This window comes from Pedobacter sp. Leaf250 (genome assembly GCF_920984735.1).
Taxonomy (GTDB): domain Bacteria; phylum Bacteroidota; class Bacteroidia; order Sphingobacteriales; family Sphingobacteriaceae; genus Pedobacter.
In genome coordinates, this window is sequence record NZ_CAKLBU010000013.1 from 1 (window position 1) to 57,433 (window position 57,433).

The 57,433-nt window shown below is 38.8% G+C and carries 58 protein-coding genes and 1 rRNA gene (1 of these 59 cut by a window edge); 42 read left to right on the top strand and 17 right to left on the bottom strand.

Annotated features, from left to right (window positions below; genetic code table 11):
* Together rrf and tnpB are read left to right on the top strand one after the other, a co-directional pair.
* Positions 1–93: ribosomal RNA gene (gene rrf / locus LUA91_RS12760) — 5S ribosomal RNA — on the top strand; the annotation flags it as partial.
* A gap of 561 nt (positions 94–654) precedes the next feature.
* Entirely contained in the window at positions 655–1,020 is a 366-nt protein-coding gene (gene tnpB, locus LUA91_RS12765; RefSeq protein ID WP_231426438.1) for an IS66 family insertion sequence element accessory protein TnpB, read from the top strand.
* Positions 1,021–2,145: 1,125 nt separating this feature from the next.
* Here the strand turns inward: tnpB and LUA91_RS12770 are convergent.
* The 3 genes from LUA91_RS12770 to LUA91_RS12780 form a co-directional block, all read right to left on the bottom strand.
* Complete coding sequence (locus tag LUA91_RS12770) at positions 2,146–3,222, bottom strand: sensor histidine kinase (protein ID WP_231426439.1); 1,077 nt, start codon at positions 3,220–3,222, stop codon at positions 2,146–2,148.
* A 241-nt stretch (positions 3,223–3,463) separates the two neighbouring features.
* Positions 3,464–4,201, bottom strand: coding sequence for a LytTR family DNA-binding domain-containing protein (locus LUA91_RS12775; RefSeq protein WP_231426440.1), 738 nt, complete (start codon positions 4,199–4,201; stop codon positions 3,464–3,466).
* A gap of 71 nt (positions 4,202–4,272) precedes the next feature.
* Entirely contained in the window at positions 4,273–4,587 is a 315-nt protein-coding gene (locus tag LUA91_RS12780) for a hypothetical protein (protein ID WP_231426441.1), read from the bottom strand.
* 642 nt (positions 4,588–5,229) lie between these two features.
* Between LUA91_RS12780 and LUA91_RS12785 the strand changes: the two genes are divergently transcribed.
* From LUA91_RS12785 to LUA91_RS12795, 3 genes are read left to right on the top strand one after another with little or no spacing between them, the layout of a single operon-like run.
* A complete protein-coding gene (locus LUA91_RS12785; protein WP_231426442.1) occupies positions 5,230–5,799 on the top strand; it encodes a TlpA disulfide reductase family protein in 570 nt (189 codons plus the stop codon).
* 3 nt (positions 5,800–5,802) lie between these two features.
* The gene (locus LUA91_RS12790) at positions 5,803–9,051 is read left to right on the top strand and encodes a SusC/RagA family TonB-linked outer membrane protein (protein WP_231426443.1); all 3,249 of its coding nucleotides are present in this window, start codon (positions 5,803–5,805) and stop codon (positions 9,049–9,051) included.
* 11 nt (positions 9,052–9,062) lie between these two features.
* Positions 9,063–10,436, top strand: a complete 1,374-nt coding sequence (locus LUA91_RS12795; protein WP_231426444.1) for a RagB/SusD family nutrient uptake outer membrane protein — start codon at positions 9,063–9,065, stop codon at positions 10,434–10,436.
* Between the two features lie 56 nt (positions 10,437–10,492).
* On the opposite strand, the gene LUA91_RS12800 is transcribed toward LUA91_RS12795, so the two are convergent.
* The 4 genes from LUA91_RS12800 to LUA91_RS12815 all read right to left on the bottom strand — a co-directional run bounded on the left by LUA91_RS12800 (position 10,493) and on the right by LUA91_RS12815 (position 13,323).
* Positions 10,493–10,879 (bottom strand): hypothetical protein, encoded by a 387-nt coding sequence (locus LUA91_RS12800; RefSeq protein WP_231426445.1) that lies wholly within the window; start codon positions 10,877–10,879, stop codon positions 10,493–10,495.
* A gap of 107 nt (positions 10,880–10,986) precedes the next feature.
* Complete coding sequence (locus tag LUA91_RS12805; RefSeq protein ID WP_231426446.1) at positions 10,987–11,427, bottom strand: MauE/DoxX family redox-associated membrane protein; 441 nt, start codon at positions 11,425–11,427, stop codon at positions 10,987–10,989.
* A gap of 126 nt (positions 11,428–11,553) precedes the next feature.
* Positions 11,554–12,123: a hypothetical protein gene (locus tag LUA91_RS12810; protein ID WP_231426447.1), complete on the bottom strand. Its 570-nt coding sequence runs from the start codon at positions 12,121–12,123 to the stop codon at positions 11,554–11,556.
* A 78-nt stretch (positions 12,124–12,201) separates the two neighbouring features.
* On the bottom strand, positions 12,202–13,323 hold the full coding sequence (locus LUA91_RS12815) for a hypothetical protein (protein ID WP_231426448.1): 1,122 nt from the start codon (positions 13,321–13,323) through the stop codon (positions 12,202–12,204).
* A 247-nt stretch (positions 13,324–13,570) separates the two neighbouring features.
* Between LUA91_RS12815 and LUA91_RS12820 the strand changes: the two genes are divergently transcribed.
* The 26 genes from LUA91_RS12820 (at position 13,571) to LUA91_RS12945 (ending at position 36,587) form a co-directional block, all read left to right on the top strand.
* On the top strand, positions 13,571–13,846 hold the full coding sequence (locus LUA91_RS12820; RefSeq protein ID WP_231426449.1) for a helix-turn-helix domain-containing protein: 276 nt from the start codon (positions 13,571–13,573) through the stop codon (positions 13,844–13,846).
* Between the two features lie 780 nt (positions 13,847–14,626).
* Positions 14,627–15,598, top strand: a complete 972-nt coding sequence (locus tag LUA91_RS12825) for a toprim domain-containing protein (protein ID WP_231426450.1) — start codon at positions 14,627–14,629, stop codon at positions 15,596–15,598.
* A gap of 299 nt (positions 15,599–15,897) precedes the next feature.
* Positions 15,898–16,518 carry a hypothetical protein gene (locus LUA91_RS12830; protein WP_231426451.1) on the top strand — a complete coding sequence of 207 codons (621 nt, stop codon included), beginning with the start codon at positions 15,898–15,900 and terminating at the stop codon, positions 16,516–16,518.
* Between the two features lie 15 nt (positions 16,519–16,533).
* On the top strand, positions 16,534–16,839 hold the full coding sequence (locus LUA91_RS12835) for a hypothetical protein (protein ID WP_231426452.1): 306 nt from the start codon (positions 16,534–16,536) through the stop codon (positions 16,837–16,839).
* A gap of 3 nt (positions 16,840–16,842) precedes the next feature.
* Complete coding sequence (locus LUA91_RS12840) at positions 16,843–17,160, top strand: DUF4134 family protein (RefSeq protein WP_231426453.1); 318 nt, start codon at positions 16,843–16,845, stop codon at positions 17,158–17,160.
* Positions 17,161–17,173: 13 nt separating this feature from the next.
* Complete coding sequence (locus LUA91_RS12845) at positions 17,174–17,485, top strand: DUF4134 domain-containing protein (protein WP_231426454.1); 312 nt, start codon at positions 17,174–17,176, stop codon at positions 17,483–17,485.
* A 16-nt stretch (positions 17,486–17,501) separates the two neighbouring features.
* Positions 17,502–17,777, top strand: coding sequence for a DUF4133 domain-containing protein (locus LUA91_RS12850; RefSeq protein ID WP_231426455.1), 276 nt, complete (start codon positions 17,502–17,504; stop codon positions 17,775–17,777).
* Positions 17,774–20,212 (top strand): TraG family conjugative transposon ATPase, encoded by a 2,439-nt coding sequence (locus tag LUA91_RS12855; protein ID WP_231426456.1) that lies wholly within the window; start codon positions 17,774–17,776, stop codon positions 20,210–20,212. The genes LUA91_RS12850 and LUA91_RS12855 overlap by 4 nt, the downstream gene beginning before the upstream one ends.
* Positions 20,209–20,871, top strand: coding sequence for a hypothetical protein (locus tag LUA91_RS12860; RefSeq protein ID WP_231426457.1), 663 nt, complete (start codon positions 20,209–20,211; stop codon positions 20,869–20,871). The genes LUA91_RS12855 and LUA91_RS12860 overlap by 4 nt, the downstream gene beginning before the upstream one ends.
* Positions 20,868–21,518, top strand: coding sequence for a hypothetical protein (locus LUA91_RS12865; protein WP_231426458.1), 651 nt, complete (start codon positions 20,868–20,870; stop codon positions 21,516–21,518). Before LUA91_RS12860 ends, LUA91_RS12865 begins: the two co-directional genes overlap by 4 nt.
* 1 nt (position 21,519) lies before the next feature.
* A complete protein-coding gene (locus LUA91_RS12870; protein ID WP_231426459.1) occupies positions 21,520–22,188 on the top strand; it encodes a hypothetical protein in 669 nt (222 codons plus the stop codon).
* Positions 22,185–22,955: a hypothetical protein gene (locus LUA91_RS12875; RefSeq protein WP_231426460.1), complete on the top strand. Its 771-nt coding sequence runs from the start codon at positions 22,185–22,187 to the stop codon at positions 22,953–22,955. The genes LUA91_RS12870 and LUA91_RS12875 overlap by 4 nt, the downstream gene beginning before the upstream one ends.
* Positions 22,952–24,079, top strand: a complete 1,128-nt coding sequence (locus LUA91_RS12880) for a plasmid transfer protein (RefSeq protein ID WP_231426461.1) — start codon at positions 22,952–22,954, stop codon at positions 24,077–24,079. The genes LUA91_RS12875 and LUA91_RS12880 overlap by 4 nt, the downstream gene beginning before the upstream one ends.
* Complete coding sequence (gene traK / locus LUA91_RS12885; RefSeq protein WP_231426462.1) at positions 24,079–24,699, top strand: conjugative transposon protein TraK; 621 nt, start codon at positions 24,079–24,081, stop codon at positions 24,697–24,699. Before LUA91_RS12880 ends, traK begins: the two co-directional genes overlap by 1 nt.
* Positions 24,700–24,706: 7 nt before the next feature.
* A complete protein-coding gene (locus tag LUA91_RS12890; RefSeq protein ID WP_231426463.1) occupies positions 24,707–25,090 on the top strand; it encodes a hypothetical protein in 384 nt (127 codons plus the stop codon).
* Positions 25,087–26,244 carry a conjugative transposon protein TraM gene (traM, locus tag LUA91_RS12895; protein ID WP_231426464.1) on the top strand — a complete coding sequence of 386 codons (1,158 nt, stop codon included), beginning with the start codon at positions 25,087–25,089 and terminating at the stop codon, positions 26,242–26,244. The genes LUA91_RS12890 and traM overlap by 4 nt, the downstream gene beginning before the upstream one ends.
* Positions 26,245–26,254: 10 nt before the next feature.
* Positions 26,255–27,079 (top strand): DUF4138 domain-containing protein, encoded by an 825-nt coding sequence (locus LUA91_RS12900; RefSeq protein ID WP_231426465.1) that lies wholly within the window; start codon positions 26,255–26,257, stop codon positions 27,077–27,079.
* 12 nt (positions 27,080–27,091) lie between these two features.
* Positions 27,092–29,068 carry a type IV secretory system conjugative DNA transfer family protein gene (locus LUA91_RS12905; protein WP_231426466.1) on the top strand — a complete coding sequence of 659 codons (1,977 nt, stop codon included), beginning with the start codon at positions 27,092–27,094 and terminating at the stop codon, positions 29,066–29,068.
* A gap of 10 nt (positions 29,069–29,078) precedes the next feature.
* Positions 29,079–29,495 (top strand): hypothetical protein, encoded by a 417-nt coding sequence (locus tag LUA91_RS12910; RefSeq protein WP_231426467.1) that lies wholly within the window; start codon positions 29,079–29,081, stop codon positions 29,493–29,495.
* The gene (locus LUA91_RS12915) at positions 29,492–30,133 is read left to right on the top strand and encodes a M23 family metallopeptidase (RefSeq protein WP_231426468.1); all 642 of its coding nucleotides are present in this window, start codon (positions 29,492–29,494) and stop codon (positions 30,131–30,133) included. The genes LUA91_RS12910 and LUA91_RS12915 overlap by 4 nt, the downstream gene beginning before the upstream one ends.
* Positions 30,123–31,310: an ArdC family protein gene (locus tag LUA91_RS12920; protein WP_231426469.1), complete on the top strand. Its 1,188-nt coding sequence runs from the start codon at positions 30,123–30,125 to the stop codon at positions 31,308–31,310. Before LUA91_RS12915 ends, LUA91_RS12920 begins: the two co-directional genes overlap by 11 nt.
* Positions 31,311–32,093 carry a DUF4099 domain-containing protein gene (locus LUA91_RS12925; protein WP_231426470.1) on the top strand — a complete coding sequence of 261 codons (783 nt, stop codon included), beginning with the start codon at positions 31,311–31,313 and terminating at the stop codon, positions 32,091–32,093.
* Positions 32,094–32,106: 13 nt separating this feature from the next.
* A complete protein-coding gene (locus LUA91_RS12930; protein WP_231426471.1) occupies positions 32,107–32,931 on the top strand; it encodes a hypothetical protein in 825 nt (274 codons plus the stop codon).
* An 810-nt stretch (positions 32,932–33,741) separates the two neighbouring features.
* Complete coding sequence (locus LUA91_RS12935; RefSeq protein WP_231426472.1) at positions 33,742–34,101, top strand: hypothetical protein; 360 nt, start codon at positions 33,742–33,744, stop codon at positions 34,099–34,101.
* A 10-nt stretch (positions 34,102–34,111) separates the two neighbouring features.
* Positions 34,112–35,089 carry a relaxase/mobilization nuclease domain-containing protein gene (locus LUA91_RS12940; protein ID WP_231426473.1) on the top strand — a complete coding sequence of 326 codons (978 nt, stop codon included), beginning with the start codon at positions 34,112–34,114 and terminating at the stop codon, positions 35,087–35,089.
* 190 nt (positions 35,090–35,279) lie between these two features.
* Positions 35,280–36,587 carry a leucine-rich repeat-containing protein kinase family protein gene (locus tag LUA91_RS12945; protein WP_231426474.1) on the top strand — a complete coding sequence of 436 codons (1,308 nt, stop codon included), beginning with the start codon at positions 35,280–35,282 and terminating at the stop codon, positions 36,585–36,587.
* Here LUA91_RS12945 and rlmN read toward each other — a convergent pair.
* From rlmN to LUA91_RS12960, 3 genes are all read right to left on the bottom strand, one after another.
* Positions 36,580–37,635, bottom strand: a complete 1,056-nt coding sequence (rlmN, locus tag LUA91_RS12950) for a 23S rRNA (adenine(2503)-C(2))-methyltransferase RlmN (protein WP_231426475.1) — start codon at positions 37,633–37,635, stop codon at positions 36,580–36,582. The two genes, LUA91_RS12945 and rlmN, sit on opposite strands and share 8 nt — an antisense overlap.
* An 87-nt stretch (positions 37,636–37,722) precedes the next feature.
* A complete protein-coding gene (rluF, locus tag LUA91_RS12955) occupies positions 37,723–38,697 on the bottom strand; it encodes a 23S rRNA pseudouridine(2604) synthase RluF (RefSeq protein WP_231426476.1) in 975 nt (324 codons plus the stop codon).
* Between the two features lie 88 nt (positions 38,698–38,785).
* Positions 38,786–39,346: a DinB family protein gene (locus LUA91_RS12960; protein ID WP_231426477.1), complete on the bottom strand. Its 561-nt coding sequence runs from the start codon at positions 39,344–39,346 to the stop codon at positions 38,786–38,788.
* A 154-nt stretch (positions 39,347–39,500) separates the two neighbouring features.
* On the opposite strand from LUA91_RS12960, the gene LUA91_RS12965 reads away from it, so the two are divergent.
* Positions 39,501–40,244 (top strand): RDD family protein, encoded by a 744-nt coding sequence (locus LUA91_RS12965; protein WP_231426478.1) that lies wholly within the window; start codon positions 39,501–39,503, stop codon positions 40,242–40,244.
* Between the two features lies 1 nt (position 40,245).
* Here the strand turns inward: LUA91_RS12965 and LUA91_RS20780 are convergent, their stop codons facing one another.
* The 5 genes from LUA91_RS20780 to LUA91_RS12985 all read right to left on the bottom strand — a co-directional run bounded on the left by LUA91_RS20780 (position 40,246) and on the right by LUA91_RS12985 (position 43,348).
* Positions 40,246–40,575: a DUF2752 domain-containing protein gene (locus tag LUA91_RS20780; protein ID WP_370633635.1), complete on the bottom strand. Its 330-nt coding sequence runs from the start codon at positions 40,573–40,575 to the stop codon at positions 40,246–40,248.
* Positions 40,576–40,584: 9 nt separating this feature from the next.
* Positions 40,585–41,103, bottom strand: coding sequence for a DUF5684 domain-containing protein (locus tag LUA91_RS12970; protein WP_231426479.1), 519 nt, complete (start codon positions 41,101–41,103; stop codon positions 40,585–40,587).
* An 86-nt stretch (positions 41,104–41,189) separates the two neighbouring features.
* A complete protein-coding gene (locus tag LUA91_RS12975; protein ID WP_231426480.1) occupies positions 41,190–41,912 on the bottom strand; it encodes an SGNH/GDSL hydrolase family protein in 723 nt (240 codons plus the stop codon).
* 50 nt (positions 41,913–41,962) lie between these two features.
* Entirely contained in the window at positions 41,963–42,682 is a 720-nt protein-coding gene (lipB, locus tag LUA91_RS12980) for a lipoyl(octanoyl) transferase LipB (RefSeq protein ID WP_231426481.1), read from the bottom strand.
* Positions 42,683–42,700: 18 nt separating this feature from the next.
* On the bottom strand, positions 42,701–43,348 hold the full coding sequence (locus LUA91_RS12985; protein WP_231426482.1) for a 4'-phosphopantetheinyl transferase superfamily protein: 648 nt from the start codon (positions 43,346–43,348) through the stop codon (positions 42,701–42,703).
* 71 nt (positions 43,349–43,419) lie between these two features.
* Between LUA91_RS12985 and dcd the strand changes: the two genes are divergently transcribed.
* The 5 genes from dcd (at position 43,420) to purD (ending at position 50,044) form a co-directional block, all read left to right on the top strand.
* On the top strand, positions 43,420–43,956 hold the full coding sequence (dcd, locus tag LUA91_RS12990; protein ID WP_231426483.1) for a dCTP deaminase: 537 nt from the start codon (positions 43,420–43,422) through the stop codon (positions 43,954–43,956).
* An 81-nt stretch (positions 43,957–44,037) separates the two neighbouring features.
* Positions 44,038–46,728 (top strand): carboxypeptidase-like regulatory domain-containing protein, encoded by a 2,691-nt coding sequence (locus LUA91_RS12995; RefSeq protein ID WP_231426484.1) that lies wholly within the window; start codon positions 44,038–44,040, stop codon positions 46,726–46,728.
* A gap of 86 nt (positions 46,729–46,814) precedes the next feature.
* Positions 46,815–47,576 carry an enoyl-CoA hydratase/isomerase family protein gene (locus LUA91_RS13000; protein ID WP_231426485.1) on the top strand — a complete coding sequence of 254 codons (762 nt, stop codon included), beginning with the start codon at positions 46,815–46,817 and terminating at the stop codon, positions 47,574–47,576.
* 100 nt (positions 47,577–47,676) lie between these two features.
* Complete coding sequence (locus LUA91_RS13005; protein ID WP_231426486.1) at positions 47,677–48,558, top strand: SDR family oxidoreductase; 882 nt, start codon at positions 47,677–47,679, stop codon at positions 48,556–48,558.
* A gap of 214 nt (positions 48,559–48,772) precedes the next feature.
* Positions 48,773–50,044 carry a phosphoribosylamine--glycine ligase gene (purD, locus tag LUA91_RS13010; protein WP_231426487.1) on the top strand — a complete coding sequence of 424 codons (1,272 nt, stop codon included), beginning with the start codon at positions 48,773–48,775 and terminating at the stop codon, positions 50,042–50,044.
* 148 nt (positions 50,045–50,192) lie between these two features.
* On the opposite strand, the gene LUA91_RS13015 is transcribed toward purD, so the two are convergent.
* A complete protein-coding gene (locus LUA91_RS13015) occupies positions 50,193–51,338 on the bottom strand; it encodes a TlpA disulfide reductase family protein (protein ID WP_231426488.1) in 1,146 nt (381 codons plus the stop codon).
* A 140-nt stretch (positions 51,339–51,478) separates the two neighbouring features.
* Positions 51,479–52,660: a formimidoylglutamase gene (locus LUA91_RS13020; RefSeq protein ID WP_231426489.1), complete on the bottom strand. Its 1,182-nt coding sequence runs from the start codon at positions 52,658–52,660 to the stop codon at positions 51,479–51,481.
* Positions 52,661–52,731: 71 nt separating this feature from the next.
* Between LUA91_RS13020 and LUA91_RS13025 the strand changes: the two genes are divergently transcribed.
* The 5 genes from LUA91_RS13025 to LUA91_RS13045 form a co-directional block, all read left to right on the top strand.
* On the top strand, positions 52,732–53,694 hold the full coding sequence (locus tag LUA91_RS13025) for an NAD-dependent epimerase/dehydratase family protein (RefSeq protein ID WP_231426490.1): 963 nt from the start codon (positions 52,732–52,734) through the stop codon (positions 53,692–53,694).
* Positions 53,694–54,995: an HAD-IB family phosphatase gene (locus LUA91_RS13030; protein ID WP_231426491.1), complete on the top strand. Its 1,302-nt coding sequence runs from the start codon at positions 53,694–53,696 to the stop codon at positions 54,993–54,995. Before LUA91_RS13025 ends, LUA91_RS13030 begins: the two co-directional genes overlap by 1 nt.
* A gap of 10 nt (positions 54,996–55,005) precedes the next feature.
* A complete protein-coding gene (gene crcB / locus LUA91_RS13035; RefSeq protein WP_231426492.1) occupies positions 55,006–55,383 on the top strand; it encodes a fluoride efflux transporter CrcB in 378 nt (125 codons plus the stop codon).
* A gap of 13 nt (positions 55,384–55,396) precedes the next feature.
* The gene (locus LUA91_RS13040; protein ID WP_231426493.1) at positions 55,397–56,362 is read left to right on the top strand and encodes a tryptophan 2,3-dioxygenase family protein; all 966 of its coding nucleotides are present in this window, start codon (positions 55,397–55,399) and stop codon (positions 56,360–56,362) included.
* A 146-nt stretch (positions 56,363–56,508) separates the two neighbouring features.
* Positions 56,509–57,433 carry the 5' portion of a branched-chain amino acid aminotransferase gene (locus tag LUA91_RS13045; protein WP_231426494.1) on the top strand. The gene runs 140 nt beyond the window's last position, so 925 of the gene's 1,065 nt are visible here — the first part of the coding sequence; it begins with the start codon at positions 56,509–56,511; its stop codon lies beyond the right edge, outside the window.

Consider the following 57,433-nt stretch of genomic DNA (forward strand, 5'->3'; position numbering starts at 1 on the left):
GTGTCCACCTCTTCCCATTCCGAACAGAGAAGTTAAGCCCACCAGAGCCGATGGTACTGCGGTAACACGTGGGAGAGTAGGTCGGTGCCAAATCTTAAAGCCCCATAAAGGGCATTAAAAGAACCCCGTCAGCAACAGCTGATGGGGTTTCTGCGTTTGGGGCGGTCCATCCCGGACCGGGATGCATCCGCCGGATCCGAACGGTATTGTCTGGAACATCGATATTGCTTAAGCTAACACTACGGTGCATATTGACTTGCTGTTGCTGATAATCTAAATTTGGTTCCATAAAATATTTATTATTATGGAGCATCGAAATATCAAAACAGGCCGCAAGATCAATTTTCGTAGCAAGCAGGAAATTATCAGGCTTCTAAAGGAATTCGAAATAATTAGGGATACTACCTCGATTGCATCGTTCTGCAAATCCCATGATATACCTAGCGGAACTTTTTACACCTGGCAAAAACATCGGCGCGAGGGTAAATATGCCACTCAGGGTAAGTTCATAGAACTTTCAGCTGAGGAACCGATAGCGGCTGCGCCGCCTTTACCAAAAGTTTTCGCTAGTTTATGTGTAGGTAACCTGATAATTAACCTTCATCAACAGGTTGAGGCCGATTACATTGGTTCATTACTTAATAAGTATAAGGGATGATGGTGTCTAGCGAGAAAAAGTACTTTGTTTATCCTGACTGCATTGATGGGCGCAAAAGCTTTAATGGGCTTGCAGGCATTGTCAGAGGTGAATTGAATAGAGATCCCGGTAATGGAGACGTTTTTATCTTTTTAAGCCGATCCCGCCAGAGTATCAAACTGCTGTTTTGGGAGCATGGGGGTTTTGTGATCTACTATAAGAAAATGGACAATGGAAACTTTCAGATACCCCCGCTTCGGGCAGATGGCCAGGGTAGACATATCAGTGAAATCCAGTTATTGCAGGTGATACGGGGCATAGAATTCCAGAAAGAAAAACAGCGTACCGGTAACAGGAAAACGAAATTGACTTTAGAGCAATAAGGCAAAAAAAAACATCAGAAAATACTTGCACAAAAGGATGGTATTTCTTATTTTTAAGATAATAAAAAACCACTGATGCAGCCAATAGAGCATATTGACTATAAGGAATTGTACGAGCAGACCAGGCAGGATAACATCTTGATCAGGGAGGATCTCAAGCAATTGCGTGCGATCAATGAACAGTTGCTGCACCGGGTAGAATAATTGCTCAAGCTCAGCTTTGGCAGTAAAAGTGAACGCTATCTGGGTGGAGAACAAACTCCTGATCAGCTTCGCCTTGGACTGGCTGAGGAAGTAACCATCGAGGTTACAGTACCTGAACCTGCCAAAGCTGTAAAAATAAGCCACAAACCTCCATGCTGTCGAAAAAGAATAAGCCAAAGCTTACCGCGGTAGGAGAGGAGGAAGAATATAATCTTAAACCTATTCCGTGATAAGGCAGAGTGCCTGAGCAGATGTGGGCAAATAAGCATCTTACTATGCAAATTGATAGATAGGTATATGTAATATTGAAACAGCTGGAATTGCATTGATATTTTTCCAAAAATGGCCAACTGGTCTACATTGGCAAATGCTTTAATGTCGGGCCAAACGGTAAAAGTTAGCATAGGGTGATTTCGTATCAATCGCAGGATGGACACCACAAAGCCATAGCGAGGATTATAAGTATCTCAGATATGATCTGCTGAATAGTCGAATTCACATCACGGATAAAGATTTTGTAAAAGATAATGACCTACTTCCTTAAAAAGGCAATAGGCTAAATAAGTCAACATTTTTCATTTTTGGGTTGAATTGTTTGCGATCAGCAGGAAGGTATTTAAGGGAATATTGATCTCAACGCTTGGCCAGACTGAAGAGTTAGAATAACTTATTTTCTCATTCTTTCTAATTTAATAGGCAAAAAAACTACTTAAGGGCTTATTAAGTCAGAATGAAGCAACTGAAATAACAGTGAATTAAGATAGTTGTCATTATCCTTATAAAAGGCAATACATTTCGATTTGATGGCTGCAAATATCTTTCGCTATAAATATATTGCTGTTATCAATATTAGCAGATTTTTTTAGGTAAACCGCAAATTTCAAACGTTGACCAATAACTATCACCACAAGATGATATTATCTATTTGACTTTAACTTCAAGATCGAGTTCAAAAAAGAGATTATCAGATCGGTAATCCAACTTGAAGTTATCTCCATAAATCGCTTTTAAACGATTTTCAGTATTCGAAAGTCCTGTATGTTGTCCTCCATAGTTTTTACTATGATCAATAAGATTTTTAGTTGTTATTTTAAGCAGGTTGCCCGCAGTATAGATTTCTATCACGGCAGGATTAGTTTTATCGTTAAGTTTTCCATGTTTCAATGTATTCTCGATAAACGTAATTAAGATCAAAGGTAAGAAATTTATGCCTTTTATCTCGTCAGTGTATTTAAAGCTTATATAATTCTCATAATTAAACCTCATCATATGAAGCTTAATTAAATTATTTACCTGTTCGATTTCCTCCTCAAGATTAATCATGCTCTCAGAGAATTTGGTATCTAGGCTATAATGCATCAAATCTGATAAAGTCATCACCATCTCCGCCGCTTGAGGAGATGCGTCCAATACTTTTTGGTAGACGAAGTTTAAAGTATTAAATAATAAATGAGGATTTATTTGCGCGCGCAGATGCGCATTCTTTGCATCGGTAAGTTCTAGAGCAATATTTTTTGTCTTTAAATTTATTTGGTATAACTCATCCTTGGCCATCTCTTTATCCTTCTGCTCTCTTTGGTAAACATGGAACAGATGGAAAAAAGCAGCGAAATATAAAAATTGACTTGCCCGCCATAATACCCTAAATATATACTGTTGATCTGTTAACAGATCATCTACCTCAATCCACTGAGTAAGCATACTGATTTGTTTATCCAGCAGGTAGTTGAAAAACAAATATATTCCAAAAGTTAAAATAAGCCCTAAAGGAAGTTTCCATACCCATTTAATTTTTTGGTTGAAAACAATAGGGAAAAGAATTTTTGCGCAAGCATAAAAGAAGGCAATATTTAAGAGATAATGCGACGCGTAATTTCCTATTGTTCCAAAGCTATTATTTGCAAGTCCTACAATAATGATCTCACAGGGTATATAAATCATCCAACTTAAAAAATGGATTTTATACTTTTCTACTATTTCTCCTAAGTAATTGATCATGGCGAATAGGGATTTGTACATAATGTGAAGAGCATCCTACGTAATAAGTTTATTTAAAGGAACATTCTCTGCTAGTTTCATTAAAAAAAAGTATGAAAACAAAAAATCAGAGATTAAAAAAGAAAACAGTTTTCGTTTTTCAGTCAAAAGAAAGATCTAGTATGTCGAGTACAGATCCGACAGTAACAAGTGTGATAATTATTTCCAACGGGACAAGAGTCTATTAGGGAAATTATTACAATTAATTTTTTAACCGGCCGGTTTCTATCGTATAATATTTTAAAAAGTCAATTATATCTTCCTTGTAAAAGTCACTCATTTGTAATTTGTGAGACGTTTCGAATTCTAACATATTTCCGGATGTGCTAATTATTTTTCCAGCGTTTACAACATACGAGCGGTGGATTCTGAAAAATGCGTCAGCTTTGAACAGCTGCTGTACTTCATGAAGCGTCAAATATATTAACTGATCAAAACTAGTTGTAACCATTTTGACGTAATTGCCCGCTCCCTCGAAATAAATGATATCTTGCTTTTTCACACGCGTAAGCTTTCCTTTCTCTCCAGTTTTGAAAAACAGAAAATCTTTATCAATTTTTTCAAGTCTTGGCAGATCGTCGTCAATAATATCCATCACAGCCTTTACAAATTTAGCCTGCCTAATAGGTTTAACTAGAAAATGATTTGCGCGCAAATCAAAAGCATCGACAGCATAATCTTTATACGCGGTGGTGAAAATGATGCTTCCTATTTTTGATTTGATCGATGCTGCAAGATCAATCCCAGATAGATCTGGCATCTCAATATCAAGAAATGCAATATCAATATTATCTTTTTTTGTAATTCCTGCCAAGGCTTTGATAGGGTCTGAATAAATGCTTACCAACTCTAAAGTTGGAATACTACTTATATAGGTTTCAAGTAGTTTACTAGCATGTTGTTCATCATCTACTATGACGCATCTAATTTTATTAATCATATTGAGAGATTTAAGCGTTAATAACACCAAACTATTATTTTACTTTCAAGTCATACTCCTCCCTTACAGCATCATTTTCTAAATTTTTCAACTCTTTCAATCACCTTAAGTTGGATTTGGTGTTGAATGACATTGTGAATGACATTAGGATCAATATGTATTGCGTAGGCTAAAATGTTGATGTGAAATTCTGTGAATTTCTCTGGATTAACAAGTTTCGAGTGGTAAGATGCATAGTTGAGTCCTAAAAGTCTAGCTATTTTTGTCGGACTTAACGTTACCAGTTTGTACATAGACTTAATTGATCCGGAAAGTAATAAAGATCTTATTGCTAAAAAATCAGCATCTAAATCTTCTAAGCTTTCATTTGGGTCTGAGTATTCCATTTTCTTTACACACTAAAGTGTTAAAAACATTATGATTCAACTCTTAATAAGTATTAATCGTCAATTAAAATTTATTTATTGTGGATTTTTGTTTATATTCGAATAATATTTACAGGCATATATTAGAGTCTTGCAACTTCATATCTCAAGCCGTTGACGCAAGACAGCAGAAAATAATGCCCATATCTTTTTTGGAAGTGCTATCTTAGCATTTTTAAATAAGTATGGGTTCTGCTGTAATTCCGTGTCAACATAAGGCTTGAGAACTGAATGAAGTTACGGTTGGCAGAATCCATATTTATGATTTTCTCTTTCAAGCAGGACTCGTATAATCTATACGAGTATGAAACTAAGTTATTTAGGATGTTTACATGTTGATACTGATTTTAAAGAATCAGGACTAAGCTTAGTTTTCAATTTTTCAAATGAAAATAACACTTTTTGTGTTAGTAGATGCGGTATTGCATTTGACAGGATGTATGCGCTAAAACCAAAAAATCCAGAATAAGATTTTCTATTAAACCACAGGACTAGTTTTATTATTAATGTATTTAGTAATGGTTCACCTGACCTGTGGTTTTCAGCTTACCCAATACTTTTCCAAACAGGGTTCTATTATCTAAATCAACTAACACAAATTTTATGAAAAAAATGATCTCTCTAGGGGGCGTGGCTGTGCTTTGCCTTTTATTTCTAACCAAAATTGCCGGTCAAACTCCGACAATCAAAAAAAAAGCTCCCATTACTGCTTTAAGTATAGGAGATAAATTACCCAATATAATCTTTGAGGATGCAATCAATTCAAGAAGTGGAACGATTAATACAAAATCGCTATTTGGTAAGGCTATTGTATTTGATTTCTGGGCCAGTTGGTGCACGAACTGTATTCAAGGGTTTCCGCATTTGGAAGAAATGCAATCAAAATACCAGAAAAATCTCCAGATTATTTTAGTCAATAACAGTGATCGAGATTCCAGGGCGGCAATAGTTTCATTATTCGAAGATAGAAAAGCAGACGGCTTTCAGGTAAGTATTCCTTCATTACGGCAAAAGAGAATTCTAGAGCAGCTCTTTCCACATCGTGCCTTACCACACTATGTTCTTATCGGTCCAGACGGCAGAGTTAAAGCGATTACTGAAGAAGTGACTGAAGAAAATGTCAAAAGACTTATCGCAGGTCTCGAACTAAATCTAAAAACTAAAATCCGATAGGCCATGAATACTTTACAAAATAAAAAACCAAACTTACTTACCCTGTTGCTTCTAACGTTAACCATTTTAGTTCTATCCATTGCATCACTGTATGCGCAAGGAATAACAGAAAGACAATTAAAAGGTCAGATTATGTTGTCCGAAGGAGAAAAGGAATTTGTATCTGTCAAAACACGCAGAAATGGCGCTAGTTTATCTTCAAAAAGTGGCCTTTATGCTCGCCGGATCATAAATCTGCCAGATACGATAACATTCAGCGTGGTTGGCTACGTTTCTGCCGAACGCGTTATCACCAGCACTTTTGATTTCTCTCAGCCTTTGAATATTAGATTAGTTCCTGACATTCAGCAGCTTTCAGAAATTGAGGTAAGCACTGGGTATCAGAAGCTCAAACCCAATGAAATCAATGGAACGGTATCGGTCATCAATGAGAAGTCTTTAAATGCTACTCAAGGGACAAACATCCTGGATAGGATTATTGGTCAGAGTTCAGGGTTGCTTCAGAACATCGGCAAAAGCAATCCGAATGCCCAGAATTCCACAAACATAACCATACGTGGATTGGGAACTATTAATGGTCCACTCGATCCACTAGTGGTCTTGGATGGGTATATTTACGAAGGGAATATTAATAATATTAACCCGAACGATATAGAAAGCGTATCTGTTTTAAAAGATGCCTCAGCAGCTTCGATCTGGGGCGCAAGAGCAGGCAATGGTGTAATTGTGATTACCTCCAAAAAGGGTAAACTGAACCAGAAAATGCAAATCGGATTTTCGGCAAGTCTTCAGCTAACCCAAAAAGCAGATCTTTTAAGTATTCCAATCGTGAGTGCTGCAGAATATATCGAAATAGAAAAGAAGCTCTTTCGCTCAGGGTACTTTGATGACAGGATCATTCGCCTTCCGCATTTGCCGCTGACGCCTGCTGTTGAAATCCTGCTCAATGAACGCAATGGGAAACTACCTCCAAATCAAGCCCTGAATGCACTGGACCTGCTTGGGGAAAATGATGTTAGAAAATCCTATCTGGATAACTTCTATACTCATCCGGTAACCCAGCAATATTCATTGAATCTTCGTGGGGGAGCTGAGAATTACAGCTATTTAATTTCTGGAAATTACGATAAAAGCATCTCTGAAACTTATGGTAAATCAGACAAAATAAATGTGCATTTATCCAATCAATTTAAGCCTGTTAAAAACCTAAACATCTCTACTAACTTATATATTACCTCCGCAAATAGTGAAGAGGGTATGCCTGCATGGGGAACCCAGCTCCTGGGTCAGCGAAATCCCAGTTATCTCTCCTTTGAAGATGCATCAGGTAATCCACTTTCCATTGACAGAACTTACCGCTCATTATATACCGATACTGCCGGCGGAGGCAAGTTACTAGACTGGAGATATTATCCAACCCAAGAATACAGGCATAACAGCTTTATTACCAAAAGAAATGAAATTTATGGGAGCATAAGCGCCAATTATAAAATATTTAACTGGCTAAATGCAGAAGCCAGTTATCAGCTGCAGCGGCAAAACGTGGATCTGGAAAATTTTTCAGATAGCGAAAGTTTTAATGCACGGGATATTGTCAATTCTTTTTCTCAGCTTAACAGAACAACTGGAGTGATTAGATACATTGTTCCCAAAGGTGGGATAATGAGAATGGGCAATACAAAAACCTATTCCAATACCGGAAGATTTCAGCTTAGCGCTGATCAGTCAATTGGAGCTCATGTGATAAAGGCGATCGCGGGAGTAGAGGCCAGAGATGCTCAGACATTTTCTTCAGGATCAGTTTTTTATGGTTACCAAAGAGATCCTTTGACCAGTTCAAACGTAGATGCCGTAAATTATTATCCAAACTTTATCACCGGAAGTTTAGCGCAGATCGGTTCCTCAGCCTCACCAAGTCATACCAATTACCGCTTTTTAAGCTTTTATGGTAATGCCTCTTATAGCTATCTTGGGAAATACCTGGCCTCGGGAAGCATTCGAAAAGATGGATCAAATATTTTCGGTGCCAATACCAATGACAAATGGAAACCGCTGTGGTCTGCCGGGATCGGATGGGCAATTTCTAAAGAGCAGTTCTATAATATTGACTTTCTACCTGTTTTGAGAATTAATGCTACATTCGGATATACAGGAAATGTTGATCTCACTAAAACATCCTTACCAATCGCGGGATATGCTACAAACCCGATCTCAGGGTTTCCCTATACAAGGATTTCTTCAGTCAATAATCCGGACCTAAAATGGGAACAGTTATCTCAGCTGGATGTAAAGGTGAGTTTTGAGACTAGGGCAAAGCGGCTCAGTGGTACCATTTCCTACTTTCAAAAGCGCGGCTCTGATCTTTATGGAATTACGCCATATGATTACACTGGTTGGGCTGGAAGAAGTACCCTTACCCGTAACGTAGCAGATATGAAGGGCTATGGCATTGACGCGGAACTTTTTTCAAGAAATATTATAGGTGAACATTTTGGTTGGGAGAGTAGCTTATACTTTAATTTCAATAAAGATAAAACCGTGAAATATCACAGGCCGGCTAATAGTGGTATCTATAATTTTCTGGGCAATGGCACAACAATTAATCCGAATGAGGGAATGCCGCTATATGGAATTTCATCCTATAAATGGGGTGGGCTTGATGGGGCAGGAAATCCTCAGGGTTACCTTGCGGGCAAGCTGAGTACAAATTATGAAGCTATCTTTTTAGAAGCCTCCACTACTGGTGATAACCTGGTTTTTAATGGGGTAAGCAGTCCTAAAATATTTGGGTCTATCATCAATAGCTTTTCCTATAAAAGAATATCCCTGGCCTTCAATATCTCTTACCGGCTGGGTTACTATTTTACCCGTCCTACACTAAGCTACTCCAGCCTGGTGGAGCAGGGGCAATCGCATCCTGATTATTCCCTCAGGTGGCAAAATCCCGGAGACGAGGCAACTACGAATGTCCCCTCCTTTATTTATCCCATTGATAATAACAGAGATTCCTTTTACCAGTTCAGCGAAGTCAATGTGCTTAAAGCAGATAACCTTCGCTTGCAATATATCAATCTTTCCTACCGCTTTAATTCTGGGAAATGGCGCTTTCCAATGAGGAACTTGGAATTTACTGCCGGAGTGCAGAATGCAGGGATTTTGTGGAGGGCAAATAAAGAGCACCTGGATCCAGACTACGCCGTATCATTTAACATCAGAAAAAATTATGTATTTACCTTGAAAGGTAACTTTTAAATCAAAAAATTATGAAGCCTACTAATAAAATTCTATTGGCCCTGCTTTTAGGGCTTGGCCTGGTTACCTCTGGATGCAAAAAATATCTGGAGGCAAAATCTGACGATAAACTGGTGGTTCCAAAAACCATCGCTGACCTACAGGGATTACTGGATGATGCAGTCACTATGAATTATCCGGTCACTCCCTCCTACGGAGAAACTTCAGCTGATGACTATTTTGTTTCCGCTGTAAATTTGACCAGGTTGGGCGCTATTGCAAAAAACGTTTATTCTTGGAAGCCAATAAACATCAACTACGGAAATGATTGGTCAAAAAGTTACCTGCCTGTCTATAATTCAAATTTAGCGCTCGAGTTACTCGGTGGTGTGGAAAGAAACGCTTCCAATGCGTTAGCCTGGGATAATGTCAAAGGATCTGCGCTATTCTTCCGATCTTACTATTATCTGCTATTAACCGCGCAGTATGGTCTGGCCTATGATGAACAAACTTCTGACACTGATTTAGGGATTGTGATCAGGGAAAGCTCGAATTTCAATGAGGTTTCGGTCAGATCGAGCGTAAAGGCCTGTTATCAAAGGGTTATTAGAGATTTAGAACAGGCAATCCCATTGTTACCAGATTTCCCCTTGCATTCTTTGAGGCCATCTAAAGCAGCAGCTTATGCCTTGCTCTCCAGAACTGGTCTTTATATGAGAGACTATGCAATGGGGCTTAAATATGCTGATCTTGCTATTGCGCTAAAACCAGAGCTGATGGATTATAACGGAGATAGTGATTTAAATGCATTAAGTGCTAACATCCCGGTGAAAAAGTTTAATAAGGAGACTATTTTTTATACTGAAATGTTCGCTGGATTTGCTTTGCATAGCCCAACCTATGCTTTAATCGATACTGCCCTTTATGCATCCTATGCGCTAAATGATCTGAGAAGAACTGCATTTTTTAGGATGGTTGGAGGATATCCTGTATTCAAGGGCAGTTATTCTGCTCATGCATCTACACTTTTTAGCGGTCTTACCACAGCTGAGCAGTACCTCAACCGGTCAGAGTGTAAAGCCTATATTGGTGACTTGATCGGGGCTATGGCTGATTTGAACCTGTTGAGTAAAAAGCGATGGAGGTCAATCGCACCATTTCCAGCTTTTAATATTGCAGACAAAAATTTAGCGCTAAAACAGATTAGACTGGAAAGGAGAAAAGAAATGCTGATGAGGGGAACCAGATGGGCCGATATAAAAAGGCAGAATAAAGAGGGTGCAAACATTACCCCAATCCATAAACTCGATGGCCAGGAAATCAGTCTGAATCCTGCATCCAGGTTTTATGCATTACCCTTACCAACGGACGTCATCACCATTAGCGGGATTCCACAAAATCAATAGTATTAGTTTAGATAATGATGAATACATGGCGGGGCTGGATGGCCCCGCCTGTATGATTAGAACGCTTTGTTATCAATTGAAATCGAGCTATCATCAGCTCCGTCTACGTAGTAAGTACTATGGAGTGCACTTTGCGCAGTGGAAAGATTAATATTGGATTTCAATGTCGGCGTTGATCCGGGATTTACATAAGCCTCATCTACTTCAATAGAACACGGCCTGTCTTCACCGCCACCACATTCCTGTGGAGATCCTGTTGCCCAATTGGCAGGATTTTCTACCTGCATCTGGGTTGCGGTAGCAGGACCACTGTAATAGAAGTTATACCTCAGACGTTTTGAGGCATCCTGATTTAGTGGTTTAAAGGCCGAAAGTCCGGCAACCATTACTAGAGAAAAAGCAAAGGCAAGTATGCCTTTAAGATTGAAATTTGAATTTTTCATGTTTAAGAATGCTTTTTTCCTTGAAAAAGCAAGCGAAAAAGTTTGTGTAAATTTTGGTTGACTTTCCTGATTATAGCTACTATTCTTCGCTAAAATCAATGTTGTGATTAATGCTCTTTGCCTGCCTCCTTCCTTAATGTGTTAATGAGTGAGAGCGGTATTAAATGCGTAATCAGAAATAGGATGTTAAATACAAAATGTACCTTCCAGCTCATTTTTTCCAGAATACCTCCGCAGCTGCATGGGACTTGGCCTGCAAAACCAAAAACCATAAAGCCAATGTAGAGCGTGAATATTCCAATCAAGCCGGTGGATAACTTTACTCCATAATGAATGGTACTCTTGAAAATAAGCAGTGCTATGATGAGCAGCTCGATGCAAGGGATGGCGTAAGCGATCAGTATACCAATCTCAGTGGGAGAGAATTGTCGGATGATCTGTTGAGAGAACGTTTTGAAGTCCAATATTTTAGATATCGCCGCATAACCCCAGACTATGATCATAAGGTTAATGCTTAGCTCTTCTAAAATGTTGGCTTTGATTTTCATATTTATTGATTTGACTACTCAAATTTCAAAACCAATAGTGATCCGCCCACCTGCTCTAGATTAGAAAATGAAGCTTTTTAAAGTCTACCCGCTACCTCCTCCTTAGAAAATCTGCCAGAATGAATCTTATTTATTTTTAAGCGCACTCAATGAATTGGGGTGAATCCCCAAAAATCCTGCGACATCACTTACCGATGTCATCTGAAAAATATCTTTTTGTTCTAAAAGTAAATCGTTCAGACGATGCGTTGCCGAGTGATGCTGACGGGAAAAGACCTGAAAAAGTATATTACTCATTTGTATTTGATACAGCTTTGAGATAATAGTATGGAATTCCGGAAAAAACTGATGGATGGGATATAGGTGTTTTTCGGGTATAACCAGTAAAGTGGTAGGCACTATTGCTATAGTGACCATGGAATAATCATTTACATCCAAGGGCGCAAACTGCGCTAAAAATGACTGATTGGAATGAAAAAGTAAGGTGCGTATCCCTGGCTCAATTTTGCTTTCAAGAGTGGTTTTCAAAAAGCCATCAACTATAAAGCAAAGTGGGTACCGCTGGTGATGGTCATCACCCAGTTGATAATTCTTTGGTAATTCAAGGGTTTCCAGAGCTACCTGAAGATAGGCCTGAAGGCCATAGGAAGTTTGATGAATGGAATTGAGTGCCTGAAACAGTAAGTTTGCTTTCATGTTTTTTCCTTACAAAAGAAATTAACATCTCGCAGGCAGTCAAGTTGCAGAAGTTGCCACCTATGGCAAGGCGATCATCTAATAGTAATTTCTGGCCATCGCCAGCATGCTACTTAATTTTTCTATTACCTTTCTGACGTCTTCGGGTGCATGTAGATAATAAGCATTTTTAAAACTTTTTTCCGATATGGAATCCTGCTCGGCTGTCTGGATGTGTGATATTGCATATTCATGGATTCTTTTGGCACGCTGTTCGGTGATGATTCCGCTTTTTACATTTAAAAAAGCATAAAATGCCAACTGTTTGACCGAGAAAGAAACTTTGTATTTTGAATCCAGAAGCTCAACAGCAGCGAATTCACTATTCTGAAGTTTTAATTCATTGAGGAAATCTTTTTCATTATTTAAGAACTGCAGCATCTTTTTTCTCATTTTAAGGGATTGTTTATCCAATAGCGATTCTCCGGTAAAGGGAAGAAGTTTTATGGCTCTTTTTGATTCGGTGAGGATTTTGTATTGCTGGGTAGCGCCTGGCTGAGACTGGATTTGGTGAATAATGGTAAGCTGAAAATGTTCTAAAAATAATGGATGGCTTACACCAGCTTGTAATAGAAGGTGCATGAGTTGAATTTCGTTTCCACATTTTCTTACTCTCGCGCTTAAAAATTTAATCATAGTTAACTGGTATTCCAGGTTCTCAAAATTATATTTCAAATGCTCGAAAAAAAGATATTGCTCAAAGTTTTTTATATCCAGGTTTTCAAAGCTCATTTTAGACAGGATACTGATGAACCCTAAAACTTCCTGATGATATTGATATTTAAAGTCTCTCATCCTATATCTGCTGGATATGGCCAGATGATTAAATGATTGATAATGGTAGGCGATCAGATAGTTGAGTAGCTGTTCGCTCAACAGTTGTAGCTTTTCCAGGATGCTGAGGTCCGCTGCTAAAGATCTCCACTCCTCTATCGCACTCTCCAGCATGTCTGAAAACCTGATGATCGCGTACTGTTGGATTCTGATATAAATTTTAAGACCAGAAGGTCCGCAATCAGGAAGATAGCAATTGATCCGGGAGATGATTCTCATGTACTCGATATCAAGATCTTCTGGCGGATCCAGATCCTGAATGTCTTCCTTATTACCACTACGTAGTGTTATAAAATAATGGTATAAATAGCTGATTTCGTAAGTCATAACAGTGAGGTTTATGGTGATGAAATTAGCAAGTGAGAATTACTGGGCTCAATTTATTACATCGAATGATGAGGAAATTATTCCAACCAGGTGCATAGCCGTGACCTGAGCATGAGATCATTTGCTTTCTCCTGATCCAAGCGGTTGCAATTTTAGCCATCCCGGGGCAACTTGACCACAGCTCGAATCTTTCGTTTTTTTAGCCGAAAAATATATCTGCTGACCCTTAACTTTTAGATGAATAATTATGAACAAGATTGATCAGATAACCGAGGTTATTTACAAAATCTATTTTTTGCTGGAACAACATTATAAACTTTTGGAAAAAAGAAAAGACTTGGAAGATGATCAATTTATGACCAGACAACAAGTGCAGGAATACCTGGGAATTAGTGAAAGTACTTATAAGCGTAAAGTTAGTGAAGGTGCATTAAAACCAATGAAATTTCCTGGAGGTGACCGTTTTTATAAAAGCGAATTACATAAAGAATATCTTAATAGTATTAAAAGCGGAAAAATATAGCTGGCGGCTAAATAAATACCATTTGTTAAATTTCGAGATGCACGAATTGCTAGATTATATGAACGCACAGAGCGCGTTCATATATCAGCGGCTATCTCGAAGAGAAAAAAGAGCACACAAAAATCAGCTTTAATCTTTCGGATACCACAGAGCATCGATCCGTTACTACAGCTCAATATCGCCCAATTTAGCTCATAGTAGCCCAATTCAGTTCAAAAGAGTTTTTTGCAAAATCTACTTTATAGTTTCAGGGCATGAAAGGCAGGGATGCGTTTCTGGAATGATTAAAGATTGCCTGTATCATTAAAGATTTATCGGCAAGATTTTCTTCAACTCTTTGACGTATAGGAATGATGCATTATCCGGGTCATGCCGGAAATTTTGCGAAGGGGAGGGTGAAAGCCCCAAACCGAAAACGCATTGGCAGGAGAAATCCCGGTCCAAAGTGGCTGACGCAGGTAATTCCGAAAATATTTTATATGCCAGGCCCAGGTCTGTTAGAGAAGCTTTTAACAAATGGCACCATCCTTTTTATTCAATAGATCTTTTTTTAATAAAGAAATAGATCAGGAATGCCTTTCGAATAGAAGTGATTTCCAAGTAGCATCCAAAGGCCTGAAGCCACGCGATTAACATCGCGCTTATGTTAAGAAAACTCATGTGTCTGAGCTAAATTTTTTACTAAAGCTATGCCGCATATCCTTGGCAGGCTGAGCGCTGTATTAAAAGCGCGCCCGACAGTTTTTTAAACCGCCCTAGAAAAGGGTAAAATAAATTTATATGAATGAAACCAAATTTGATCTCGAACAGATTCGAAATGAAAATGCGATAAGTTCATTTCTTCACCTGCTGGGCCAGGAACCTAAACGTTACTCAGGAGGTGAATACTTTTACCATTCGATGCTCAGGGAGGGGGACAGAAATCCATCTTTCTGTGTAAATGATAAGCTTGGTTTGTGGTATGACCATGGAATGGGCAAGGGCGGAACAATTTTTGATCTGGCCAAAGCGCTGTGGCCGATGCTTGGATTTAGAGAGGTGGTAGAAAAATTATTATCTGTAATGGGATCAGCCCCGTCGAACCATTTACCCCTTACGGCAAAACCTCAGCAGCTTGAAATTCCCATGCGCCATCCGAGCTATATCGTACATGAAGACCGTGCACTTGGCGGGAATAAGCAAATCAAAGCATATTTGCTATCGCGCGGGATTTATGATGAAAGTTCTCCTTTAAGAGAACTCTATTATTCCATAAAGCCTGAAGGCAAAACCAGGATGTCTTTTGCCGCAGCAGGCTGGAAAAATGATCTCGGAGGATGGGAGGTGAGAAGTAGTGGATTTAAAGGATGCCTGGGAAGTAAGGGGCTGAACGTAATTACAGGTAATGAAAATAAAGTCAGCCTTTTTGAGGGAATGATGGATTTTTTAAGTTGGAAGGCACAATCTGATTCCCAGGGGTCTACCGCTATCGTGCTCAATTCTCTTTCGCTTCTTTCTTCCGGGATCAGCCTGGCCAAAAATTTCCCTATTATAGATATCTATTTTGATCATGACCTGGCCGGGGAAAAGGCAACCGGAGTGATAAAGCAGCAACTTCCATGGGCTATAGACCGCTCGGGTATTTATGCCGGATATAATGACTTTAATGAGCAACATCAATCCCAGCTCAAGCTAAAGCAATCTCAGTTTGAGGTAAAAATAAGTTCAGGACAACCAATATATAATACAGAAAACAAATTTTCTGGCAGATGAAACTGCAACACAAAAGAAGAATCTGCGGGCTGTATTTTTATCTCAATACTAATATATATCATCAAATTGAAAGCGGGTGCAAATCACCTGAATACCGATTTTGTATTAAAAAACATCAATTAGAGATACTCTATATCTTTAATAGACCAAAAATCACGGGCTTAATTGTCATTGGCCACAGAACAGGAGTAGTAAAAGAAGGATCTGTATTAATGGATTAATCACGTTTGGATCTCTTCTGATCGTACCCATATCTGCGTGCAAGGGTAGTGCAACGATAAACCTCAAAAACCAAATTTATGAATATTGCATTTTCAAATCTTAAGGGCGGCTGCGGAAGCACGACCCTGGTTTTACTTATGGCGCATTATCTGGCCAGCTTAAATAAAACTGTTTATCTAATCGATCTCACCTATGAGCGTTCGCTTGAAATGTTACACCAGAGATCTTTACTGCTTGAAGAAAATCTTCCTTTCGAATTCTTTGCCTCAGATCTTTCCAAAGCGCCGCTGCTAATAAATAAGCTTTCCCGAGAAGATGTGGTGTTACTTTTTGATCTGCCTAAGTTATCCGAAGATCAGCTATATATCAGAATATTCAAGGAGATCAATACTTTCATTATCCCCTTCACTTATGGAACTTTGGGCATCAGTGCCGCTATTCGCTATGCGTTGATTGCAGCTAAAGTTGCAAAAAACTCCAACAGCATCTTTTTGCCTAACGGGCAGGGAGAGCATGTCAACGGTGAACACTCCATTTCCGCCCAGCGGCTGCTCAGGGAATTAGGAAAGCTTTCCGCGCCATTAAGTTTTCATCTGGGGCTACAGAGCTTGGAAAGCCTGAGTATTTCTGCGCAGATTCTTTTTGATTTCTGGGCTCCTTTGGGACTTCTTTCTGATCAGTATTTACAGGTAAGTTAATTTAATCTATAAACTATGAACTGGACAACTTTCATTATTTATCTCTTTGGCGCTTATTTTTTATATTACTTGATCAATGTCGCGCTTGATTTACTCTCATTTGCTCCAGGGGAAGCTCAGCATGAATCTTTCCCTGTTTATCTGATCGATACAGAGCAGGAGCCAATAGATGCTTCGATGATTATCGAAGAAGAGTTTGCTGCAGAAGAAAGTTCCACGCTTTGCTCGGGAGAACTTGACGCTCCTGGAGCCTTACTGGTCAGCAGGTTGATTACCCAAGGACAGGCAGAGGCAATCGAATACACTAAGACGGTGATATAAGCCATGACAGAAACGAAAAGGCATTTTGGTGCCATACTGGTTGGTTTTCTTTTGTGCAGCTTTTCCCAAACCCTTAGGGCGCAGGTCCCTGGAATCCCCGAATTCTATCAGGCGAGTGCTGAAATTAAAAAGCACTATTTCTCATTTAGTGATCTGGCTTTTGTGATCGGGGCGATTGCTGGACTTTTAGGCGGCCTGCGTGTGTTTGCAAACTGGCAGTCCGGAAGACACCACATTGATAGAGAGGTGACTGGGTGGTTATTCTCCTGCATTTTTTTAAATGTCTGCGGAATATTTCTTCGCGGATTATTCAGACTATAAAAATCAACTTATTATGAAACAAAACTCAAAATTTTTAAGCGCCTTAGCAATAGGCGCAGTGATTACCGCTAGCGCATCTGCGCAGAGTGGTGGAGGCACGACCGGGATTAATGCCGCAACTTCTACTCTCACCAGTTACATCGACCCGGTATCTACCCTGACCTTGGCGATCGGGGCAGTAGTAGGGATCATTGGTGGGATTATGGTCTATATCAAGTGGAATTCCGGAGACCGGGATATCAGCAAAGAAGTCATGAGCTGGGGCGGATCGTGTATTTTTCTGGTGCTGGTTTCAGTCGTGATTAAAGCATTTTTTGGCGTTTAAGCAAATAAGCTTTGATATGGAACGCTATCCTATTTATAAAGGCTTAGCTCAGCCCCTGAGCTACAAGGGGCTTAAGGGAAAATACATCGGTTGGGGTATAGCCTCTTTGGCCTCAGGATTGTTTTTTGGCGGACTCATCGGTGCATTCTCCAGTATGTATCTTGGGATATTAATCAGTTTTTTTCTTTCGGGTGGACTATTCAGCTACACTTTGTACCGTCAGAAAGGCGGCTTGCACAATAAATCAAAAGCCATCGGCTTATTTATACATCAAAACAGACTTAAGTTATGAAAACGCACGTTTTTGACCTGCCGTATTTAGGCTACAGCAATTTTGCAGGCAAGGATATGCTCTACACCCGTTCCGGAGATTATTCTGTTGTGATCCGGATAGAGAATCCGGTTTTAGTGCTGAGCGCAGATGAAAGGGGATATCATGATTTTCAGGAACTGCTGATGAAAATTATCAAGGTGATCGGAGAGGGGCATTTGCTACAAAAGCAAGATGTTTTCATATCCCGCAAATTTCAGCCTTTAAAGAGTAAGGAATATCTTCAAAAAGCCTATGATCAGCACTTTGAAGGCCGGCCATATACTGAAATGAAAACATATTTAATATTAACTAAAGTGGTCGACAGGGGAAGGTTTTATGTTTTCGATGAAAAATCACTACATAGTTTTTCCACCTCAGTTTCTAAAATTCTTGATCTTTTGCAACAGGCCGGCCGGGATCCCTATCTTTTAAACAAGGCGGAGATGGACCGTTATATTCAACAATGCCTTTGCATGGATTTCTCTGCAAAGCTCAGCTCAAAAAACAATATTCTTTCCAGTGACCACCAGTTAGAAATCGGCGAAAATTCGGTTCGCTGTTTATCCTTAATTGATAGCGATGCAATGGATTTGCCTGCTGCGCTGAGTGCATTTCAGAAAAAAAGCGATGGTAAGGCCATGCGGGATTTTCCCATTGATAATCTGTCCTTTTTACACCAGGTGCCCGGCTTTGAATGCATGATTTATAACCAAATCATCTCTATTCCTGCCCAGCGTGGCATCATTTCTGCACTCACATTGAAGCAAAAGCGCCATGCGGGTATTCCTGATCCGGCCAACCGGCTTTGCGAACAGGATATCTCGCAGCTGCTTTCCGAGGTTGCAAGGGACAATCAACTCTTGATTCATGCTCATTACAATCTACTGCTCTGCTGTAAAGCACAAAAACTTCAGCAGGCTCTAAACTTTGTTGAGTCTTCTCTTTTTTCACTTGGCATCATTCCCAGCAGAAATGCCTATAATCAGCTCGAACTCTTTAGAGCATCTCTTCCGGCCAACGCGGCAGCAATGAAAAAGTATGATCTAGTGCTGCTTAGCGCAAAAGCTGCCGTCTGCCTTTTTTTTAAAGAAAGGCTTCCTTTAAGTGAGGAGTCCAAATTTCTCATCCGATTCACTGACCGCAGCGGGATTCCAATTGGCATTGATCCCGCGGATTTGCCGATGAGCAGCGGGAGAATTTCTAACCGCTCGAAATTTGTGCTGGGGGGCTCTGGATCTGGAAAATCTTTTTTTATGAATAGCCTGGTTGAGCAATATTTGCTTTACAATATGGATGTGGTGATTGTAGATACCGGGCATTCCTATAGCGGACTTTGCGCCTACTACAATGGAAGATATCTCACCTACTCTGAAGAGCAGCCGATTACCATGAATCCTTTTGCCTTTAAAGCCTCGGAATATAATATTGAGAAACGAGACTTTTTAAAGACACTGATTTTTCTGCTTTTAAAGGGGGTAAATGGTCAGGTATCCTCTGTGGAAGACAGCATTATTTCCAGCGTTATCTCCTCTTTTTACGCCTTTCATTTTAGCGGTAAGGGATCCAAGGCGGAGCTCAACTTTGATGCCTTTTATCTTTATTCCATCCAAAGGATACGCGAAATCTGCGCGCAGGATCATGTCGGTTTTGATGTGGATGCTTACCGCTTTGTGCTAAGGAAATTTTGCTTGGGTGAGGAATTTGGGCTGCTGTTGAACCTGGCTACAGATTCTTCGCTATTAGAGGAAAAGCTTATCGTTTTCGAAATTGATGCAATTCGAGAGCATAAAGTTCTTTTTCCAATTGTCACCTTGATCATTATGGATGTCTTCTTACAAAAGATGAGACTTCGTAATCATCAGCGAAAAGCGCTGATTTTAGAGGAGGCCTGGAAGGCAATTGCATCAGAACTGATGGCCTCTTATTTGGTCTATATGTACAAAACGGTGAGAAAGTTTTATGGAGAGGCGATAGTGGTTACTCAGGAATTAGAAGATATTATCTCCAGTCCAACGGTAAAAAACAGCATTATTGCCAATTCAGATACCATCTGTCTGCTTGATCAGGGTAAATTCCGAGATGATTATGCCAAAGTTGCCGCGCTACTATCTTTAAGTGAGACCGAGCAGAAGAAAATCTTTACCATCAATTCTTTGGATAATAGGTCTGGACGGGGCAGATTCAAGGAAGTTTACATTAAGCGGGGCAGCACTGGAGAAGTTTATGGAGTAGAGGTTTCGCTAAGACAATACATGACCTTTTCTACAGAGAAACCTGAAAAGAGGGCGCTGGAATATTACTTATCGCATCATGGAAATTATCAGAACGCCCTGGACGCTTTTATTTATGATCTGGGAAGCTCAGCCCTTTCTTTAAATGAATTTATCAATCAAGTCAATAACTCCAAGAGATGAACAAATTACTTTATATACTCCTTTTTAGCGGTACACCCCTACTGCTCAGTGCCCAGGTCTATGTAGATCCAAGCACTTCTGCAGCAATGGCAAGCCATTCAGTGCTTATTAATTCCCAGCTGAATAATACCAATGACAAGCTCACCGTGCTTCAACGGGCACAGCTGAGTGTTGCAGCTGAACTCGCCATAGCCAATGATCTGCAGAGCAAAATATTCCGCGGGCTTACCGAGGTATCCTCAGCCTTAAGCAGTCTTCTTGCGGTTAAAGATATCTATGAAATTACTGAGGATATTTTTATCGATGGGAAAAAGGCAGTCAATATTGCTGCAAAAAATCCTGCCTTGCTGCTTTTTGCGCAAAAGGGGGCTGAAGAGTTCCATTCAAGGGCACTTCGCCTGTCAGCGGAGGTCAGCGGTTTTGTGCTCCATGGATCAAAGGATAATCTCATGGATGCAGGAGAACGATCCAGGATGCTTGGAAAGATCGTTACTGAGCTTTCTATTCTTCGGGGTGTAATTTACGGGATTTACCGGGGGATGTACTGGGCATCGGTGCGCGGATTCTGGAATTCGGTAAATCCCTATTCGCGGTTCATAAACGTGGATAAGCGTATCGCCGATGAGGTGCTTTTCAAAAGTAAACTTCTAAAAAAATGAAAGCAGCTATTATGGTTTTTCTACTTATCCCAGTCAGCTTCCCTTGTTTCTCACAGCTCAACGTTGCCCTGCTCCATCAGCTCGTTGATAACAGCCGGTCAGAGCATTCCCGGCAAATCGGGTTGCGCGATAAGCAAGGATTATCTGCCGCAAGTGAGCAGAGTAATAATCTTCAACAGGGATGGCTGAAAACCACTTACCGCAATAATGCAAAAAGGTTTTCAGCTATAGGACTCACCATTGATGCGGTGCAAATCGGCCAGGAAGCCCTGCCATTGATCGGCAAGATCTCTGAAGACCAGATGAAACTCATATCTCTATGCAAAGATAATCCCGTACTAATCTTTCTTGCCGCCGAAACCCAAAAAGATCTCGTGGAGAGATCCGCCAAACTACTGAAATATTTGTATGGGATTTCTTTAAGTATCGGGCAAATCAATGCGATGCCACGGGCAGACAGGCTTATCCTTTCAGGTTTTGTGGTGAGTGAGCTAAGGTCTATCTCTATAATTTTATCCGGACTTTGCAGAACCCTTAAAGCATCAAAACCAGTTTTCGCTCCTCCAGCTGTACTGTTTCCCGATGCTGCAATCAAAGACCGGGAATTAATCACCAGGATCCTTTCCAGGATTCACCAACTCAGATGATATGAGAATTTTATTGATCCTTCTAATCTTTTGTATTCACTATGGAAAGACCAGCTATGCGCAAAGCGTAGTTTTTGATAAGGATCATTTTGCCATTGTCAATGAAAATGGTTTTGCCCGGATATCTTCAGAAATGATGATGCAGAGTACTATCGATCAGATGAATCGAAACCTAGAAAATATTAAGCTCAATACCTCGGCGCTGGTTTTGACCCAGCAGATTATCCTCCGCTCGCTGACCCAGGTCGATCAGGGCTTGAAAACTGCCTTGGCGGTAAAGGAAATCGCCGCTTTGAGTGCTGAAATTTTTTCTTCTTCACAGGAAATGATCGGGTTTGCTTCCAGGCATCCTCATCTTTTGCTTTTTGCAGAGCAGGTTTCCCGCCAGTTAAAGGATAGAGGAATCAAGCTGGTAAACGATGTGTCCCAGCTGGCATTAAAAGAGGGGGAAAATTTACTGCTCAATTTTGAAAAGCGTGATGGCTTGATCAAAAAGATTTCACTTGAATTAAAGCTCATCAGAGCCTTAGTGTTTTCCCTTCACAAAACCATGTTCTGGGCTGCTCAACGCTCTTTTATTAAGCAAATTAATCCCTTTAAGGATTTTATCAATACTGATCAACGTCTCGCCGGACAAATTATTTTAAACTATAAAATGCTAAAAAAATGAAATTATTACTACTGGGTCTGGCCCTATTTTTCTTTGGTCTGAGTTTGAATGCTCAGATGAAGATCCGCGATGATGCGATCATCAATCAGCAGGAACGAATGGTATTCAAATCTTGGGACCGCAAAAAGTTTACCCCAACCTCGGGTTTCTTAGGCCTCAACCCTCTTTACTGGATGACCTGGGGCCTTCACCCCAATTACCCAAAGCAGGATCTCAGGCCATTAGGCCCTTCAGGGCCACAGACCATGCGACTTGGATTAGCGGTCGCTATGGGCAAAGCTACGGATGATTACAAAAAGCATTCAGACACGCTCGCTGAAAACGCAGCTGCTAATTATGTTGCGTATTCTCCATTATTATCCAACCTTGACCCTTTGTGGTCACTGTATTATTCAGATGAATTCTCCAGTTTTTCCGCCGATTATAATGACAGATTTCTAGGACTAGGTCCAAGGGAAATAAATTACTTATATACCAGCGGGTTAAGCTTGTGGTATGATGAGCAGTATGCTTCGCTGTCTGAACGCCTTTCCTTTGCCAGAAGCCTGCCTATGGATAGAGGATCCAGAATCCTTTCTTATCACCGGCTGCTATTGGAATGCCGAAAGCTCCGGGCGAGCTGGGAGGATAAAAAAAGCCATTGCAGAAGCTACCTGAATCTCTCTTATGATAAAGAAAAGGTAAAAAAGAGAGAAACTAGCATGAGCCCAGTCGCCAAAAACGATATCGAAATAGCAAACAAAATCCTTAAAAATTCGAAATTATGAGCTTAATGAATTTTTTAAATCTGCCTCCTTTACTACAAGTAGATGTTCCGGGATCCTTTAAGGATACTTTTAATTTTTTGCAGGGAAATGGGGTATACGAGGAAGGAATGATGCATTTTTTAAAAGGGATGAAGGATACCATTTGGACTCATTATGATGTGTTCTTAGCCGATGCGCAGGCCTTATGCGCAATACTGATGCTGATTTATTTTGCCATTATCTGTTATGGTATGATTTCGGGAGATAAAAAACTAGAAGTCATGCCATTGCTTCGTCCTTTCGGGCTGGTGATGGTAATATTGTGGTGGCCGGCTTTCACCAAAGTTATCGCCTATCCCGGGGCGCTGGTAGAAAACCGCACTGAACAACTTTTTGATGGAAGTCAAAGTCATATCAATGACCTGAGAATGCAACGGGCGAAGCTGATGGTGGATGTCTCAGATGAACTCTTTAAACTTCAGGCCAGTACCGAGATCGCTAAGAGCGAAGCGGATACCTGGTATGAAAATGCATGGGAATCCGTAAAAAGTTCTGTGAAGGAAGGCTTTTCACAGGTATGGAATCCGGTAGTGGAAATGCGCAACCGCCTGCAGGTAGGTCTGCAGCTATTGGCCAGCTCGCTTTTAGAAACCATGGCCATCTGGATTTTAAGAATCAGCGTTTATGTCATTTTTATTGTGCAGATCATCTTTTCAACCATCCTGATCATTCTTGGGCCGTTTTCTGTGGCAGTGAGTATTTTGCCTGCCTTCCGTCAATCTTTCACTGAGTGGATTGCAAGATTTGTTTCGGTAAGCCTGTACTCAGGGATAGCTTATCTGGTGATGTATGTAGCATCGCTGTTCCAGCAATATGCGTTAGAAGCGGAGATATTGCGCTACAGCGAACTGCTCAGCGGCGAGGGGGAAAGCATAGAGAAATTAAGCTGGTTTGCCGCCAACGGGGTGCTCTCTTTTGGAATGGTAATTATCACTTTCGTCATTGGCGCGATTACCATGTTTACCGTTCCAAGTATTTCTACTTGGATTGTAAGCACTTCTGGGGTAAGTTCGGCAGCGAGCGCAATGGGTAGTGGAGCGACTAGAATCAGCAGTATGGCCACTAGCGCAGTAGGAGGTATGTGATGATTGTAAAAAATATAGAAGACAAGATTCGCCTGGCTACCAGGCTATCGCTTTGCAGTTTCATTTTAGCTTTTGCCATTTCCCTTAGCGTAAGCATATATGCCTACCGGCAGGTTTCGGATTCCAGAAAATCTATTTATGTCCTTCAAGACGGGAACAGCCCGTTGCTGGCCAGAAGAACTGATCTGGAAATAAATAGGGGCGCGGAATACAGAGCACATATTTCCAGATTTCATTCCCTGTTTTTTTCTTTAATACCCGATGAGAATTTTATTGAGTCCCAAATGCGGCAGGCGATGTATCTTATCGATGAAAGTGGGGTACAGCAGTACAATAATTTAAAGGAAAAAAATTTTTTCAGTTCGGTTCTTTCCTCATCTGCAGTACTTACCATTCATATGGACTCGATTACCCTGGATGAAAAAAGGGGGTACTTTAGATACTATGCCACTCAGCGCATTGACCGGAGAAGCGCAGTCACGCTGCGTTCTCTGGTTACAGAAGGCCATCTTCGGGATCTGCCCTCCAGATCAGAAAATAATCCACATGCGGTGCTGATCACTTCCTGGAAAACTCTGGAAAATGCTGACCGGTCCACCATTGAAAAGAACCCTTTATAGTTTATTTATGAAAGAAAATATTTTTCCCCCTGCTTTTAGCAGCGCTTTTTCCGCGGGTTTAGATTTTTTTAGAAAGCAATTTAAAAAGACTGCCACCCGGTATCCAAGAGGCATTATTGTAGGAATGGTTTTGCTGATGGGAATCTCTGCAGCGCTCAGCTTCACGCTGATGCGGGCGGATAAACCTTACACTTCACTATCGGCAAAGGTTGCCCAGTACCCCGGAATGCTACCCCAGACCAGTCCCAATTTACTTTTGGAAGTGATCACTTTACAGGCCGAGCTCAAGTCATTTGCTGATAAAGGGGAGCCAAATCCTACCGATAGCCTGCGGATGGAGGAAATTTTAAAAAGAATCCAGCAACTCAATCAAAAACTGATTAATAAATGAAATCCATAAATTTTAAAAAACCACGCTACGTCATACCCCTGATTTGCCTGCCTTTTATATTATTGCTATTTTATGTCTTCCAACTCTATAATGCCAAAGCGCAAGTGCATAGGGATGATCCTGCACTGCAGACCGGAATCTCTTCGGTTGCACCAGCGGTTTCTAATAAGGCATTGGAAGATAAGCTACAGGCTTTTAAACAGCGGTATAAAAAGGGAGACGGCTATACCGCTTTAGCGACCATTGATTCAGAAGAATCGCTGTCGGATGATTTGCACTCGGCTTATAATCAAAAAGAAAAGCAGATGCTGGATTCTATCAGCGACGTTTTAAAATCTCAGAAGCAGCGCTATATGGTGCCGGGGCTACCAGAGCGGAAGGGTTATCAAAAAAGCCATGACATTGCTGATACTGAAAAGCTAAATCAAGTGCTTTCCTCGCTTAATTCAAAAGAGCAAAAGCCAGCTTCCCCTGCATCAGATCCTATGAATATTTTTCGTCAGCAGATGGCTATTGTAGACAGTATGAATAAAGCCGCTGTTTCTTCAGCAGCAGCGCCATACTCTGCAATAAAGACAAAAAATAGAACCATGCCGGCGGATACCGTCCGGCCTTTGCAGGTAAAAATATCTACACCATTAGCTATAGATGCTTATACGATCAAGCCTGAAGCAAAACCGGGCACTTTTATTCAGGCCATGGTCGGAGAATCATTAACGGGATTCTCCGGATCCAGAGTGAGTATCCGTTTAGCCTGCCCGGTGCGGGTTGGCGATAAAATAATAAAAGAAGGAACCACTGTATATGCAATCATTAGTGGTTTTGCCTCTCAGCGTGTGAATTTAAGCATCTCGTCTATTTTTTTTCAGGGCGAAATATTACCTGTTAAGCTGGAAGTGTATGATCTGGATGGAATTAAAGGTATTTATATTCCTTCCTCTTCTTACCGGGAGTTCAGCCGAGAACTTTCTGCCAGCGCAGTCTCCGGTCTTGCCATGGATTCTTCTTCTGAGAAAAATCAGCAAATAATGAGTCTTTTGGGCAGAATGTTTCAATCTACCACCGGGGCAGTTAATAAGCTTATCCGATCAAATAAGGCCCGAATCAGTTATCCATCCATGCTTTACCTAGTCGATCAATCCAGTCAACACTAAAAATTATCTGATGAAAAATTTTAAAATATTTCTTCCTGCCAGTCTTATACTGTTTAGCGGTTATATCCACGCACAGAATAGACCGAGTCTTCCCGTACTCCTGCTCAGCCCATCATCATCTGTTCACCTGCGATCCCCCGAACCAATCAGTTACGTGGATTTACCAAGGGGATTTTTAAATGGAGATTTACCTTTGAAAAATCTGTTGCGTCTACGGCTCGACAGTGGTTTTCTTCCCTCTGGGGGAAATAAAGAGATCGGGATACTGACCCTTACCGGTGAACATTTTTTAGCCCAGTACCGGGTGGTCTATGCAGACTCACCGTCCCTGATTCACCAGACTGAGCTGGAAGTACTGCCCAAAGATATGGTGCCACTTTTGCCATCTGATCATTCCTTATCAACTCCTCAGATAAAGCAAAAGGCGCTTACACTGTTATCTGCTAGAATAAATAAACCTTTGCTTAGTGGCTATTCTCAAGGGATAGGTTTAAAGCTCAACCAGATCGCAAGCGCGGGTGATCTCATTTTTTTGGATCTCACTTTTTCAAATGAAAGTCGAATTGGCTATGAGATTCAGCAAGTGAGCTTCAGTGTTGAAGACAAAAAAGTATCCCGCTCGGCAAACTTCCAGCAGTTTGCTTTACTCCCAAAATTTATTTTAAATGATGCTGATCATTTTGATAATCGTTACAGAAATATTTATGTATTGCCCAAGGCAGTTTTTTCTTCATCTAAACAGCTGTTAATTACCGTTAGCGAAAAGCAGCCCAGTTCCCGGCAGGTCAGTTTAGCCCTTTCTTATGGAAAGCTATTGCAGGCAGATAGCTTTTAATTTCCTTAATGTATGGAGGAAAGAACTGAATTGCAGACACTGCACCGCTTCATGCAGTTCTGTATCTATTTATCTGTATTTCTGGATATCCTTTACTTTATCCTGGTTCCACTTTTCGACTCTACCTCACCTCGCACCGTTCTGATAGCTTTAAACCTCCACCAAAGTTTAAGCCGGATAGTTATCTATCAACAGCCGTTATATAGCCGGTTATTTATCATGTTGCTGGTATTATTAACTTCACTTGGAACCTTGAGTAAAAAGCACAGGGACTTGTCGGCTAAAAAGCAAATTCTTTTCCCTTTAACAGTTTCCCTGATTCTGCTTTTTTCAGGACTATTGTTTTATTCCGGCCGTCCGTTGATATGGATAAGTAGTGAAATTGATTCAGAAATTTTTTATGTGCTTTTACTGATAAGTGGCACTATAATTTTCCACATTTCTCTTGATAATATCTCAAAAATAATTTCCTCAAAGCTCGGAAAAGATATCTGGAACAGGGAAGGAGAATCTTTCAGGCAGGAAGAGAATAAAAGTAAAATTCCACTATCAGTAAACATTCCTATGCTTTACTATTATAAAAAAAAGGTAAGAAATGGATTCATTAATATCGAAAATATTTTTCGGGGAACATTATTGATAGGCACCCCGGGCTCCGGGAAATCCTTTGGTGTAGTGATGCCTTTCATCCGTCAGTTAATCGATAATCAGTTTTGCTTGTGCTTATACGATTTTAAGTTTCCCGATTTGGCGAGTCTTGCCTATCTGAGATATTTGAATAACAGGGCAAGCGGTGTTGATATGAATTTTCATGTCATTAACCTGAACCATGTGGAAATGAGCCGACGTATAAATGTTTTCAAAGCGGAGTATATCAAGACATTGGCAGATGCGGCAGAGACAGCTGAAGCACTTGTTGAGGCACTAAAGAAAGGGGATAAGTCCGGGGGAAGTGATCAGTTTTTTACCCAGAGTGCTGTTAATTTTCTAGCAGCGTGTATTTATTTTTTGGCCAGGCTAGAGGGCGGTAAATATTCTACACTACCCCATGTGCTCTCTTTTTTAAACTGCACCTATCAGCAGATATTTGATTGTCTGACCAGCAATGATGAGCTTTCCTCTTTGCTTTCTCCCTTTATGAGCGCCTACCGCGCTAAAGCCTTTGACCAGCTTGAGGGACAGGTGGGAACACTCAAGATTTTTATCTCCCGCATGGCGACTCTGGAGACATTCTGGGTTTTTTCCGGGGACGATTTTTCGCTAAAAATCAGCGACCCCAAGCATCCCTCCATTTTAGTTCTCGCAAATGATCCAGCTACTCAAAATATCAATTCTACCTGTTATTCCGTTGTTCTTAACCGGCTTACCCGATTAATCAATTCAAAGGGCAACCTGCCCAGTGCACTGATACTCGATGAGCTTCCGACTATTTTTGTCCACCGGATTGAAAATTTGATTGCCACGGCAAGATCCAATAAGGTGGCTGTATTAATGGGATTGCAGGAACTTCCCCAATTCCACCAGCATTATGGAAAGGAAGTGGCCAACACCATCTGCGCGGTGGTAGGAAATGTGCTTTCAGGCTCTGTCAGAAGTAAGGAGACTTTGGATTGGCTTGAAAAACTCTTTGGCCGTGTGAAGCAGGAATCTGAAAGTTTATCCATTGACCGATCCAAATTATCGATCTCCTTATCTGAACGTTTAGAAAATCTGATTCCTTCAGGAAAAATTGCTGCCCTTTCCACTGGGGAAATGGTGGGGATTCTAGCTAGGGAGCCGTCCGATAATTATGCGAAAGCTTATGAGCCCTCAGTGATTAACTGTAAAATCAACCTTGATTTGAAAGCCGTGGCAGCTGAAGAGGCTAGTTATGTACCTCTTCCTGTATTCTATAATTTCAATGGAAATAAAACTCAAGTGCTTTCTGATAATTTCAAAAGAATCAATAATGAGATCAAGCTCATCACCCATAAATTTTTAAAAAGTTAACCCATAAAAAATGAAAGATGAATTAAACGGTTCGCTGATTATCGTCCTTGATCAGCAGAACCCTGATGGAGCAGCGCGCATAGGGATTATTGGCAAGATCAGCATTGATACCAATAAAGTGGATGTCACTTTTGGCAATCTTCACCAAGAATCAGTAGATGTTAATAATGTGCATTTTTTAAAAGATCGGTCGAATTTATACAGCTACTTACTTTCCAATACTAGCGATATAAATCTTGGAGACTTTAAAACACTTTTCAAAATCAATATGCTGCAAGATCGAGGAGACCCGGCTTCAATTTTGGAAGCTTATCATTTATTACAAAAAAATCCCAGTGCTATTAACAGCGCAACAGATAGCCTTTCAAATTTCCAACGCTCCAAACAGCTGCTAAATACTGAACCTCCCAAAGTATTCTCAAGATGAAAGGCAATATAGCCTGTAGCACTATGCTGCTTTTCCTTTTCCATATCACCTCCTCTGCAGTTGCACAATTTAGTCCTCCTTTAGCCCGAATTAGTATTACCAGCCCTTATGGATATAGGTACCATCCAATACTAAAGCTAATCAAACTTCATTCGGGAGTTGATTTAAGGGCTAAATATGAACCTGTATTCGCAGTGATGGCAGGCAAAGTAATCGCATCTGGAGAAGATGATGTTCTAGGCAAATTCATTAAAATCAATCATGGCAGCATAGAGACAATTTATGGCCATTTATCAAAGGTTCTTACCGCTAATAGCTGTTTTGTAAAAACAGGTGATCAAATCGGTATAACAGGAAATAGCGGCAGAAGTACTGCACCCCATCTTCATTTTGCTATGCGTTTTTTAGGAAAGACGGTTGATCCTCTATCCATGATCATCAAAATAATAAATTCTCAATTCATTCCAATCATGAAAGAAAAGCAAATCATCCAAGAGGATAAGCTGAGTTTGCCTGCATTATTAATGCTGCTTAACGATCATAATAAACTTTTGCTATCTCCCGCCCAGGCGGAAGAATACGGCAGCGGATTAGCTGATGAGTTACCCCGATCTGAGGAGGAAAACAATGGAAAATAAAAACCTTCCCTTGCACATTCAGGTCGCAAATTCGCTTATCGAGCAGCTCAAAAAAGGTACAGTTCCCTGGCGTAAGCCCTGGAACGGTGATGGCATACCCTTACCAATGCTTCCCTATAACGTGCAAAGCGGAAACCGTTATAAAGGAATCAATGCGATGAACTTAATGCTTTCCGGTAGAGAAGATCCCAGGTGGCTTACCTTTAAGCAGGCAGAGGCAATAGATGCTAAAATCAACAGGGGAGAAAAAGGGACTTTGATACAGTTCATTAAAACCCATCACCAGAAATCCTTAAGAGATGATAAAGGCAAGATCATTTATGACGAGATAGGGCAGCCACTTATCGAAAAAACGCAGCTGAATAAGCCCATCGTTTCCAGTGCATGGGTATTTAATGCTGAGCAGACTACTGGTCTGCCCGAATTATTTAATGATATTCCAAAAAAAATAACCTGGGATCCTATTGAAAGAGCCGAATCACTCCTTCTGGCTAGTGGCGCCGACATCAGCCATCAATACATCGATAACGCCTTTTATAATATTCGGTATGACAGCATTACCCTTCCAGAGCGGGGACAGTTTGCAAACGCGCAAGGCTATTATGCTACCGCGCTCCATGAACTTGCCCATTGGACGGGGCATCCGGACAGATTGGACCGCGCCACGCTAATGAATAGTGGAATGATTGCTTATAGCAAAGAAGAGCTTAGAGCAGAAATTGCCTCGATGTTCATAGGAAGTGAGCTGGGCATTGGTCATGATACCGGTCAGCATGCCGCGTACGTGGAAAGCTGGGTATCAATATTGGAAGATACTCCCTTTGAAATCCATTCTGCGGCGATGGATGCGGAAAAGATATTTGATTTTTTAATGAATATTGAACGTAAACGCGAGATCGAAGCCTCGCCGGATCTTGAGGTTTCCTTTTTTGAGCAGCGACCAAAAAACTTTTTATCTACCGGAGACCAGATCTCCTACCGTGATAGCATCTACCGTGTAGAAGGTCATTTAAAGCAAGGACGGCTCCGAATAGAACAGCTGCCTTCCGGCCTTCATTTTACGCTTGCTAATTCTGACCCACTTTACCGCTCGCTTCTTGATCAAAAGCTGGGTCTAAGCCTAGATCTACCAACACATCTTGGGAAAAACAATAATTCATTAACCAATAAAAGATAAATGATGAATACATTATTTGATATCAAAGAATTGCCCTTATCCCAGTTTGAAGATTTAGGACTTTATCACGACAAGCAGTTATTGCTGGGGCCAGAAGAAATTCAGGCGCTTTTAAATGGAAGGCGAACCGATTTGATTTCCCTTAGAGCGCTAAAAGGCGAAGGGTTTGAAATAGAAAGGCTTGATGCCAGGTTATCTCTTCGGCGTGAGGATAGCGGAGAACTCTCTTTAATGATCCATCCGATTTATAGAACTGCACGTGAGCATCCTTTACTTACCGCTGGAGAAATTGACGATTTAATCAATGGAAGAAAGGATTTTGTTGGCAGACGCATTGACAAGGAAGAGGGGAGATGGGCCATGTACAACATCGAATATGATCCGGAGACAAAAGATTTTGTAGGCTATGATGTAGCTAAGGTACAAACGCCTGAGCGGATCAATGGGATGCTGCTGAATGAGGAAGAAAAGTCTGCTTTTAGAAGAGGCGAACTCATTGAGCTTACCGATGGAACAAGGGTGCAACACCGGGCATCAGATCCAAAAGGAATTCGGAGTGACCGGAAGGTCCTAGTGCTTTCCGTATTACTCGATGGAGGAATCAGCTATCTTTTGATTAGGGGCATACGCTCCATAAGAGACGGTGCCAATCAACTCAATCACCATACTACTGCATTTAACCAGGCACTAGCAGAAATGCAAGGCGCTAAAAATGTAATTCAGCAGGGGCTAAGCCCTGAGGATTCGCGTCATCTTGGAACAAAAAAAATAACGCGCCATTAATCAATAAAAAGTTATGAATCAAAATAATTTAGAATACCTTCAGAAAAGTCTTGACTATTTGGGCTTTGGCACAAAGCTTAACGCTGCACTCGAATGCGCTATTTTAAAAGGCGAACAGTTTTTTTCCATTGGAATCAATCAGCGGTATATCCCAGCGGAATTCCGGTCTCAGGTAGAAAAGAAGGTTGATGATATGCATTTTGAGCTAAAATTTAACCGGTCCAAAAATGGTGAAGTTTACTTTCTGAATGCAATGGAAACTTCGCTTTTGCGTTATAATGCCACTGAACCCATCATGAAAAATTTTGTGCTGGATCAGCAGAACAGAATGAGTGCGCTTCAATCTTATAAACTTCTCTGCGGACTTTCTTTTGAAAAGCCAACATTGATTTTGGATACCGATGATCCTGAGTCAAAGCAATATAAAAAGATAGACTTATGGTATAAGCTTAATTTCAATGCTGTTGATAAGCTGGGCGAACATCCCATCAAATGGTTCTTTCCTCAGCATGGTTACGATCTTGAGCAATCTTTCAACAAGTTTCCCTTTTTGGAACTAACTGACACTGATTTGCGGGAGTCTGCTATCAAAGCTTTGCGGTATGGAAATTTGATTAGCCTTCCCATGGAAATTGACGGGAAAAGGCAAGAGGTTTATATCTCGGCAGATCCGGAACAAAAAACGCTGAATATTTTTGATCAGCAGATGCAAAGTATTCATCCGGATTTAATTGTTGCCAACAAAATTCATCCGGTTTCAGAGCAGACTGAGCGTACGATGACCGGTGAACAGGAATATCAACATGGGTCTGGGGAAACTCGTTCCGCTAGGCGATAGATTTATGCTGAAGAAAAAATGAGCCTTCAATCCGTTAATATTCTCTTGCATTACTTTGGGCTTTGGAAGCAGTTGACTGATGTAATTTCGACGAAGAAATCGGTTAGCGGTCCGGATTTTAAATAGCTTAAACATGTCATATTAATTTCTTGTCTTTTTCTGCTATACATAATTCCATTGCCTTCAACAATATCATAAATTCTATAGTTTGCTTATTTCAATTTACAGAAAATAAGGGCTGATGCAACAATTTAACATTATAGTAAGCTAACCAGGATCTAATTTATAGGGATCTTTTCAGAGATCGAAAATCCTGGTTTGTTCAGCCCCTTCTACCTTGATTTTATCACCAAGCCTTCTAATCCAGTTCCCTTCTCTTACTCCGGCACTTTTTGACTATTCGGACTCAAAAATCCAGCAATTCTGGCTTCCCTTGTTTCGCCATTGTGTTTCAAGTCAGGATCTGGATCAATATAGTAGGACTGATAGTGAAAGGGACCAAGCACACGCAATTGGACGAAAAGGGGTAAACAATCAGCATCTGTTTGGTGGTTTTCACATTAATCCCGCCAATATTGCTACAAACACTGCATTCTAAATAAGTTTTCCATTTTTGATTTTTGTTTGATCAAATTTAGGTAAATCTTAGATCAAAAGATGAGGATTTCCTTTAATTATAGAATGCCATTTGCATGGTTGTAGCTTTTACCTGCCTGATTGTGGCTTATACATACTTTGTTATCCAATTCATACAAACCTTTTAATTAATTTCTATTTCGTTAAAAAACTCAATTAACCTTTGATATTGCTATGGGAAGAAAAATATTGAACCGTATTGTCCAGTATGCCGCTTATTTTACGGAAGAAGAGGATGTTAAAATCAAAAAAATCTGCCATCAACTTGGATCGACAAAATCAGAAATGATAAGGTATCGATTACTTAATGAACAATTTCTCGGAATCAATTCCGCTGAAGTCTTATCTAAGTTAGTAAGTATAGGTAATGAGATGTCAAAAATAAATTCGACAATCAAATCGAGCAACCGATTTGATGACTTAAGAGGAGAAGGGCAAGGCTTGAATAATACACTATTGTTAAAATATATAGATACACAGAAAGCGCTTGAAGATCTTATTAGAAAGTTATTATCTCAGATGATCAAACAATAGCCCGGTTTAAATGATAGTAAAAATATTAAAAAAGTCAGTTGGTTTTCCCGCCATTAAGTATAATATGATTAAAGTAGATAGAGGTGAAGCGGAAATCTTAAGTATGGCCAACGCTGGTATACTTAATGGATTCTTAGCTATTGGTGCTCGGGACATAGAGCAATATTTTTCCGCGGTTTCACGGGCAAACTCTATAAGTAAAAAAGATCAACTTCATGTGGTATTTTCAGAAAAAGGAGATAAGTTCTCCAAGGAGGATTTCGGGGTTTTGGGAATGAAATGGATGCAAGAAATGGGTTATGAAAAACAGCCTTATATGATTTTCTTTCATAAGGATACCCAAAATAGACATATACATATTGTTTCTACAACTATTCGGATGGATGGATCAAAGATTTCTGATAAATTTAATTATTCCAGAGCATCAGGTGCTCTGAATAAGTTATTAGGCTTAGACTCGCTAGAGGAGTTTAAACTAAAAGTTAGCCGAATGATGGAATATAAATATTCGTGCCTATCAGATTTTCAATTGCTGCTTCGACAGAATGGATATAAAACTTTCTTATCTGATGGAATGCTCAAAATTTGCAGATATGGAAAAATGTTCCTCAGATTAAAGCAAGAAGTTGTTAAAGAGTTTGTGCTAACAAATACGTTTGATAAATATAGAATATCTGAAATTGAATCACTCATTTCACATAATTCCGAATTCTATGATAAAACTTGGTATCCGATTTACAAGTCAAATAAGACAATTAGAAATAATCCAGTAATAGGTCACCGGTCTGAACTATCTGAATATCTTAAAAAAAACCATAATTTAGAGCTGATCTATCAGCTTAACAAAAAATCATTGGTCAGTGTTATAGTTGTAGATCGCCTATCTAAAAATGTATTCACCTCTCCACGGATATTGTCCTTGATGCTTGCGAATGAAGATAGGTTAACTTCAGACATGTATTCAGCAAAGTCTCACTATAGGCGATGATAATCTATATCTTTCCATCTTACTAACTTAAGATTGATCTATTTGAAGATGATTGCAAATGCTTAGCTTGATCAATTTTTTTTTAATAATTGAACACCATACATCTCCACTTTCGAAGGGTAGAGAATAATATTATTTCCAATTTGTGATTGTTCTCAAGACAAAACTTATCTTCGATAAAAAATTCATATTGCAAACTTTAACACAACTTAATAACGGCGAACTTTTGGGAGCCACTACTGTAAAGATATCTGAAGGGCTCGAGTCGTTTCCTGGGCAGCTTTTTGAGCTTACTGACACTTTAGAATACCTTGATTTATCATCCAATAAGTTAACAACCTTACCAGATGATTTTAGCAAGTTTAAAAAGCTGAAGGTTTTTTTTGCATCAGATAATTGTTTTACGGTTTTTCCATCTATTTTGGGTAAATGCGATAATCTCCAAATTATTGGTTTTAAGGCTAATATGATAGCGCATATCCCAAATGATGCATTTCATGTTAATCTGCGTTGGTTAATCCTTACTAACAATCAGATTTCCAGTTTACCAGTATCTATTGGTGAGTGTTCGAAGCTTGAAAAGCTGATGCTAGCGGGAAATAGATTGGCAGCGTTGCCTACTGAGCTTGCAAATTGCAGTAGTCTTGCATTGTTGCGGATTGCAGCGAATAACTTAAATATGTTGCCTGAATGGTTGGTTGCAATGCCAGGTTTAGCATGGCTGGCTTTTTCGGGTAATAATATAGTAGATCAAACTAAAGTCGAGTCATTTGCGACAATAAATATTGATCAATTTCAGATTCAACAATTATTAGGGGAAGGTGCTTCCGGTACGATATTTAAAGCGACCAGTATAGATGTTATTAACCAAGATGAGGTTGCCATAAAAATATTTAAAGGAAGTGTTACTAGCGATGGCTTTCCGGAGGATGAGTTGCAAACTTATTTGGCTGCGGGGCATCACCCTTCGATTGTGAAATTGAACTCTGTAATAGATTTAGATGATCAGGGTAAAAAGGGTTTGGTGATGGAACTTATTCCTTCTCACTTTTATAATCTGGGGAAACCGCCAACCTTGAATACGTGTACAAGGGATGTTTTCGAAAAGGGCTTCAAACTCACTGATCAGCAAGTGTTCGAAATTGCCATTAGTATGGCTTCTGTAGGTGCACATTTGCATGAAAGAGGAATTATGCATGGTGATTTATATGCACACAATGTTCTAGTTGATGATGCTGGGAAAACATTATTCGGCGATTTTGGTGCGGCTTCACGGTACGATAAACGAGATCTTGCTTTAGCTTTTTATCTGGAGCGAATTGAAGTAAAGGCCTTCGGATTTCTGCTCGATGATTTGCTTTCGCTTTGCCGTGCAAATATTTCTGCTTACGATGCGCTTTGCAAACTTCGTGATTTGTGCTTATCTGAAAACCAACAGCTACGGCCTGGTTTCAATGAAATATTAACTAAATTACTTTGCTTAGAAGCAGCTAGTTAGCAGCTTCTTCTTTTACAGCCAATTGACCACAAGCGGCATCAATATCTTTTCCACGACTTCGGCGAATATTTGTATTGATTCCCTGACTTTTCAAATAGTTTGAAAAGGCATCTATTTTATCGCCTTCGGCGTTAGTGAAATCTGCGAATGATATTGGGTTATATTCAATTAAGTTAACCTTACAAGGAATGTGTTTGCAAAATTTTGCAAGATCCATGGCGTCAGAAATCTCATCATTAAAATGATTGAAAACAATATATTCGTAAGTTACCGGGTTTTTAGTTTTGGCGAAATAATATTTTAAAGCATCAGCTAAAGCCTTTAATGAGTTTGCCTCATTAATCGGCATAATTTCGTTTCGCTTTTTATCGTCAGCTGCATGAAGCGATAGGGCAAGATTGAATTTTGCACCGTCGTCGCCTAACTTTTTAATCATTTTAGCAATACCAGCAGTAGAAACAGTGATCCGTTTATAGCTCATGTTTAAACCATCTGGAGCAGTAATCCGCTCTATCGATTTCAGCACATTTGCATAATTTAAAAGTGGCTCACCCATTCCCATGTATACAATATTAGTTAGGGGATTATTATAGTTTTGCTTGGCTTGTTTGTCAATCAAAACCACCTGATCATAAATTTCGTCGGCATTGAGGTTGCGTTTACGGTCCATGTAGCCAGTTGCACAGAATTTACAGGTTAAGCTACAACCCACCTGAGAACTTACGCAAGCGGTCATTCTATCCTCCAATGGGATTAGAACTCCCTCAACGATATTTCCATCAGCTAAGCGGAAAGTGTTCTTGATCGTATGATCATTACTGAACTGCGAGTTGTTTACCTGAACAGCATTGATCGAAAATCCTTCTTCCAGCGTTTTGCGCAAATCTTTAGAAAGATTGCTCATTTCATCAAAGTGAGTAGCTGATTTTTCCCATAACCACTGGTAAATTTGTTTTGCCCTGAATGCAGGTTGTTGCATTGCAATTAAGTGTTGCTGCAATTGGGGCAAATCCAATGAACGGATATCGATTTTTTTAGCTGTTACCATTTGCTGCAAAGGTAATAAAAAGCCCTTAAGCTGAAAGATCAAATCTTAAAGCAACAGGTTATGATTCAGAATTTTACAATTAGCAGGCTATCTACCTCTTGGTTTGGTATTTGATTTACCTGAGGGTTTACCTTTTGTTGGTCTGGAGTTTCTATTGGTCGAACCACCTTTACCCGCAGATTTTGATGGAGAATGTGATGTAGATTTTTTAGTGCCACCTATTTTTGAAAAAGGCTTGTTCGCCTTGAAGGATTTTTTTGGCTGGTCTTCTTTGGGCTCTAAAATTTCTTCCCAGGAGTTGGTTTTCTTTTTGGTGTTTTTTGGTTTTGAAGTTGCTTCTGAAGATGATTTTTCTACACTCTTCATAATGCCAGTCATCTCCTCTTCACTCAAGTCTCTAAATTCTCCCGTTGGGATACCTTTTAGATTAATATTCATGATTCTTGTGCGTTCCAATTTGGTTACTTCATAGCCAAAATGTTCGCACATTCTACGGATTTGTCTATTTAAACCCTGTATTAAAATGATGTTGAATACAAATGTGCTGATTTGACGCACTTTACATTTACGGGTATTTACGCCTAAAATGGGGACGCCATTACTCATTTCAAATACAAAGTCTTCGGTTATGGGTTTATTTACAGTAACCACATATTCCTTTTCGTGCTTATTTCCAGCCCTTAAAATCTTATTAACAATATCGCCATTATTGGTGAGGAAAATTAGACCTGATGAATCTTTATCCAATCTGCCGATAGGGAAAATGCGTTCACTATGGTTGATATAGTCAACGATGTTATCTTTAACATTTGATTCGGTGGTGCTGGTTACACCCACAGGTTTATTAAAGGCGAGGAGGATAAAATTCGATTCTTCTTTCGGTTCAATGTTATGACCATTAACCATCACTTTATCACCAGCAAAAACCTGATCACCAATTTTGGCTCTTTTGCCATTGATGAAAACATTGCCCTTTTCGATAAACCGATCAGCCTCGCGACGGGAACATAATCCGCTCTCACTTATAAATTTATTTAGGCGGGTTGCAGCGTTATTGTTCATGCTACAATTTTACGGAAATAAATTATGTTATGAATCAATAAGGCAAAAAGAACACCAAGATTAAATTGGTGTTCTTTGTTAAATGAAATTAAAAATTCTGGTCGTCGGCACTTGGACCATAACTACCTGGAATTGGAATATCCAGTAACCTTAAGTATACACCCAATTGGGCTCTATGGTGAGTAGTTTGACTAAAGGCGATACGGATCATTTCATATTTGGTTAAATCGCCTAAAATTTGATCTCCGTTTCGTAAAATCCATTGATTGTTTAGGATTTGCTGATCGACATTTTCTAATTCTTTCTTCCCGCTTTCATAACTTTCTTCTAAAAGCTTTATCAAGTCTGCATTACTTTCTACCTTTTTCTCTTCATAAGGAGCGGTTGCAAAATCCAGTCCGTCTGCAGTGATGGCTAAACTTATCCAGCCTGGAAGTTCAGCGATGTGGCTCGCCAATGATTTCATTTTCATGCTTTTTTCGTGTGGTGCCCAATCAAATTTATCAATCGGTACCAATGCCAAAAACTTCTTGGTGGTGTTAAATTCTGATTCGAATTCTTTCAATAATAATTTAATAATATCCATATTTTGTCGTTTTGTTTTCTCTATTGTGTTGAGGTCCATCAATAATAAATCTGCTATACTCATGGTTTTTTCGATTTGCTGAAACAAAGAAAGTACGCCGGAGTGACAACCCTATGGCAGTGTATATTTTTATTTAAAAAATTATACATTTATTTTCTTGTTTAAATATAAGCGTGTAAATGGTTCGATTATCCCTAAAAAAAATTATGTTTGAAAAATGGATAGTATCAGAATTAACACTGCTCAAAATATTGATATTGAATATGAAATTGCAGGTTTGGGTGAACGTATAGCTGCTCGCTGCATTGATTTGGCAGGCTTCGCAATACTTTTTATTGTTGCCTGGATTTTGTTCATTATCGGATCAATAAGCGTTTCAGGAACATTGGGAGTGGTGATTCTAATCATTTACCTCATCATATTTGCATTTTATGATTTGGTTTGCGAACTCACCATGAATGGGCAATCGTTTGGTAAACGAGTGATGAAGATAAAAGTAATCAATCTGGATGGTACGCAGCCTACTTTCGGTCAGTACCTGATTAGGTGGTTATTTAGGATGATTGATTTTGGTTTCCCATTGGGTTGGGGTGTAATCGCATTGGTATCTGTTGCTATTACCCAAAACCATCAAAGGCTTGGAGATTTACTTGCCAAAACAACGTTGATAAAGACTACGCCTCGTACCCAGCTTAACCATGTTGCGTTTAATTTTAGCCTTGCAGATGAATATCAACCACTTTTTAAAGAGGTATTGCACTTAAACGACAGAGATGTTGAGCTTATTCACGAAGTGCTTACAGGTTATTATCAAACTGGAAATGCGAGCTTAATTTATGCGATGGCTGCAAAAACTAAAGAACATATTTTTGTAACCATACCTGCAGGAATGAATGAGTTACAGTTTTTAGAGACAGTACTGAAGGATTATAATTATATCACATCGGGACTTTCTACCTAATTTAATGATGGTGAATCATCTTTATTAAATATGAAACCATAACAAAGTTACCCACAATAATAATTAGTATTTTTATTATAAAGTCTTTGTTTTTGATTGGGAAACTATACAATACACCCACAATTAGGAAGAGAATAATAAGTGGTATTGTTGATGGATAGAGTGTCCAGCTTTTTGATATGTTGCCTTGTAAAAGAGCTATTAGGGATCTTTGGAAACCGCATCCTGGGCAATTGATTCCGGTTAATGCTTTAAATGGACATGGTATTAAATGATTTTGCAGCCAATCAAACATGTTGATTAAGCTGCAAAATATAAATGTTAAAGTCATTTGTTAGGGTTAAACTACCGGAGGAGGATTGTCGTTCGGGTTATTTTGATCTCCAAATGTTTTATTTTGATTGCCGAAAGGATTATTCGGATTATTAAATGGATTGTTAGCATTGTTGAATGGATTATTTCCAAAACCACCATTCTGTGCTTCAGCAGCTGATGGGCCTAAATATTTTGCATCACCAAAACCTAAAATCGGCCAGAAAATGTAGGGGAAGATTACCATACCAACTGTAAAACCTTCTGATTTACCAAAGCTTTTGCTTACCAAATTGTAAAGCCAAACCATAAATACAATGTTAACACAAGGAATAATCAACCACAATATCCAAATCATTGGCTTGCCCACAATTTCTAGCAGAATGATAAGATTATAAATTGGAATAATTGCTGCCCAACCTGGTTTACCGGCCTTCTCGAAAACTTTCCACATCCCAATAATCATAACAACGATTATTGCTAAATAAAAAATTATCATACCTGCACCGATTCCTGCGGCTGCTCCGCTTACTTCGTACTCATCCATAATAAATGTTTTTTTAAGGGTTTTAATTTAAATAGCTAAACTAAAGTAAAATTTTAAATTTAAAAATAGAATAAATAACCCTTCATTTATTTTAATACTGTGCTTATTTTAGGAAGTAAAGCATTTGCCCATTCGGTATACATCTTTGCACTTGGGTGAAGTCCATCGTTTGCAATTAAGGATAAATCGGTGATTGCTTTTCTTGATGCAGGCGTAATATTGCTATAGCTTACACCTGCTGCAAGTGTGATCTGTTCATTTACTGCATTAAAATTATCGATTTCTGTAGCAATCGTTTGAATGTTTTTACCAGAGTTTTTACCAAACGGAGTTACGCCCCAATCTGGAATAGATACCACAAAAACTTTTGCTTTATCGCCATTGGCAAATGAAATAGCAGTTTGTAACAATTCTGAAAACTCCTTTCTATAGGTTTCGATCGAATTACCTCGATATTGGTTATTTACCCCAATCAGTAAGGTAACGAAATCAAATTTTTGGGTAAGCTTAGCCTGAACAATTGCATTTTGCAGTTCGCTGGTTGTCCAGCCTGTTGTGGCGATTATTTTTGGATTAGCTAAATTTAAGCCTTCATTTATTAGCAAATTTTTCAATTGATAAGGAAATGATTCTGCTTGTTTCACCGATTCGCCGATGGTGTAAGAATCTCCCAAGGCCAAATATGTTTTAGTTTGGCCAGAAATAGGGGTTGGAGTGGGGGTGGGTTGATCAATTTCAGACATATTTCTTTCCTTACTGCAAGCCGAAGTTAAGAAAGAAAATAAAATGGCGCTCATTAAAACTTTCATAATCCAATTTACGGAAATGAAAGATTAAAAGTTTTAAGTTCTTAAGGATGCTAGATCAGTTCCATTTTAAAGAGTTGAGCAATATGATTTTTTAATCTCACTTTCACTTCATTCATATCCAATTGGTATCCAAGTTCCTTTTGAAGAGAAGTTACAGCTTTATCATCAATGCCGCAGGGAACAATGTTTTTAAAATAATCAAGATCAACATTTACATTAAATGCAAAGCCATGCATGGTAACCCAACGGCTGCAACGAACCCCCATGGCACAAATTTTTCTGGCGTTTTCATTATCTGGATCTAACCAAACGCCTGTATAACCAGGGTAACGGCCAGATTCAATTCCATAATCTTTCAATGTTAAAATAACAGCTTCTTCAAGTGTTCGAAGATATAGGTGTATATCAGTGAAAAAATTATCCAGATCTAAAATTGGGTAACCCACAATTTGGCCTGGTCCGTGGTAAGTAATATCTCCACCCCGATTAATTTTATAATAAGTAGCATCTTTATCCTTTAAACCTTGTTCATCCAGCAATAAGTTTTCAGGATGCCCACTTTTTCCCAAAGTGTAAACATGTGGATGTTCGTTAAAAATAAGATAGTTTGGTGTTGGTAAATTGGTTTCGTTAACTCTATTCTGGGTTTTTAAGGCAACAGTTTTATTCAGCAATTCTTCCTGCTTATCCCAAGCTTGCTGGTAATCTGTTAAGCCCCAATCAATAAATTGTGTAGGCACCAACGGAGCATTTGTATGTTTATCAACCATCTGTTATTTAGTAATATTTTAAGCGGAATGCACAACATAGCCTAACATGTAACCATCTTTTGTCCTAAAATAGTTCACTGTTAATTCCTTTGTTCCAGAAGGAAGCGCTACAAGAGCGTTTAAATTTCCTTCATTTTTAAGCTTGAACGGTTTGATATGGATGTCGCGCTTAAATTCCAAACCTTTCTTTCCATGCCATTTGTATATGGCCTCTTTAGCACACCAGGCTACATAAAGTCCGTCTATATTATCTCCAATTTGTTTTTGCGCAAGCTCAACGTCGCTCAAAAACTTATGCCTTATACTTTTTATTTTATGCTTAATCAATTCAATATCAACACCAACAGCATGTTTCTTGCTAATCATAACAGCTGCATAATCATAAGAATGGCTGAGTGAAATTTGATAATCAAAATTGGTTAAGTAAGGTTTTCCGTCTTCATCAAATTGGCAATCGATATATTCTTTCGTATTAAGCATGGTGCGCAGAAGAAGTCTCGTACTTAACCAATGCAATAACCTTTTACCATTGTTTAGCGATGAGATAATATCGAGTTCATGTTGCTTAAGCTGAAGACCAGCCAACATTTCAGCTTCAGTTTCCTCAATTTTCCAGATTGCAAGAACTGAATGCTCATCAACATTTTTATTATAAATTATTGGCATTTATAAAATTGAGATTAGCATGCAAAACTATCTTAATTAATTGATAATTTAGGCCAAAAATACGCATAAAAATGATATTATCTGATAAAAGGATATTAGAAGAAATTGATAAGGGAACAATCATTATTGAGCCTTTTAAAAGAGAATGTTTAGGCACAAATTCTTACGATGTACATTTGGGCAAATACTTGGCTACCTACAAAAGCCGCGTATTAGATGCTAAGCAACACAATGAAATTGAACATTTTGAGATTCCAAAAGATGGTTATATTTTGCACCCAGGCACACTATACCTTGGTGTAACGCTTGAATATACAGAAACCCATGGTCATGTTCCTTTTCTAGAAGGAAAGAGCAGCACCGGACGTTTAGGTATAGATATTCATGCTACTGCAGGTAAAGGCGATGTAGGTTTTTGTAATACCTGGACATTGGAAATATCTGTTGCCCAGCCTGTAAAAATTTATGCTGGTATGCCTATTGGGCAACTAATTTATTTCGTGGTAGAGGGAAACATCGAAACCATGTACAATACAAAGGGTAACGCAAAGTATAATAACAAAACTACAAAGCCCGTAGAAAGCATGATGTGGAAGAATAAATTTTAGAGTTAATATTCACGTTACCTTCATAAAAATATGCCTCGGGTTTTGTACCTTGAGGCATATTTTTTTACACCAAATCCACAAATGAAACTCAAAATTACTCTCGCAATCAGTTTTCTCGCACTGCTTATTGGTTTTACTGCTTTTAAGATTGACGATGACCCATTTACGTCACTACTAAAAAAGCTGGATGATTATACCAATAAATACCAGCAAGAGAAAGTATACCTGCATTTAGATAAACCTTACTACGCCATTGGCGATGATATTTGGTTTAAAGGTTATGTAATTAATGCCAAAACAACTGCGCCATCTCAATTAAGCAAAATTTTGTATGTAGAGTTAATTAATGAGAAGGATTCAGTAAAAAAACTAGTCAAATTACCACTAATTAGTGGTATAACCTGGGGTGATTTTAAGCTGACAGATTCGTTGGGAGAAGGGAATTATCGGATTAGAGCCTATACCAACTACATGCGAAATTTTGGAACAGAATTTTTCTTTGATAAAACGATAAAAATTGGAAACAGTTGGGCAAACAAAGTATTTACCAAAACAGATTACACCTTTACGAAAGAGAATAATGTAAACAAGGTTGAAGCAACCATTCATTTTGAAGATAAAAATGGGATTGCTTATAAAGAAAGTGAAGTGAGCTATGACGTACAGCTTGATTATAGGTCTGTTGCAAAAGGGAAAGCCAAAACAAATCTTTCTGGTGATGCCGTAATCAATTTTACAAGTAATCAAATGTTGGCAAATAAATCAGGAAGAATTGTTGCCACCTTAACATTAGAGAACAAGCAAAAAGTGGTAAAAACCATTCCTATAACCTCTACGTCTAATGATGTTGATGTTCAGTTTTTACCAGAAGGAGGCTCAATGATCGAGAATCTTCCTCAAAAAATTGCCATAAAAGCTATCAATGCAAGCGGCAATGGAGAAAATATTAAAGGAGTAATTGTTGATGAAGCGGGTGTTAAAATTACATCTTTTGAAACCACCTACTTGGGTATGGGGAATTTTGTTTTTAATGCTCAACCAGGAAAAAATTATACTGCCAAAGTAAAATTCAAAGACGGTAGTGGCAAAGATTTGAAACTACCTACAGCTCAAAAAGCAGGTTATACCATGGCAATTACAAATTCTGACACGGCAAAGGTTACGGTAAAAATTATGGCTAGCGAAAGTTTAATCAACGGTAGTGAGTTAAAGGTTGTAGCACAGCAGGCCGGTAATGTTTTTTATGTTTCAAAAGCCAAAATGGATAAACAGGTTTTGGTTGCCAATATTCCGAAGAAAAATTTACCAATCGGCGTGGTACAATTCACTTTGTTTTCTACCACAAACCAACCAATAGCCGAAAGGTTAATTTTTGTAAACCACAAGGTGGATTTAATAGATCTTAAATTAAATACTTCGGCTGTATCAACGGCCAAAAGGGGAAAATCTACTTTTAGTTTTGATGCCAGCAATCAGAATAAACCTGTGTTAAGCGTGTACTCTGTTGCAGTTACCAACGCTACAAAAGTTGCCCCCGATGAAGATAATGAGACGAATATTCTTACTTCGCTTTTATTAACTTCTGATTTAACTGGATACATTGAAAAGCCAAATCATTACTTTTTAAATGATGATGCTAAAACAATGAAAGAGTTGGATAATTTAATGCTGACGCACGGCTGGAGCAGATTCTTGTGGCGAAATGTAGCGGCAGGAACCGGACCGGCCATTACTTACACTCCAGAAAACTCACTTAGCATTAGTGGGACGGTTACCAAAGGTGGCAAACCAGTTCCAGGTGGTAAGGTAATGATTATGGCATCTAAGGGTACGTTTTTTATTGTCGATACGGTAACTAATGCCGACGGAAGATTTGTATTCGATAATTTAAATTTTCCTGATAGCACCAAATTTGTAGTTCAGGCAAGAACAAAATCGGAACGTAAATTTGTTGACATTAACTTAGATGTTGTACCAAACCAAGTGGTAACCAAAAATAAAAACACAGGCGACGTTGAGGTTAATGTGAACAATTCTTTAATGAAATACATCAAAGAAAGCGATAATTATTTTAACGAGATGACCAGGTTAGGCTTATTGGAAAGAACCATAAAGTTAGAGGAAGTTACCATTACAGAGAAAAGAAATCCTGCTAAAAATTCGGCCAATTTAAATGGTGCTGGAAGGGCAGATTTTATTATGACTGCTGATGATCTTTCCACCTGTATAACATTGTCGCAATGTTTACAAGGGCGTTTGCCTGGCGTAATATTTAGGGGGAATATTCCCTATTTGATGCGTAGTCAGGATAGTCCTATGTCGATCATTTTAGATGGGATGCGGGTAGAAGCCGATTTCTTGGATAATATTGTTCCTTCTGACGTGGAATCGATCGAGTTATTGAAAAGCATTGGCAATACTGCTATTTATGGTTCTCAAGGCGGCGGTGGCGTAATTGTTATAACTACTAAACGTGGCGGTGGAACAGCAAATTATAATCGATATGCTCCTGGAGTGGTTACGTTAAGTCCGAAAGGTTTTTCGGTTTCAAGAGAATTTTATTCTCCAAAATACGATGCGGCTACAAACAATAATAGGGCAGATTTAAGAACAACCATTTATTGGAATCCACAAGTGGTTGCTGAAAATGATGGCAAAGGAAAATTTGAATATTACAATGCCGACGAACCGGGGCAATATCGAGTAGTGATTGAAGGTATTGATGCTTTTGGGCATTTAGCCAGAAAAGTTTACACTTATGATGTGAAATAGAGAAAAATAAATAGATTTGAATATTATGCAAGCATAGTTAATAATGTTTGCATAATATTTCAATATTTACATTTTGAAAACTTAACATGAATACAATAAAAGTAAGTGTAAAAGATAGGTTGGCCACAATTACGTTGAGCAGAGGTAAATCAAACGCATTAAATGGCGAATTAATAACCGAACTTGATGATATGCTTAAAAATATTTCGGCCGATGATAATGTTGGTGGTGTAATTTTAACTGGTAACGCACCATTCTTCTCCGCTGGTTTAGATTTGGTTGAGCTTTATAATTACAATGAAGAAGAAGTTAAATCCTTCTGGAAATTATTTTTAGATTTCACCGCAAACCTGGTTTCTTTTAAAAAACCTATGGTAGCAGCCATTAGCGGTCATAGTCCTGCGGGCGGTTGCGTAATGGCACTTGCTTGCGATTATCGGGTAATGGCCGAAGGCCAATATATTATCGGTTTAAATGAAGTACCAGTAGGTATTATTGTTCCAAATAGTATTTTTCAAATGTATGCTTTTTGGCTTGGTAAGGCGGAAGCAACACGTAGTTTGTTAACGGGAAAACTATATAATCCTGAAGAGGCGCTTAAAGTTGGTTTGGTTGATGAATTGGTGAAAAACGAAAGCTTGCTTACTGCTGCAGAAAGAAAGATCAAGAAATTTATGGAACTGGAAAGCAATACCTGGTCGCAAAGTAAATTAAATATTCGCGAAGAGTTAATTGGGGCGGTAACCGCAGATCAATCGGAAGCATTAGAAAAAATGCTCACTCAATGGTGGTCGCCTACCACCCGCCATATTTTAAAAACAATTATCGAAAGCCTTCAAAGAAAGTGATGCATATATCAATAAGCAGTTTCTAGTTTCATCTGCTTATCTGAACAGTTTCAGATTTATCATTATCCAATTAACAATTTAACCTACTAACCACAATATTATGTTCAATTATAACTCCCCGATGCTTAGAGATGATGCTTTAAAAGGTAAAACCATAGTAATTACCGGAGGTGGAACAGGTTTAGGTAAAGCAATGGGAATCTATTTTTTGAAACTTGGGGCTAATTTGGTAATTACCAGTCGTAAGCAAGAGGTTTTGCAAAAAACAGCAGATGAAATGGAGGAGAAAACCGGGGGAAAAGTTTTGGCTGTAGCCTGCGATGTGAGAGAAGTAGAGCAGGTAGAAAATGTTCTGGTGAAAACATTGGAGAGGTTTGGATCTGTTGATGTTCTGTTAAACAACGCTGCTGGCAATTTTATTTCTCCGACTGAAAGGTTATCTGCGAATGCTTTTTCATCAATAATTGATATTGTTTTAAAAGGAACAGTAAACTGTACACTCACTTTTGGTAAACATTGGATTAAACAAAAACAAGCAGCAACGGTATTAAATATTATTACAACTTACGCATTTACAGGCTCTGCGTATGTCGTGCCGTCGGCTTGTGCGAAAGGTGGTGTTTTGGCTTTAACCAGATCATTAGCGGTGGAGTGGGGCAAATACGGAATCAGAATGAATGCCATTGCTCCGGGTCCATTCCCTACAAAAGGTGCATGGGAAAGGCTGTTGCCAGGTGATTTAGCCAAGAAGTTCGATTTCAAAAACCGCGTACCATTAAAGCGAGTTGGTGATCACCAGGAATTGGCCAATTTGGCTGCATTTTTAGTAAGCGATTTTTCGGGTTACATTAATGGTGAAGTAATCACGATAGATGGTGGAGAATGGTTGCAAGGTGCCGGACAAATGAACGGCTTAGAGGCAATTCCAAATGAAATGTGGGATATGCTGGAGCAAATGACCAGAAGCGCTAAGGGAAGTTAAAAGCTGAAACTAAAAAGTGAAAAGTAATAAGTTAATAGTAAAAAGTTAATAGTAAAAAGTTGAAAGTTGGGGTGAGACTTTTTCTCCAAGTCACCAAACTTTTCAACTTGCCCAGCCTCCAACCCACCAACTTCCCCAATACCAACTTTCCAACTGATTAACTTTCCAACATTTCAATATTCAATTTTCCAACACTAATCCTATCTTTGCCCGTATGAATATCTTACTTTTAGGTTCAGGCGGCAGAGAAAGTGCATTTGCCTGGAAAATGAGCCAGTCTTCGCAATGCGATAAATTAATTATTGCACCAGGAAACGGTGGAACAGGTGTTTATGGCACTAATATCAACATCAATGTAAATGATTTTGATTCCATTAAAAAGGTAGTTCTTGCTGAAAATATCGAATTGGTTGTGGTTGGGCCTGAAGAACCTTTGGTAAATGGTATTCACGATTTTTTTTTAGCTGATGAAGCAATTGCTCATATTCCGGTTATTGGACCAAAAAAAGAAGGTGCAATTTTAGAGGGAAGTAAAGATTTTTCCAAACAATTTATGGAACGCCACGGAATCCCGACAGCGGCCTCAAAATCATTTACTCCTGATACTTTAGATGAAGGTTTAGCCTATTTAGAAACGCATGCTTTGCCAGTAGTTTTAAAAGCTGATGGTTTGGCGGCTGGTAAGGGCGTTTTAATCTGCACAGAAACGGTTGAGGCGCAGGAAGAATTAAAATTAATGCTAGGTGGTAAATTTGGTGCAGCTGGTGCTACGGTGGTAATCGAAGAATTTTTAAGTGGTATCGAACTTTCAGTATTCATTTTAAGCGATGGTGAAAATTATGTAACCCTTCCATCGGCCAAAGATTATAAAAGAATTGGACAAAATGATACAGGCTTAAATACTGGCGGAATGGGTTCGGTTTCCCCTGTACCATTTGCTACTCCAGAGTTTTTGCAAAAAGTTGAAGAGCGAATTATTAAACCAACGGTTGAGGGTTTAAAGAAAGATAATATCGATTATACAGGTTTCATTTTCTTTGGTCTAATTAAAGTAGGTGAGGAGCCTTTTGTAATCGAATACAATGCCCGAATGGGCGATCCGGAAACGGAAAGTGTTATTCCACGTATTGAAAACGATTTGGTAGAATTATTTATGGCTACTGCCAATAAACAATTGAACCAGGTTAATTTGGTTATTTCTGAACAGACTGCAGCAACTGTAATGATCGTTGCTGGTGGCTATCCCGGAGAATATTTAAAGGGTAAGGCCATATCAGGAATTGAAAACTTACGCCATTCAAATGCATTCCATGCAGGTACTTTGTTGGATAATGATGTAGTTAAAACCAATGGCGGACGCGTAATTGCGATCACCAGTTTACAAAAAGATTTATTTACTGCTTTACAGTGTGCAACTGCCGATGCCGGAAGAATTTACTTTGATGGTAAATATTTTAGGGAAGATATCGGTTTTGATTTAGTTTAGTATCAAACGAAGCCCGTTATTATTAATTGCAGGTAAGTTATAGCTAGGATCAAAGTTTTCTATATTTCATAAAATAACAAAACAAAAAAGCCGCAATTTTCAGATTATCATATCTGCAAATTGCGGCTTTTATTTTTATCAGAAAGCCTTACTTTGTTTTGCTTCCCAATAACTCTTGAAGTTTATCTTGCAAAGCTTGTTCTCTTAAACCTCTAGCAATGATTTTACCTGTTGGATCTATCAAAAAGTTAGCTGGTATAGAGCGAATGCCATACATCTGAGCAACTTCATTGTTCCAGAATTTTAAATCAGAAACATGTGTCCAGGTTAATTTGTCTGCTTGAATAGCTTTTAACCAAGCTGCTTTTTGTCCTGGTTTATCTAACGATACACCTAAAACTGTAAAGCCCTTATCTTTAAATTTGTTGTAAGCCACAACTACATTTGGGTTTTCCTGGCGGCAAGGGCCACACCATGATGCCCAAAAATCTACCAGCACATATTTTCCTTTAAAATCAGATAATTTAACGGGTTTGCCAGCGGTATCTGTTTGAGTAAAATCCATTGCCATTACACCAACAGCAGTTTTTCTGCCGGCATCAAACATTGTTGACAATTGTTTTCCATTTGGTGTTGCTTTCAGCTCCGGAGATAAGGCAGTAAATGCTTTTTCAGCCGCAGTTGCCTGATCAGGATCGCTAGCCAATTGACCAATCGCACTTAAGCTGATGTATGATTTCGGATTATTCTGTGCAAAATTTAATAAAAGTGGTGGTAACGCTTCTGATTCTTTTTCAAATTTTGCCCTAAGCCCGTTCATTAACGATTCGTCATTTCTCTGCTCTGGCGTAAAAGCCCTATATTCTGCATCTATCGCCATTAGCTTATCGTTAACGGGTTTAGTTAAAGCTTTTAATTTTTTGGCATCATCATTTACCGGCGAACCAACTATTGTAGCATTCTTTAATGAATCTGTCGCTGTTAAATTAATATTGCCTGGTTCTAAATAAATAGATAAGCCATCTAATTTTTCACCTTCGGCAGGGCGGTTAACATAAGGATTTTTATTTAAATATAAGCTTCCTTGAGCGGGGTTTGCAACTGTTCCCTTAAAAGAGAAAGCGCCGTTTGCAACTGTTGTAGAATCGGTAATGTTGTTTCCATCACCCTGATAAATTAGATATACTTTATTACCGGTTTTTAAGCCTTTGATGTTACCATTTAGTGTAAACGGTTTTTGTGCCAAAGCTGCTAACGGCAATAATGCCAGTGCAGATAATAATATTTTTTTCATGAATGGGATTAAGTGTTTTTCAAAAGTAGGGATATATACAACTAGAACGCAATTGCTTGTGTAAAATTATGGTCGCTTTTGGTAGTAAAATTCATTACAGCAAATAAGCTGTTCATGTTAATTTTAAAACCTAATTCTGGTTAAGAGAGTTTCTGGAAAGTTCGCCACCATAAATCTGGCATTTCGCCATTAACTGCAGTTTGATAGTCATCATACCGGCAAGGCACCAAATGATAACGCTCATTTTTTGATTGACCTGATGGATATGGAACCTGCATCCACCAGCGATCTGATTTTTTGCTTTTCACAAATACCATTTCGCCCGAACCATCTTTCAAGCTGGTTCTATAAATCATAAATTGTGATTTTGGTGTAAGTGGAAAATCCTTTTTGCGGGCATAAAAACCATCAACAAAATACCAAACCATTTGCGCCAATAAAAATGCGGTCTGTCCATTATTATCGTATGCAGGGTTAAATTCGTAAAAACCAATTGAAGTTAGTTTATCATTCATGCCAGCATAGCGGGCAATTCTGCAGGCTTCTTCACCATCGAAGCCATTTGGCGTGGTATTCGCATTTGCTGCGGCATCGGCAGAACGGATAGCACCTAAATCAAAACTGATCATGTTCGCATTGCGGATAATCGGTTCAGTTAAAGTAATATCCTGGGCAAATTCTCCTAAGCGGTGCACATCAAAGTAAAGTTTATCCATCACACTTAAACTCTCCTGATTTACAAAATAAGTTTGATAACCAAGATTGCTATAATTGAAAAGATAATTGGGTTGATGAAGGAAAATCTTATTTAAATAACAATCTGATTTGGTTTCGATACCTGGATTGTCATCATCTCCAATATCAAATTGATTGTCGATAATCACCAAATCTACTTTCTGCTCCAAATCTTCATAGCCTAAATACTGCGCATAGGTTAAATCTTGTCCGCCACCAATTATAATCGGAATAATGTCCTTTTTAATTAACTCTGATACCGCCATTTTAATAGCGATATAAGTGTCGGAAACGGTAGCACCATGTTTTATATTTCCCAGATCGACAATTTTACTACTAAAAGCTCCTTCATTTAGCTTGTAAAATTTTTCCCTGAAATAATCTGGCGCTAGCGCACAACCTTCATTATTCACGGCACCTCTTCCATCAAGTACGCCAAAAATTGCCAAATCGTAAGTGGTATCTTCAAAATCTGGAAACGATTCAGTAAAAATTTGTGCTTTTAAACCCAGCTGGCTTGTTAAAAATCCTTGCTTTGGTGTAAAACTATCAGGGTTAATTGGGGAAAAGAAATCCGTTAATGACATATATTTAAAACTCTCGGCTCAAATATCTATTTTTGAATGCGTATTTCCACATATAGCTCGAAAAAAATATAATGATACTGGTAACCGGAGGAACGGGATTTTTAGGATCTGAATTGATAAAACAATTAACCGATAAGGGTTTATCCATTCGAGCGCTGAAACGTGAAAATTCAAAAATACCTTCTATTATTCTTGGTAATCCACTAATCGAATGGGTAGTAGCCGATATTAATGAGCTCGCTGATTTGGAGGATGCCTTTGAAGATGTAACGAAGGTTTATCATTGTGCGGCATTCGTATCTCTAAATTCAAAGCATAAAAAACAACTATTTCATGTTAATATTGATGGAACATCGAACATTGTTAATCTGTGTGCAGAAAATAATTGCCGACTGTTGCATGTAAGTTCCATTGCGGCTTTGGGCATCGCGAAAAAAGGCCATAAAATTTCAGAGAAGGATTTTTGGGAATATGATTCCAAAGCACACGCCTATGGACTCTCCAAATACGAGGGAGAAATGGAAGTGTGGCGTGGAATTAATGAGGGCCTTAATGCGATAATTGTAAATCCATCTGTTATTATCGGTAAAAGCGCAGGGTTTGAAGGGAGTGGGGCAATTTTTAAATTGGTAAAAAATGGCTTTCCTTTTTATACTGATGGCGCTTCAGGGTTCGTCGATGTAGAAGATGTAGTTAAAGCCATGATTTCATTAATGGAAAGCGAGGTTTCAGGAGAACGCTACATCTTATCTTCTGAAGATGTTCATTATAAAGATTTATTTACTGAAATAGCTTTGGGTTTTGATGTAAAACCCCCAGTTAAGGAAGCAAAATCCTGGATGCTCGGGCTTGCCTGGAGGGCTTTAAAATTTGCTTCGCTATTTACCCGAAATGAACCATCAATAACAAAAGATACCGCGAAAAGCAGCGTAACTTTAAGTTATTACAATAATAATAAAGTAATTGAGCAAACCGGAATTGTTTTTAAACCCATTGCTCAAAGCATACAAGAAATTACCCAACACTTAAAATAATGCCCAAACAAAAAGCGTATTACATTATCGATTTCGATAGCACTTTTACCCAGGTAGAAGCACTTGATGAACTCGCAAGAATCTCTTTGAAGAACCACCCAGATAAAGAGGCTATTTTCCAAAAAATTGAAGATTATACCAACCTGGCCATGGAAGGCAAGCTTTCTTTTTCAGAAAGTTTAGCTCAAAGGGTGAAATTGTTGGAGGCCAGTGAAGATCATTTAAAGCAACTGATCAAACACCTAAAGAAAAAAGTTTCTACCTCATTTTCTCGGAACGCTGCGTTTTTTAAAAAACATGCTGATGATGTACTTATCGTTTCGGGTGGATTTAAAGAATTTATTACGCCAGTTGTCAGTCAATATCACATTAAAAAAGAAAATATTTACGCCAATACTTTTGTAACCACTGGCGATGGAAAAATTATTGATTACGACCATGCTAATCCTTTAAGTGAAGAAGGTGGAAAAGTAAAACTGCTTCAGTATTTAAAATTAGAAGGAGAGCTATTTGGCATTGGAGATGGATATTCTGATTTTCAATTAAGAGAGAGTGGATTGATTAATAAGTTTTTCGCTTTTACAGAGAATATTGCCCGAGAAAGCATTGTTGCAAAAGCCGATCATGTAACGCCAAGTTTTGATGAGTTTCTTTATGTGAATGATTTGCCCAGAGCAATATCCTATCCAAAAAACAGAATTCTTTGCCTTGTTATTGGTGATGTGGATCCATTAACGCTTTCAATATTAAAAAATGATGGGCTATCCATCAGGCATAAAACTTCTTTCGAAGAAAAATATGTTAAAGATGTTGGCATAATCGTTTTTGCCGATGGTGAAAAAATGGATAAAGAGCAATTAAAAAACGCCGCAAAGCTTAAAACAATTGGTTATCTAGGAAATGCAAAGAGTAAAATTGATCTAAATCTTTGCACCAAACAGGGTATTGTGGTTTTCGATGATCCAAAAAATAATCCCCGAAACATTGATTTTATTCCAAAGCGTGTGGCAGATTTTATGAATACAGGTGCCACCTATTTAAGCAGCAATTTCCCGAATTTGCAATTGCCTAAAATCGATAAATCGCACAGATTGATTCATATTCATAGAAATGTTCCAGGAATTATGGCTAAAATCAATACTGTTTTCGCAAAGCATGATATCAATATTGTAAGTCAGTTTTTAATGACTAACCCTGAGATTGGTTATGCCATAACAGATATTAATGCCGAATACGATAAACAGCTATTTAAATCTTTGAAAAAGATTGAGCATACCATAAAATTCAGGGTACTGTACTAAATAAATGATAATGAAGCAGTTATTAATCGTTTTTGTTGGTGGTGGAATCGGAAGTTTAGCGAGGTATTTAGTCACCAAGCTTTATGCAGGTTGGGTAACAAAATTTCCATATGCAACGTTAACATCAAATGTGCTAAGTTGCTTGGTAATGGGATTGTTTCTGGGGTATTTTCTCCAAAAATCAAATATGAATGATAATCTTAAGCTTTTCATTATTACGGGCTTTTGTGGCGGTTTTAGCACATATTCTACCTATACATTAGAAACCATAAATCTATACAAGGATAATCAGTTGGGTATGGCAATGTTTAATATTTTAATCAATTTTATACTTTGTGTGGCTGGTATTTTAGGAGGAATGTATCTTTCCAAATTAAAGCTTGTCTAAAACAAACATTCGCATGGATTTTACACCAGAAATAAAAGACAAACTTCATCAGCTGCATGAAAAATATACAGCAATGGGTCAGGATATGGCTTCATATCTTGATGGATTATTATATGCCGATTTCCTCACTTATTGGGACTATATTCATTTAGATACTCTATTAAGTTTACAAAGTCCTAAAACACCGATTCCTGATGAAGAAATTTTCATCATGTATCACCAGATTACAGAGCTTTATTTTAAGCTGGCATTGCATGAGTGCAGGCAAATTGCCGAACATGAAAATTTAACTGTGGAATTATTTGCTGCAAGGGTAAAAAGAATCAACGCATATTTTAATGCATTAACCACATCTTTCGAGGTGATGGTTGATGGTATGGAGAAAGAGCAGTTTTTAAAATTCAGGATGTCGCTTTTGCCTGCAAGCGGTTTTCAATCCGGTCAATACAGAATGATTGAAATTTGTGCCACTGATTTTATTCGCCTAGTAGATAAAAGCAAGCGGGAGGCATTAGTGTGCGCCACCATCGAAGAACAATTTGAACATATTTATTGGAAATTCGGCGCTACAGAACTATCATCAGGCAAGCAAACCTTAACATTAAAGCAGTTTATAAAGAAGTATGCAGCTCAATTTTTACAGTTGGCTAAGGATCGATCATTAACCAATTTCTCTGCACTTTATCATCGATTACTGGCCAGTGGAGCAGACGTTTCAGTTCTTGAAGATGAATTGCGCAAGCTGGATTTATATGTAAATGTAGAATGGCCACTTTCGCACTACAAATCTGCAGTGCGTTATTTAGAAAAAGACCCTGTAGATGTGGCCGCAACTGGCGGAACAAACTGGCAGAAATACTTACCTCCTCGTTTTCAAAAAAGAATTTTTTATCCCTTTTTATGGAGCGAAGAACAAATGGAAGGGTGGGGTAAGGGTTGGGTGCTTAGTGTACTCAAAACACTCAAAAACAAAGATTAATATCAGAAAAGACTATTAAAAAACCTTGTTTTTTCCTAATTTGCACAAATTAACAATGATTGATGTAGTGAATGATGAAATGATCGGATTTTTGGCAATGAAATCATTCAATCAATTCAATATTCAATCATTCAAAATTTAACAATATGACCGAGACATTAGATATAAAAATCACCAATGCTGATCAAACCCGTTTAACAGTTACTGATTTTTCTCAATTACCATTCGGTAAAGTTTTTACCGACCACATGTTTACCGCCGATTACGAAGATGGTGAATGGAAAAATTTACAGATTCTTCCATACGGACCGATTCCAATGAGCCCTGCAATTTCTGCGCTACATTATGGCCAGGCAATTTTTGAAGGCTTAAAAGCTTATCGCCAACCTGATGGTAAAATTAGTGTCTTCCGTGCTGATAAAAACTTTGAGCGCTTTAATAAATCTGCCGCTAGAATGTCTATGCCAACAATTCCTGAAGAGATTTTTATGCAGGGATTGGCTGCTTTGATTAATGAAGATGAAAAGTGGGTGCCAAATCAAAACGATTACGCATTGTATATTCGCCCTGTAATGTTTGCTACCGATCCGTATTTAGGCGTAAAGGCATCAGATACTTATAAGTTTGCTTTGCTCACTACACCTACTGGTCCTTATTACAGTTCTGCATTGAAGGTTAAAATCGAAACTGAATTTACCCGTGCGGATGAAGGTGGTGTAGGCTTTGCTAAAACTGCTGGAAATTATGCCCGTTCATTATACCCATTCGAACAAGCAAAAAAGGAAGGTTTTGACCAGTTAATCTGGACAGATTCAGTAACCCACGAATATATTGAGGAAGCTGGAACTGCAAATTTAATTTTCGTTATTAATGGAAAATTAGTTACGCCTTCTATTCGCAGTACCGTATTGGACGGTGTTACTCGTGATACCATTATCAAATTGGCTAAAGATGCGAGTATCGACGTGGAAGAGCGTCGTGTTTCTGTTGCCGAAGTAGTAGAAGGAATTAAGAATGGCACTTTAACTGAAGCCTTCGCTGCAGGTACAGCGGCAACTGTTACGCATGTTG

What these genes read in the sequence shown, in the direction of transcription:
- LUA91_RS12900 (WP_231426465.1), top strand. Translation starts at nt 26,255, where the DNA reads ATGAAAAATTTTAAAATATTTCTTCCTGCCAGTCTTATACTGTTTAGC.
- LUA91_RS13030 (WP_231426491.1), top strand. Translation starts at nt 53,694, where the DNA reads ATGCCCAAACAAAAAGCGTATTACATTATCGATTTCGATAGCACTTTT.
- LUA91_RS12940 (WP_231426473.1), top strand. Translation starts at nt 34,112, where the DNA reads ATGATAGTAAAAATATTAAAAAAGTCAGTTGGTTTTCCCGCCATTAAG.
- LUA91_RS12995 (WP_231426484.1), top strand. Translation starts at nt 44,038, where the DNA reads ATGAAACTCAAAATTACTCTCGCAATCAGTTTTCTCGCACTGCTTATT.
- dcd (WP_231426483.1), top strand. Translation starts at nt 43,420, where the DNA reads ATGATATTATCTGATAAAAGGATATTAGAAGAAATTGATAAGGGAACA.
- LUA91_RS12815 (WP_231426448.1), bottom strand. Translation starts at nt 13,323, where the DNA reads ATGACTTACGAAATCAGCTATTTATACCATTATTTTATAACACTACGT.
- LUA91_RS12910 (WP_231426467.1), top strand. Translation starts at nt 29,079, where the DNA reads ATGAAAGATGAATTAAACGGTTCGCTGATTATCGTCCTTGATCAGCAG.
- lipB (WP_231426481.1), bottom strand. Translation starts at nt 42,682, where the DNA reads ATGGTTGATAAACATACAAATGCTCCGTTGGTGCCTACACAATTTATT.
- LUA91_RS12785 (WP_231426442.1), top strand. Translation starts at nt 5,230, where the DNA reads ATGAAAAAAATGATCTCTCTAGGGGGCGTGGCTGTGCTTTGCCTTTTA.
- LUA91_RS12845 (WP_231426454.1), top strand. Translation starts at nt 17,174, where the DNA reads ATGAAACAAAACTCAAAATTTTTAAGCGCCTTAGCAATAGGCGCAGTG.
- LUA91_RS12975 (WP_231426480.1), bottom strand. Translation starts at nt 41,912, where the DNA reads ATGAAAGTTTTAATGAGCGCCATTTTATTTTCTTTCTTAACTTCGGCT.
- LUA91_RS12795 (WP_231426444.1), top strand. Translation starts at nt 9,063, where the DNA reads ATGAAGCCTACTAATAAAATTCTATTGGCCCTGCTTTTAGGGCTTGGC.
- LUA91_RS12820 (WP_231426449.1), top strand. Translation starts at nt 13,571, where the DNA reads ATGAACAAGATTGATCAGATAACCGAGGTTATTTACAAAATCTATTTT.
- LUA91_RS12875 (WP_231426460.1), top strand. Translation starts at nt 22,185, where the DNA reads ATGAAATTATTACTACTGGGTCTGGCCCTATTTTTCTTTGGTCTGAGT.
- LUA91_RS13015 (WP_231426488.1), bottom strand. Translation starts at nt 51,338, where the DNA reads ATGAAAAAAATATTATTATCTGCACTGGCATTATTGCCGTTAGCAGCT.
- LUA91_RS12930 (WP_231426471.1), top strand. Translation starts at nt 32,107, where the DNA reads ATGAATCAAAATAATTTAGAATACCTTCAGAAAAGTCTTGACTATTTG.
- LUA91_RS12870 (WP_231426459.1), top strand. Translation starts at nt 21,520, where the DNA reads ATGAGAATTTTATTGATCCTTCTAATCTTTTGTATTCACTATGGAAAG.
- LUA91_RS12985 (WP_231426482.1), bottom strand. Translation starts at nt 43,348, where the DNA reads ATGCCAATAATTTATAATAAAAATGTTGATGAGCATTCAGTTCTTGCA.
- crcB (WP_231426492.1), top strand. Translation starts at nt 55,006, where the DNA reads ATGAAGCAGTTATTAATCGTTTTTGTTGGTGGTGGAATCGGAAGTTTA.
- LUA91_RS13000 (WP_231426485.1), top strand. Translation starts at nt 46,815, where the DNA reads ATGAATACAATAAAAGTAAGTGTAAAAGATAGGTTGGCCACAATTACG.
- LUA91_RS12890 (WP_231426463.1), top strand. Translation starts at nt 24,707, where the DNA reads ATGAAAGAAAATATTTTTCCCCCTGCTTTTAGCAGCGCTTTTTCCGCG.
- LUA91_RS12905 (WP_231426466.1), top strand. Translation starts at nt 27,092, where the DNA reads ATGGAGGAAAGAACTGAATTGCAGACACTGCACCGCTTCATGCAGTTC.
- traM (WP_231426464.1), top strand. Translation starts at nt 25,087, where the DNA reads ATGAAATCCATAAATTTTAAAAAACCACGCTACGTCATACCCCTGATT.
- LUA91_RS12935 (WP_231426472.1), top strand. Translation starts at nt 33,742, where the DNA reads ATGGGAAGAAAAATATTGAACCGTATTGTCCAGTATGCCGCTTATTTT.
- LUA91_RS12800 (WP_231426445.1), bottom strand. Translation starts at nt 10,879, where the DNA reads ATGAAAAATTCAAATTTCAATCTTAAAGGCATACTTGCCTTTGCTTTT.
- LUA91_RS20780 (WP_370633635.1), bottom strand. Translation starts at nt 40,575, where the DNA reads ATGACTTTAACATTTATATTTTGCAGCTTAATCAACATGTTTGATTGG.
- LUA91_RS12840 (WP_231426453.1), top strand. Translation starts at nt 16,843, where the DNA reads ATGACAGAAACGAAAAGGCATTTTGGTGCCATACTGGTTGGTTTTCTT.
- rlmN (WP_231426475.1), bottom strand. Translation starts at nt 37,635, where the DNA reads ATGGTAACAGCTAAAAAAATCGATATCCGTTCATTGGATTTGCCCCAA.
- LUA91_RS12830 (WP_231426451.1), top strand. Translation starts at nt 15,898, where the DNA reads ATGAATATTGCATTTTCAAATCTTAAGGGCGGCTGCGGAAGCACGACC.
- traK (WP_231426462.1), top strand. Translation starts at nt 24,079, where the DNA reads ATGATTGTAAAAAATATAGAAGACAAGATTCGCCTGGCTACCAGGCTA.
- LUA91_RS12915 (WP_231426468.1), top strand. Translation starts at nt 29,492, where the DNA reads ATGAAAGGCAATATAGCCTGTAGCACTATGCTGCTTTTCCTTTTCCAT.
- LUA91_RS12810 (WP_231426447.1), bottom strand. Translation starts at nt 12,123, where the DNA reads ATGAAAGCAAACTTACTGTTTCAGGCACTCAATTCCATTCATCAAACT.
- LUA91_RS13040 (WP_231426493.1), top strand. Translation starts at nt 55,397, where the DNA reads ATGGATTTTACACCAGAAATAAAAGACAAACTTCATCAGCTGCATGAA.
- LUA91_RS12965 (WP_231426478.1), top strand. Translation starts at nt 39,501, where the DNA reads ATGGATAGTATCAGAATTAACACTGCTCAAAATATTGATATTGAATAT.
- LUA91_RS12970 (WP_231426479.1), bottom strand. Translation starts at nt 41,103, where the DNA reads ATGGATGAGTACGAAGTAAGCGGAGCAGCCGCAGGAATCGGTGCAGGT.
- LUA91_RS12855 (WP_231426456.1), top strand. Translation starts at nt 17,774, where the DNA reads ATGAAAACGCACGTTTTTGACCTGCCGTATTTAGGCTACAGCAATTTT.
- LUA91_RS13020 (WP_231426489.1), bottom strand. Translation starts at nt 52,660, where the DNA reads ATGTCATTAACGGATTTCTTTTCCCCAATTAACCCTGATAGTTTTACA.
- LUA91_RS12880 (WP_231426461.1), top strand. Translation starts at nt 22,952, where the DNA reads ATGAGCTTAATGAATTTTTTAAATCTGCCTCCTTTACTACAAGTAGAT.
- LUA91_RS12825 (WP_231426450.1), top strand. Translation starts at nt 14,627, where the DNA reads ATGAATGAAACCAAATTTGATCTCGAACAGATTCGAAATGAAAATGCG.
- LUA91_RS12790 (WP_231426443.1), top strand. Translation starts at nt 5,803, where the DNA reads ATGAATACTTTACAAAATAAAAAACCAAACTTACTTACCCTGTTGCTT.
- LUA91_RS12805 (WP_231426446.1), bottom strand. Translation starts at nt 11,427, where the DNA reads ATGAAAATCAAAGCCAACATTTTAGAAGAGCTAAGCATTAACCTTATG.
- LUA91_RS13005 (WP_231426486.1), top strand. Translation starts at nt 47,677, where the DNA reads ATGTTCAATTATAACTCCCCGATGCTTAGAGATGATGCTTTAAAAGGT.
- LUA91_RS12920 (WP_231426469.1), top strand. Translation starts at nt 30,123, where the DNA reads ATGGAAAATAAAAACCTTCCCTTGCACATTCAGGTCGCAAATTCGCTT.
- tnpB (WP_231426438.1), top strand. Translation starts at nt 655, where the DNA reads ATGATGGTGTCTAGCGAGAAAAAGTACTTTGTTTATCCTGACTGCATT.
- LUA91_RS13025 (WP_231426490.1), top strand. Translation starts at nt 52,732, where the DNA reads ATGATACTGGTAACCGGAGGAACGGGATTTTTAGGATCTGAATTGATA.
- LUA91_RS12865 (WP_231426458.1), top strand. Translation starts at nt 20,868, where the DNA reads ATGAAAGCAGCTATTATGGTTTTTCTACTTATCCCAGTCAGCTTCCCT.
- LUA91_RS12780 (WP_231426441.1), bottom strand. Translation starts at nt 4,587, where the DNA reads ATGGAATACTCAGACCCAAATGAAAGCTTAGAAGATTTAGATGCTGAT.
- purD (WP_231426487.1), top strand. Translation starts at nt 48,773, where the DNA reads ATGAATATCTTACTTTTAGGTTCAGGCGGCAGAGAAAGTGCATTTGCC.
- LUA91_RS12770 (WP_231426439.1), bottom strand. Translation starts at nt 3,222, where the DNA reads ATGATCAATTACTTAGGAGAAATAGTAGAAAAGTATAAAATCCATTTT.
- LUA91_RS12850 (WP_231426455.1), top strand. Translation starts at nt 17,502, where the DNA reads ATGGAACGCTATCCTATTTATAAAGGCTTAGCTCAGCCCCTGAGCTAC.
- LUA91_RS12960 (WP_231426477.1), bottom strand. Translation starts at nt 39,346, where the DNA reads ATGAGTATAGCAGATTTATTATTGATGGACCTCAACACAATAGAGAAA.
- rluF (WP_231426476.1), bottom strand. Translation starts at nt 38,697, where the DNA reads ATGAACAATAACGCTGCAACCCGCCTAAATAAATTTATAAGTGAGAGC.
- LUA91_RS12860 (WP_231426457.1), top strand. Translation starts at nt 20,209, where the DNA reads ATGAACAAATTACTTTATATACTCCTTTTTAGCGGTACACCCCTACTG.
- LUA91_RS12835 (WP_231426452.1), top strand. Translation starts at nt 16,534, where the DNA reads ATGAACTGGACAACTTTCATTATTTATCTCTTTGGCGCTTATTTTTTA.
- LUA91_RS12775 (WP_231426440.1), bottom strand. Translation starts at nt 4,201, where the DNA reads ATGATTAATAAAATTAGATGCGTCATAGTAGATGATGAACAACATGCT.
- LUA91_RS12925 (WP_231426470.1), top strand. Translation starts at nt 31,311, where the DNA reads ATGATGAATACATTATTTGATATCAAAGAATTGCCCTTATCCCAGTTT.